Annotated in this window: 50 protein-coding genes, 3 tRNA genes and 4 rRNA genes (2 of these 57 cut by a window edge); 8 read left to right on the plus strand and 49 right to left on the minus strand. The window is 62.3% G+C overall.

The genetic code is table 11. The annotated features are described in order from the left end of the window. The 28 genes from DAD186_RS07610 to pheS all read right to left on the minus strand — a co-directional run. A protein-coding gene (locus DAD186_RS07610; RefSeq protein ID WP_065248158.1) for a Dyp-type peroxidase crosses the window boundary here: on the minus strand, positions 1-354 show its start. 891 nt of this gene lie to the left of the window's left edge; the window shows 354 of its 1,245 coding nt (coding positions 1-354); it begins with the start codon at positions 352-354; its stop codon lies off the left edge, out of view. Then, positions 351-863: a copper chaperone PCu(A)C gene (locus tag DAD186_RS07615; protein ID WP_065248795.1), complete on the minus strand. Its 513-nt coding sequence runs from the start codon at positions 861-863 to the stop codon at positions 351-353. Before DAD186_RS07615 ends, DAD186_RS07610 begins: the two co-directional genes overlap by 4 nt. A 130-nt stretch (positions 864-993) precedes the next feature. Beyond that, positions 994-1,815, minus strand: a complete 822-nt coding sequence (locus DAD186_RS07620) for an exodeoxyribonuclease III (protein WP_208854253.1) — start codon at positions 1,813-1,815, stop codon at positions 994-996. Between the two features lie 136 nt (positions 1,816-1,951). After that, the gene (locus DAD186_RS07625; protein ID WP_065248159.1) at positions 1,952-2,854 is read right to left on the minus strand and encodes a bifunctional methylenetetrahydrofolate dehydrogenase/methenyltetrahydrofolate cyclohydrolase; all 903 of its coding nucleotides are present in this window, start codon (positions 2,852-2,854) and stop codon (positions 1,952-1,954) included. A gap of 29 nt (positions 2,855-2,883) precedes the next feature. Then, positions 2,884-4,152 carry a serine hydroxymethyltransferase gene (gene glyA, locus DAD186_RS07630; protein WP_065248160.1) on the minus strand — a complete coding sequence of 423 codons (1,269 nt, stop codon included), beginning with the start codon at positions 4,150-4,152 and terminating at the stop codon, positions 2,884-2,886. A 97-nt stretch (positions 4,153-4,249) separates the two neighbouring features. Beyond that, the gene (locus tag DAD186_RS07635) at positions 4,250-5,368 is read right to left on the minus strand and encodes a UDP-N-acetylmuramate dehydrogenase (protein WP_065248797.1); all 1,119 of its coding nucleotides are present in this window, start codon (positions 5,366-5,368) and stop codon (positions 4,250-4,252) included. Continuing rightward, positions 5,365-5,799 (minus strand): MaoC/PaaZ C-terminal domain-containing protein, encoded by a 435-nt coding sequence (locus tag DAD186_RS07640; RefSeq protein WP_065248161.1) that lies wholly within the window; start codon positions 5,797-5,799, stop codon positions 5,365-5,367. Before DAD186_RS07640 ends, DAD186_RS07635 begins: the two co-directional genes overlap by 4 nt. 6 nt (positions 5,800-5,805) lie before the next feature. Continuing rightward, positions 5,806-6,258 carry an FAS1-like dehydratase domain-containing protein gene (locus tag DAD186_RS07645; RefSeq protein ID WP_065248162.1) on the minus strand — a complete coding sequence of 151 codons (453 nt, stop codon included), beginning with the start codon at positions 6,256-6,258 and terminating at the stop codon, positions 5,806-5,808. A gap of 200 nt (positions 6,259-6,458) precedes the next feature. Next, on the minus strand, positions 6,459-6,629 hold the full coding sequence (rpmG, locus tag DAD186_RS07650) for a 50S ribosomal protein L33 (RefSeq protein WP_016665062.1): 171 nt from the start codon (positions 6,627-6,629) through the stop codon (positions 6,459-6,461). Between the two features lie 93 nt (positions 6,630-6,722). Continuing rightward, positions 6,723-6,799, minus strand: a tRNA-Met gene (locus tag DAD186_RS07655). Positions 6,800-6,856: 57 nt separating this feature from the next. Next, positions 6,857-6,929, minus strand: a tRNA-Thr gene (locus DAD186_RS07660). A 95-nt stretch (positions 6,930-7,024) separates the two neighbouring features. Beyond that, positions 7,025-7,106: transfer RNA gene (locus DAD186_RS07665), tRNA-Tyr, on the minus strand. Positions 7,107-7,438: 332 nt separating this feature from the next. Next, positions 7,439-7,711 carry a hypothetical protein gene (locus DAD186_RS07670; RefSeq protein ID WP_065248163.1) on the minus strand — a complete coding sequence of 91 codons (273 nt, stop codon included), beginning with the start codon at positions 7,709-7,711 and terminating at the stop codon, positions 7,439-7,441. A 39-nt stretch (positions 7,712-7,750) separates the two neighbouring features. After that, positions 7,751-8,014, minus strand: coding sequence for a hypothetical protein (locus tag DAD186_RS07675; RefSeq protein ID WP_065248164.1), 264 nt, complete (start codon positions 8,012-8,014; stop codon positions 7,751-7,753). A 146-nt stretch (positions 8,015-8,160) separates the two neighbouring features. After that, on the minus strand, positions 8,161-8,427 hold the full coding sequence (locus DAD186_RS07680) for a WXG100 family type VII secretion target (protein ID WP_065248165.1): 267 nt from the start codon (positions 8,425-8,427) through the stop codon (positions 8,161-8,163). Positions 8,428-8,600: 173 nt separating this feature from the next. Then, positions 8,601-12,758 carry an FtsK/SpoIIIE domain-containing protein gene (locus DAD186_RS07685; RefSeq protein ID WP_065248166.1) on the minus strand — a complete coding sequence of 1,386 codons (4,158 nt, stop codon included), beginning with the start codon at positions 12,756-12,758 and terminating at the stop codon, positions 8,601-8,603. A 121-nt stretch (positions 12,759-12,879) separates the two neighbouring features. Beyond that, entirely contained in the window at positions 12,880-13,857 is a 978-nt protein-coding gene (locus tag DAD186_RS07690; protein ID WP_065248167.1) for a PP2C family protein-serine/threonine phosphatase, read from the minus strand. 153 nt (positions 13,858-14,010) lie between these two features. After that, a complete protein-coding gene (locus DAD186_RS07695) occupies positions 14,011-15,015 on the minus strand; it encodes a polyprenyl synthetase family protein (protein ID WP_065248168.1) in 1,005 nt (334 codons plus the stop codon). Positions 15,016-15,204: 189 nt separating this feature from the next. Next, positions 15,205-15,321: ribosomal RNA gene (gene rrf, locus DAD186_RS07700) — 5S ribosomal RNA — on the minus strand. A gap of 88 nt (positions 15,322-15,409) precedes the next feature. Next, positions 15,410-15,526: ribosomal RNA gene (gene rrf / locus DAD186_RS07705) — 5S ribosomal RNA — on the minus strand. 113 nt (positions 15,527-15,639) lie between these two features. Then, positions 15,640-18,700: ribosomal RNA gene (locus DAD186_RS07710) — 23S ribosomal RNA — on the minus strand. Positions 18,701-19,074: 374 nt separating this feature from the next. Continuing rightward, positions 19,075-20,592, minus strand: a 16S ribosomal RNA gene (locus DAD186_RS07715). Together the 16S, 23S and 5S rRNA genes form the textbook arrangement of a ribosomal RNA operon. Positions 20,593-21,120: 528 nt before the next feature. Next, positions 21,121-22,395: a tyrosine--tRNA ligase gene (gene tyrS, locus DAD186_RS07720; RefSeq protein WP_065248169.1), complete on the minus strand. Its 1,275-nt coding sequence runs from the start codon at positions 22,393-22,395 to the stop codon at positions 21,121-21,123. Positions 22,396-22,467: 72 nt separating this feature from the next. After that, entirely contained in the window at positions 22,468-23,934 is a 1,467-nt protein-coding gene (gene argH / locus DAD186_RS07725; protein ID WP_065248170.1) for an argininosuccinate lyase, read from the minus strand. Continuing rightward, entirely contained in the window at positions 23,934-25,181 is a 1,248-nt protein-coding gene (locus DAD186_RS07730; RefSeq protein WP_065248171.1) for an argininosuccinate synthase, read from the minus strand. The genes argH and DAD186_RS07730 overlap by 1 nt, the downstream gene beginning before the upstream one ends. A 44-nt stretch (positions 25,182-25,225) precedes the next feature. After that, entirely contained in the window at positions 25,226-25,768 is a 543-nt protein-coding gene (locus DAD186_RS07735; RefSeq protein WP_065248172.1) for an arginine repressor, read from the minus strand. A 210-nt stretch (positions 25,769-25,978) separates the two neighbouring features. Then, the gene (gene pheT, locus DAD186_RS07740) at positions 25,979-28,570 is read right to left on the minus strand and encodes a phenylalanine--tRNA ligase subunit beta (RefSeq protein ID WP_065248173.1); all 2,592 of its coding nucleotides are present in this window, start codon (positions 28,568-28,570) and stop codon (positions 25,979-25,981) included. A 3-nt stretch (positions 28,571-28,573) separates the two neighbouring features. Continuing rightward, a complete protein-coding gene (pheS, locus tag DAD186_RS07745) occupies positions 28,574-29,644 on the minus strand; it encodes a phenylalanine--tRNA ligase subunit alpha (RefSeq protein ID WP_065248798.1) in 1,071 nt (356 codons plus the stop codon). Between the two features lie 263 nt (positions 29,645-29,907). Between pheS and DAD186_RS07750 the strand changes: the two genes are divergently transcribed. After that, the gene (locus DAD186_RS07750) at positions 29,908-31,011 is read left to right on the plus strand and encodes an S-(hydroxymethyl)mycothiol dehydrogenase (RefSeq protein ID WP_065248174.1); all 1,104 of its coding nucleotides are present in this window, start codon (positions 29,908-29,910) and stop codon (positions 31,009-31,011) included. A 40-nt stretch (positions 31,012-31,051) separates the two neighbouring features. Continuing rightward, complete coding sequence (locus DAD186_RS07755; RefSeq protein WP_065248175.1) at positions 31,052-31,687, plus strand: MBL fold metallo-hydrolase; 636 nt, start codon at positions 31,052-31,054, stop codon at positions 31,685-31,687. A gap of 13 nt (positions 31,688-31,700) precedes the next feature. On the opposite strand, the gene DAD186_RS07760 is transcribed toward DAD186_RS07755, so the two are convergent. Beyond that, on the minus strand, positions 31,701-32,705 hold the full coding sequence (locus DAD186_RS07760; RefSeq protein WP_236886305.1) for a carbohydrate kinase family protein: 1,005 nt from the start codon (positions 32,703-32,705) through the stop codon (positions 31,701-31,703). Positions 32,706-32,797: 92 nt separating this feature from the next. On the opposite strand from DAD186_RS07760, the gene DAD186_RS07765 reads away from it, so the two are divergent. Further along, positions 32,798-34,186 (plus strand): family 4 glycosyl hydrolase, encoded by a 1,389-nt coding sequence (locus DAD186_RS07765; RefSeq protein ID WP_065248177.1) that lies wholly within the window; start codon positions 32,798-32,800, stop codon positions 34,184-34,186. On the opposite strand, the gene DAD186_RS07770 is transcribed toward DAD186_RS07765, so the two are convergent. Genes DAD186_RS07770 through infC form a run of 5 tightly spaced genes read right to left on the minus strand, consistent with a single transcriptional unit; the run spans position 34,174 to position 38,369 of the window. Further along, the gene (locus DAD186_RS07770; protein ID WP_157457117.1) at positions 34,174-36,279 is read right to left on the minus strand and encodes a bifunctional copper resistance protein CopD/cytochrome c oxidase assembly protein; all 2,106 of its coding nucleotides are present in this window, start codon (positions 36,277-36,279) and stop codon (positions 34,174-34,176) included. The genes DAD186_RS07765 and DAD186_RS07770 overlap by 13 nt on opposite strands. A gap of 14 nt (positions 36,280-36,293) precedes the next feature. Continuing rightward, entirely contained in the window at positions 36,294-37,169 is an 876-nt protein-coding gene (locus DAD186_RS07775; protein ID WP_065248179.1) for a TrmH family RNA methyltransferase, read from the minus strand. A gap of 8 nt (positions 37,170-37,177) precedes the next feature. Continuing rightward, complete coding sequence (gene rplT, locus DAD186_RS07780) at positions 37,178-37,558, minus strand: 50S ribosomal protein L20 (RefSeq protein ID WP_065248180.1); 381 nt, start codon at positions 37,556-37,558, stop codon at positions 37,178-37,180. A gap of 49 nt (positions 37,559-37,607) precedes the next feature. Further along, a complete protein-coding gene (rpmI, locus tag DAD186_RS07785; RefSeq protein WP_065248181.1) occupies positions 37,608-37,802 on the minus strand; it encodes a 50S ribosomal protein L35 in 195 nt (64 codons plus the stop codon). A gap of 30 nt (positions 37,803-37,832) precedes the next feature. After that, complete coding sequence (gene infC, locus DAD186_RS07790) at positions 37,833-38,369, minus strand: translation initiation factor IF-3 (protein ID WP_317889369.1); 537 nt, start codon at positions 38,367-38,369, stop codon at positions 37,833-37,835. A gap of 446 nt (positions 38,370-38,815) precedes the next feature. Between infC and DAD186_RS07795 the strand changes: the two genes are divergently transcribed. From DAD186_RS07795 to DAD186_RS07810, 4 genes are read left to right on the plus strand one after another with little or no spacing between them, the layout of a single operon-like run. Next, positions 38,816-39,817: a siderophore ABC transporter substrate-binding protein gene (locus DAD186_RS07795; RefSeq protein ID WP_065248182.1), complete on the plus strand. Its 1,002-nt coding sequence runs from the start codon at positions 38,816-38,818 to the stop codon at positions 39,815-39,817. A gap of 15 nt (positions 39,818-39,832) precedes the next feature. Next, the gene (locus tag DAD186_RS07800) at positions 39,833-40,852 is read left to right on the plus strand and encodes an ABC transporter permease (RefSeq protein WP_065248183.1); all 1,020 of its coding nucleotides are present in this window, start codon (positions 39,833-39,835) and stop codon (positions 40,850-40,852) included. Beyond that, the gene (locus DAD186_RS07805; RefSeq protein WP_082991139.1) at positions 40,842-42,023 is read left to right on the plus strand and encodes an iron chelate uptake ABC transporter family permease subunit; all 1,182 of its coding nucleotides are present in this window, start codon (positions 40,842-40,844) and stop codon (positions 42,021-42,023) included. The genes DAD186_RS07800 and DAD186_RS07805 overlap by 11 nt, the downstream gene beginning before the upstream one ends. Beyond that, positions 42,020-42,772: an iron ABC transporter ATP-binding protein gene (locus DAD186_RS07810; RefSeq protein WP_065248184.1), complete on the plus strand. Its 753-nt coding sequence runs from the start codon at positions 42,020-42,022 to the stop codon at positions 42,770-42,772. The genes DAD186_RS07805 and DAD186_RS07810 overlap by 4 nt, the downstream gene beginning before the upstream one ends. A 41-nt stretch (positions 42,773-42,813) precedes the next feature. On the opposite strand, the gene DAD186_RS07815 is transcribed toward DAD186_RS07810, so the two are convergent. Genes DAD186_RS07815 through DAD186_RS07830 form a run of 5 tightly spaced genes read right to left on the minus strand, consistent with a single transcriptional unit; the run spans position 42,814 to position 46,690 of the window. Further along, positions 42,814-44,187 carry an MFS transporter gene (locus tag DAD186_RS07815; RefSeq protein ID WP_065248185.1) on the minus strand — a complete coding sequence of 458 codons (1,374 nt, stop codon included), beginning with the start codon at positions 44,185-44,187 and terminating at the stop codon, positions 42,814-42,816. Between the two features lie 9 nt (positions 44,188-44,196). Then, positions 44,197-45,006, minus strand: coding sequence for an SseB family protein (locus DAD186_RS07820; protein ID WP_065248186.1), 810 nt, complete (start codon positions 45,004-45,006; stop codon positions 44,197-44,199). Next, positions 45,003-45,767: a HisA/HisF-related TIM barrel protein gene (locus DAD186_RS07825; protein WP_065248187.1), complete on the minus strand. Its 765-nt coding sequence runs from the start codon at positions 45,765-45,767 to the stop codon at positions 45,003-45,005. The genes DAD186_RS07820 and DAD186_RS07825 overlap by 4 nt, the downstream gene beginning before the upstream one ends. A 9-nt stretch (positions 45,768-45,776) precedes the next feature. After that, entirely contained in the window at positions 45,777-45,935 is a 159-nt protein-coding gene (locus tag DAD186_RS10985) for a hypothetical protein (protein WP_164497589.1), read from the minus strand. After that, the gene (locus tag DAD186_RS07830) at positions 45,932-46,690 is read right to left on the minus strand and encodes a hypothetical protein (protein ID WP_065248188.1); all 759 of its coding nucleotides are present in this window, start codon (positions 46,688-46,690) and stop codon (positions 45,932-45,934) included. The genes DAD186_RS10985 and DAD186_RS07830 overlap by 4 nt, the downstream gene beginning before the upstream one ends. A gap of 94 nt (positions 46,691-46,784) precedes the next feature. Between DAD186_RS07830 and DAD186_RS07835 the strand changes: the two genes are divergently transcribed. Next, positions 46,785-47,174, plus strand: a complete 390-nt coding sequence (locus tag DAD186_RS07835; protein WP_065248189.1) for a DUF3054 domain-containing protein — start codon at positions 46,785-46,787, stop codon at positions 47,172-47,174. A 71-nt stretch (positions 47,175-47,245) separates the two neighbouring features. Here DAD186_RS07835 and dnaE read toward each other — a convergent pair whose 3' ends face one another. From dnaE to murC, 10 genes are all read right to left on the minus strand, one after another. Further along, positions 47,246-50,797: a DNA polymerase III subunit alpha gene (gene dnaE / locus DAD186_RS07840; protein WP_065248190.1), complete on the minus strand. Its 3,552-nt coding sequence runs from the start codon at positions 50,795-50,797 to the stop codon at positions 47,246-47,248. Positions 50,798-50,874: 77 nt separating this feature from the next. Continuing rightward, on the minus strand, positions 50,875-51,801 hold the full coding sequence (locus DAD186_RS07845; RefSeq protein ID WP_065248191.1) for an RluA family pseudouridine synthase: 927 nt from the start codon (positions 51,799-51,801) through the stop codon (positions 50,875-50,877). Next, the gene (gene lspA, locus DAD186_RS07850) at positions 51,798-52,355 is read right to left on the minus strand and encodes a signal peptidase II (protein ID WP_236886232.1); all 558 of its coding nucleotides are present in this window, start codon (positions 52,353-52,355) and stop codon (positions 51,798-51,800) included. Before lspA ends, DAD186_RS07845 begins: the two co-directional genes overlap by 4 nt. Next, positions 52,352-53,029, minus strand: coding sequence for a DivIVA domain-containing protein (locus DAD186_RS07855; RefSeq protein ID WP_065248192.1), 678 nt, complete (start codon positions 53,027-53,029; stop codon positions 52,352-52,354). Before DAD186_RS07855 ends, lspA begins: the two co-directional genes overlap by 4 nt. Before the next feature lie 135 nt (positions 53,030-53,164). After that, positions 53,165-53,455 carry a YggT family protein gene (locus DAD186_RS07860; protein ID WP_065248193.1) on the minus strand — a complete coding sequence of 97 codons (291 nt, stop codon included), beginning with the start codon at positions 53,453-53,455 and terminating at the stop codon, positions 53,165-53,167. Positions 53,456-53,457: 2 nt separating this feature from the next. Further along, entirely contained in the window at positions 53,458-53,943 is a 486-nt protein-coding gene (locus DAD186_RS07865) for a cell division protein SepF (protein ID WP_065248194.1), read from the minus strand. 72 nt (positions 53,944-54,015) lie between these two features. Continuing rightward, positions 54,016-54,816 carry a peptidoglycan editing factor PgeF gene (pgeF, locus tag DAD186_RS07870; protein WP_082991140.1) on the minus strand — a complete coding sequence of 267 codons (801 nt, stop codon included), beginning with the start codon at positions 54,814-54,816 and terminating at the stop codon, positions 54,016-54,018. 3 nt (positions 54,817-54,819) lie between these two features. Beyond that, positions 54,820-56,073: a cell division protein FtsZ gene (gene ftsZ, locus DAD186_RS07875; RefSeq protein ID WP_157457118.1), complete on the minus strand. Its 1,254-nt coding sequence runs from the start codon at positions 56,071-56,073 to the stop codon at positions 54,820-54,822. A gap of 247 nt (positions 56,074-56,320) precedes the next feature. Then, complete coding sequence (locus DAD186_RS07880; RefSeq protein ID WP_082991141.1) at positions 56,321-57,433, minus strand: cell division protein FtsQ/DivIB; 1,113 nt, start codon at positions 57,431-57,433, stop codon at positions 56,321-56,323. Further along, positions 57,430-57,671 carry the final stretch of a UDP-N-acetylmuramate--L-alanine ligase gene (murC, locus tag DAD186_RS07885; RefSeq protein ID WP_082991142.1) on the minus strand. It continues 1,237 nt past the right edge of the window, so only the last 242 of its 1,479 coding nucleotides appear in the window; its start codon lies off the right edge, out of view; it ends in the stop codon at positions 57,430-57,432. The genes DAD186_RS07880 and murC overlap by 4 nt, the downstream gene beginning before the upstream one ends.

Below are 57,671 nucleotides of genomic sequence, written 5' to 3' on the forward strand. Positions count from 1 at the left end.
GGCGAGCGGGGCACGCCCCTGCGTCAGCCTCGCAGCATCGTCGCTGAGGAGCCTCAGCATTCGTTCGAGGCCGCCTCTCTCCGTTTTCGGGCGGAGGCCAAGGGCGATGAAGACCCCGTGCGCGAGTGGTGGCTCGGCGATGCCCGCCTGGTGCGGGCCATAAAAGCTCTCGCGCGCCTCGCCCACGATGCGGCGCTTGTCGAGCTCCTCCTCGGTAGGGAGTGGTGTCGTGCGCTCGGCATTCTCGCCCCCTGCAGCGTGGTATGCGCTCGCGCCCGCCGCTCCAAGACCGAGTCCCGCAGCTCCAACGAGGCCTGCGGCGAGAAAAGCTCGCCTGTCACCATCGGGTCTCACTGGCCGTCGTCACTGCCCATGTCGCCATAGTTTTCCTCGGCGCCTGCGAAGTCCTTGACGATTGCGGTGAAGTCCACGTCATCCATACCCTCGATTTCGAGGGTGAGCGCAATGCTCTCGCCAGCGGCAAGGGGCTTCGTCAGCCCCATGAGCATGATGTGCGGGCCACCGGGTTCGAGCATGAAGCTCTCGCCAGCCTTGAGCGTGAATCCGCCCTCAGCTTCGCGCATCGTGCTCTTACCGTTTTCTGTCACAACCTCGTGGAGCATGCACATGTCCGCCGCATCGCAACGCGCACCCGTGATCCGCACGCTCTCCTGTGCACCGCCCGCGTAGGTGAGGGACGCGAACACTGCGGTCATGTCGGTGTCAGCGGGGTCGGCTGCCTTCACCCATGCGTCGCTCACCTTCACGCTGCCATCGTGAGCATCCGCGGCCTCCGACGGTTGCTGCGCCTTCGATGAGGCATCCTTCTCGGGCTGTTCCGAACAACCGGCAAGAGCAACCATGCTGAGACTCGCGAGCCCTACAAAACCACGGCGATTGATACGCCATCCAGCGTTCACCACTGTCACATCGCTTTCTGTTCGTGCACCCGAACCTTCGCCGAGGGCACACCCATCTTTTTCTGCTCGCAATTTACTCGTAAGTCACGACGAGCGGGGCGTGATCACTCCAGCGCGTGTCGTAGCTCGCAGCCCTGTCGACGCGTGAGGACGCAGCCCGCGCGGCGAGCCCCTTCGAGGCCAGGTGGTAGTCGATCCTCCAGCCCGAATCGTTATCGAAGGCTTTCCCGCGCTGCGACCACCACGTGTACGGCCCGGGCACATCGCCAGCGAGCGCGCGGTGCACATCAACCCATTCCCCCGCCTCGAGCAGGCGATCGATGTAGGCGCGCTCTTCAGGAAGGAAACCTGCGCTCTTGAGGTTGCCCTTCCAGTTTTTAATGTCGAGGTTCGTGTGCGCGATATTGAGGTCCCCCGTGAGAAGCACGTGGCGCCCACTCGCACGCAGTTCCTCGAGGCGCAACCAGGCACCCTCGAGCATCTCGTACTTATCGGCCATCGTTTGAGGCTTGTCGACATTTCCCGAGTGCATGTACATGGAGATCACGGTCAGGTCCGTGCCATCGCCAAGTGGGTCCTCGACGTCGAGTTCGAGCCAGCGCCCGGTGTGCGCATCCGCATCAAGGCCGGGAAGCAGGCGTCGGACCTCCCCCATGTTCGCCCCTTCGAGCCCCTCGCGCACCGCGATCGCAACCCCCGCGCGGCCCTTGAGCATCGAGGCGTGGGCAGCCGACCGCCACCCCTGTCCCACGAGCCCCTCGACGAGGTCCTCGGGTGCACGCACCTCCTGGAAGGTGACGACGTCTGCGCCGCACGAGGCAAGCCACTCCCCCATACCTTTGCGAGCCGCCGCCCGCATACCGTTGACGTTAACCGTCGCCACCGTGAAAGTCACACTTACTCCTTCATTCATCCACGGGCGCGCTCGCACCCGATTTAACGGGGAGGAACCCGCCCCACGAAGGACGGGTCCCTGCCGTCAGTCACCCCACGATCGTTCTACACAGTGAACGTGCAAGGCAACTCGGGTATCAGCGCTTAGCCTTTTCGGCTTCCCACGCGCGCTCGGCCGACTCGACAACGTTCTGCATGAGCAGCGCGCGAGTCATGGGGCCGACGCCACCCGGGTTCGGGCTGATCCAGGCGACTTTGTCCTTAGCAGCGGGCTCGACATCGCCCTTGATCTTCTGCTTGCCCGTTTCCGGATCCGGTTCGCGCGTCACACCGACGTCGAGCACGACAGCATCGTCGCGAAGGTCGGCTGCCTTCACGAGATGCGGCACACCAGCAGCGGCGATCACGATGTCGGCCTGCTTGAGGAGCTCCGGGAGGTTCTTAGTGCCGGTGTGCGTAAGGGTGACGGTCGCATTATGCTCGCGACGCGTGAGAAGGGACGCGATGGGGCGCCCTACTGTCACACCGCGGCCCACGACGACGACGTGCTTGCCGTTGAAATCGATACCGTGACGCTTCGCGAGCTCAATTGCCGCGCGAGGTGTGCACGGCAGCGGGGTGGTGATGGGCTTGTTGACGTTGAGCACGAGCCGGCCAAGGTTCACGGGATGAAGACCATCGGCATCCTTCTGCGGGTCGATGTACTCGAGAACCGCGTCGGTATCGATGTGCTTCGGCAAGGGAAGCTGCACGATGTAGCCCGTGCAGGCCGCGTCGGCATTGAGCTCATCGAGGACTGCGAAGAGTTCCTCCTGAGTCGTCTCCTCGGGCAGGTCCTTGCGAATCGAATTGATGCCGATGGCCTCGGAATCGCGGTGCTTACCGGCAACGTAGATCTCCGAGGCCGGGTCCGCGCCTACGAGCACGGTCGCAAGGCCAGGGCGAACCGCGCCTTCAGCAACGATCTTCTCCACGCGTTCGCGAAGTTCTTCCTTAATGGTCTTGGCCGTAGCTTTGCCGTCGAGAATTTGTGCAGTCATAGCGTCATTACTCCTTACGTCGTGGATTCTCAGTACTGGGTGAGGTCGGCGTACAGGGGCGTATTTTCGGCGAGTGTGCGCACGCGACCGCGCAGCTGCTCGATATCGCCTTTGCCGGTGAGTGCCGTCGCGATCACGTCGGCAACCTCGGTGAACTCGGCCGCACCGAACCCGCGCGTCGCAAGCGCGGGAGTGCCGATGCGCAAACCTGACGTCACACGCGGCGGGCGCGGATCGTTCGGGACCGCATTGCGGTTGACGGTGATGCCAATCTCGTGGAGGAGATCCTCGGCCTGCTGGCCGTCGATTGAGGACTTGCGCAAGTCAACGAGCACGAGGTGCACGTCGGTACCACCCGTGAGCAGCTCAACGCCGGCTTCCTTCGCATCGGCTTCCCCGAGACGCTCCGCGAGAATCTGTGCGCCCTCGAGGGTACGCTGCTGGCGCTCCTTGAACTCCTCCGTTGCGGCGAGCTTGAGCGCGACGGCCTTCGCGGCAATCACGTGCATAAGCGGGCCGCCCTGCTGCCCCGGGAACACAGCGGAATCAACCTTCTTTGCGAAGTCCTGCTTCGCGAGAAGCATGCCCGAGCGCGGGCCGGCAAGAGTCTTGTGCACGGTCGTCGAGACGACATCGGCGAACGGCACCGGGCTCGGGTGAAGGCCCGCCGCCACGAGCCCAGAGAAGTGCGCCATATCAACCCAGAGCTTCGCGCCGACCTCATCGGCGATCGAGCGGAAGGCCTCGAACTCGAGCTGACGCGGATACGCCGACCAACCGGCGACGATCACATTCGGACGCGCCTCAAGTGCCTGCTCACGCACGTGGTCCATGTCGATGCGGCCGGTCTCCGGATCAACCTCGTAGGCCGCGATGTTGTAAAGCTTGCCCGAGAAGTTGATCTTCATGCCGTGAGTGAGGTGGCCGCCGTGTGCGAGGGAGAGCCCCATGAGGGTGTCACCCGCGTTCGCGAGAGCATGCATGACCGCCGCATTCGCCGACGCGCCCGAGTGGGGCTGGACGTTCGCGTGATCCGCACCAAAGAGAGACTTCGCACGCTCGATCGCGAGGTTCTCAGCGACATCAACGTATTCGCAACCACCGTAGTAGCGCTTGCCCGGGTAGCCCTCGGCATACTTGTTGGTGAGAACCGAGCCCTGGGCTTGGAGGACCGCGCGCGGAACGAAGTTCTCACTCGCAATCATCTCGAGGGTGGTTTGCTGGCGGTGAAGTTCCTGGTCCAGAACCTTGGCGATCTCCGGGTCGACCGTAGCGATCGATTCACCATGCGTGTTCATGTGCGCTCCTTCGCGAATCAAGACTTATGTCCTGCTTGAGTGTAAACACTGCGTGAGCGAGGCAACAGTGGTACGCAGGCAAGCGTCGGCCCGGTGCCTATGCGCCTATCCGAACATTCAGACGGACGGGCTCCGGTTCAAGCCACACACCGAAGCTCTCGTGCACGCGTGAACGCACATGCTCAGCAAGCTCCGCGATGTCCCCACTCGTGGCCTCCCCCCGATTCGTGAGGGCAAGCGAATGCTTGGTGGAAAGAGCGGCGCCGCTTCGCTCCGGTGTAAGAGTGAAGCCGCGCTCGAGGCCCGAGTGGCTAATGAGCCACGCCGCGCTCGTCTTAATCCCGCCCTCGGCCTCGTATCGGGGAGCCTCCTCTGGGAGGATTTCTGCTGCTTCCCGCGAAAGGATCGGGTTCGTAAAGAAGCTTCCCGCGCTCCAGGTGTCGTGGTCACTGGCATCGAGGACCATCCCCTTACGGGCCCGGACCTCAAGCACAGCCTCGCGCACTTCACGCATCGGGGCACGCTCGCCCACGCGAATGCCGAGTCGCTCGGCGAGCTGAGCGTATTTCACGGGTGCCGAAAGGGAACCAAGCTGATGTTGGAAAGTCACCGACAGCACGACGTAACGCCCGGTCGCACCGCCTTGCGGCATGCGCGTGCGCTTGAAGAGCGAGTCACGGTAGGCGAATTGGCAATCAGCAGCAAAAAACGTGCGCACCTGGTTCTCGAGCCGATCCCACGTACGCACACGCGTGATCACGGAGGAGACCTCCTGCCCATACGCTCCGACATTTTGAATCGGGGTTGCACCAACAGTGCCGGGGATTCCCGAGAGCGCTTCGATGCCGACCATCTCGCGTTCGACCGCGTAGGCGACGGCGGCATCCCACGACGTACCGGCGAAATATTCGACGGTCGCGCCGCCACATGCCGCCGCGAGCGGCGTACGATCGGTAGGGCGTGCCTCGCCGGTCGTCGACACCTCGCACGAAGCCTCAATCCACGCGGGGTGGTCCTCGCCGATTGCCCGAACCACGGTCCCCTTGAAGGGATCGCTCGACGCGACAAGATTCGAGCCACCACCGAGAACGAGAAGTTCGTCGCCCGCGGCATCAGCAGCGCGCACGGCGGCGATGAGTTCATCCTCGGTTCGGGCCTCGACGTACGTAGAGACTTCCCCGCCGACACGCAGGGTCGTGAGATCAGAAAGCTTCACGCGAGCTTCACCACCGCGCGGCACTTCGTGAGGACCTTCTGACCATTCACGCTTGCCGTGATGTCAATCCGCGCTGTGCCGTCTTCGGGCTTGAGGAGTCCGACGACTGCCTCGATCTCAACGTCCACTGCTTCGAGTGCGGGGACCTCGATCGGCCGGGTAAAACGCGTCTCATACGAGACGAGGCGACCCGGATCGCCAAGCCACTCGAGCACCGGGGCAATAACGGTACCCATCGTGAGCATTCCATGCGCAATGACGGAGGGCAGCCCCACCTCGTGCGCAAAAGCATCGTTGTAGTGGATCGGATTGAAGTCGCCCGAAGCACCCGCGTACCGCACGAGGGTGTCACGGGTAAAGGAACGGGTCTCGCTGACAATGACGTCACCTTTGGCGAGCGCCTCGAGTGTGGGAACGGTAGGAGTAGTCATATTTTCTTAGCCTTCCTCGCCTCGAACAACGAGCGACGAGCGGACGCTCGCAACGTGTGCCTTCGCGTGGTCCATGAAGTCCACACGCGTCGTCACCATCGCGTGCGGGCCAACCTGCTTGACGGCCTCGACGGTCAGAGTGGGGATGAGCTCGTCGCCCGCGACAATCGCGCGCTCGAGCTCGAATGATTCTTCAGAGTGCACAACACGTGAGAAGTCGATTCCGGCCTCGGGATCGTTGATGTACCGCGCTTCCTCAGCCTGAGCGAGGGTAACGAGGAACGTGGGAGGGGCAACGATCGCGCTATAGCCGGCCTCGCGTGCGGCTTCCTCGCTCGTCGTGAAAGCATGCGTGTTTCCAGTGGCCGCGGCAAACTCTCGGATTTTCGTTTCCGAAACTCGTACGCTGGGCCCGCTTTCGTAAACGCGGCCCGCGAAGTCGGGATGAGGCGATGCCATTGGTTCCTACCCTTCGATTAATCGCGCTGCCAGGTCGTGGCGCGCGGGGATTTTCATCGTATCCGGTTGCATCTCGCTGCTTGCGGTGTGGCGCTAATCGCCGAAAGCACCAAGCAAAAAGCCACCCTCGTGGGCGGCTCAGCGGAGAATCTCCGAAGAACGCACCCGGGGTGGCTTCTTGATGAGTATGTGCGTGTGGATCAGCGGGTTTCGCGGTGAACCGTGCTGCTGGCGCACGTCGAGCAGTACTTCTTAAGCTCGAGGCGGTCAGGGGTGTTGCGGCGGTTCTTCTTGGTGATGTAGTTGCGGTTCTTGCAATCTACGCACGCCAAGGTGATCTTAGGACGCACGTCAGAGCTTTTCGCTGCCATGACTCGCCTCTTTCCGTTTCGCGCGCATCTTGCATACGCGGGTCCTGTCGCCTGCGGCATGCAGGCACATCAACACGCCAGGGAAACCTGGAGTGGTACCGAGGGCGGGGATCGAACCCGCGACCTCACGATTATGAGTCGTGCGCTCTGACCGTCTGAGCTACCCCGGCTCGATCGGAATTGCGGCCCGACACCGATTCTTCGGTGCCGGGCCGCCATCCGATCAGAGCCCTGAAAGGGAATCGAACCCTTGACCTTCTCCTTACCATGGAGATGCTCTGCCGACTGAGCTATCAGGGCAACGCGTGAAAACTTACCGTGTTTTGCGAACCTAGGCAATTCCGGGAAGTCCTCGGTGCGGCGGATCACAGCCACTCACGTGGAGGCAATCTGCGTGGCAGGTGAGGGATTCGAACCCCCGAAGGCTGAGCCGTCTGATTTACAGTCAGATCCCTTTGGCCGCTAGGGTAACCTGCCCTGCTCGCCGGATCCGCGCCCGATATGGCGCGATATCGCGAAGCGAACCTGATCAATACTAGCGAGCCTTTGCGCTTTCGTCCACGCAGAATGGCTGCTGGCGCCCGTGTTCCCTCTCACAGAGCCCCGAACTTCGGCTTTGCCACGAGCAGGGGCACCGCGGCTACTGAGGCCGCGGTGCCCCTGTTTTCCTCCCCCGTATCCCCTTCGCCCCGTCTTTCCTAAAAGCCGTTCGCACGGTTTTCTCTGTAGCCGTTCGCACGGTTTTTCGAGAGCTCCGTCACCCCCTTCGCGAAAACCACGCGGAGGCTTCGTTGCTCGAGCGGCTTGCTCTACGACGCCGCCGAGGCTTGCATCTGCTCAGCCGCCTCTTGCTTGACCTGCTCGCCGTGGGTGCGGAGATTCGTCAAAAGCGTTTCGATTGCGGTCGCGAGAGTTTCAAAGTTCGCGACGAACGAGTCTCGGTCCTCTCCGACCCATTGCGCCGACTGAACGCTTTCGCGTGCCGAATTCAGGGCGCTCGTCGTTGCTGTCGCGAGTGACACAAGGCTCTCGCCTGCAGAGACGCCCTGTTCGGGCGACATTCCGATAAAAGTCGTGTTCATGTTTCCCCCTTGATCCTTAGTGGTGTTGGTGTGCTGCCGCTAGCCGGCGCTCGAGGCTGCTTGCTGTTCGGCAACCTGACCGCGTGCATTTTCAGCCAAAAGCCCGAGCCTCGCAGCGTTGTCGTCGCTGGCGTGGGCGAGAGTGCCGAGTTGCGAGAGGAAGTTCTCGCGATCCTCGCCCACCCATTCGAGCGACTGAACGGTGCTCACAGCGTTGTTCCCCATGTCGCGAAGCGAGGTGCCGAGCGCCTCCAGCGCACCAGCCATGCTTTCGACGCTCCCGGGGTCCATTCCCTTCATCATGCGTATTCTCCTTTCATGAGGGCCCGTGCCCTCGTCGATCATGCCGACACCTTCACGCTACGGCTTCGCAAAGAGCAAAAGTCCTGTGGAGCACGACCCGCCGGTTCCCATGTGGAGAACTTTTGGCGCTGTGACGCTGCTCCCGCCTAACGCACAAAGCCCGACGCTCGTCGTTGCTCCGAGGATTGTTCCTCAAGTAGGCGTGCCAACTGCCTGAGCATGTCGGCTACGGCGATGAATCGGGCGTGCGCTTCCTCAGCTGTATTCGCGAAGGCTTCGGCATCTGGGCCCTTCCACGCAAGTGCATTGACGAGTGCGCGTAGTTCCTCGCCCGCATGCCTCCAGCTTTCTGCGCTGAGCGACATGAGCGTGCTCAGCCGCTCAACCGCCGCGGGGTCCATTCCTTCAAACATGTGTGCTCCTCAGTAGTGATGTGCTGTAGCGCTGTTCTGAATCAGCGGTATTCCGGTGGGTTGGAAAAGTGGTGAATGCGCTCTTTGAGCGCCAAAGGTGACAGCAGCGGTACCGCGTCACGGCGGCACGGCCACGCCTCATCCTTTTCGCGCGAGGCTGGGCGCTTTGACAGCTATCCATGGCAGTACTCGCGTGCATATGCGGGAACGATGAGTCGACAGTCAGCGCCCTCAACGAGCCACGCGACATCGGGGGCATTCGCCCATCTCGTTCGCGGCGGAGTGCGGCCAAAAACCGTGAACACCTCCGCCTCTCGAGAACCGAGAACGATACCGCACCCCGCGTGCGCGAGGATCGGCCCGAGCGCACCAAGCCTCGAGAACGAACCGCCCTCGAGCCCACCAAAAACACATGCCCCTGCTGCAAGTGCAGTCCGTGCGGCGACACCGATCTCTGCCGCATCGGAGTCCGACTCGAGGTCCGCGACGTTGTCGAGGATGACAAAGGCCTTCGGCCCCAACGCACTCGCTCGCTCGAGAACGCGGCACGCCTCTGCCCCATTGCCGGAGGTGCTTTGGGGCAGACGAAGAATCTCACGATCCCGAGCAAGAGCGGCCAGAGATTCGAGAAGTGCAAGGCGATCGCTCCCCTCACCTCCCACGATGAGACCCCCGCCCTTGAGTGGCAGCGAGACGGGCTCGCCATCGGCGTGAGAGAAGCCCACGAGAGCACGCGTCGAATCCCGCACGAGCGCGACTGCCTCGCGGGTGCCAAGTGTGCGCCTTGCGAGCACGAAAGCCTCGAGGCATGCGCGACGGCGATTATCCCCGCGCACGGAAGGCTCCTCGAAGAGCGCTATCTGTGCTTCACGGCCTCCGATACTCACCCGCCCCACGGGCGCTGACTCGGAAAGCCTCACAGTCGTGCCGCACATCGCGTAGTCTTCCGCACGCGAAAGACGATGCACGATTCGTTCGGTGCACGCGGTCTCGAGGCTCCGCGGCAATTCGCTCGGTCCTGAAGCGCCAATGATGAGCGTGAGCCTGCGGGCACGGGCCGTCCGCGCAAGGGCACCGAGAAGCGAGAGGATGTCTTCTCGATCGCTCGGATGGGCTTCGTGGCAGAGGTCGGCACACGAGTCAATGGCGAGAATCGACGGTCCCACCTCGCCCTTGGTATTCGTCAGGTGCCGAAGCATTCTCAACACGGAAGCGGTGTCGTCTCCCGCCACATACGCGACTGCCTGGGTTTCATCGACCAGTCCCCGAAGTCCTTTGCTCACTGAGTCGAGAATGAAGAGGCGCGGCCTCTCCTGTGCAGTACGGGTCGCTCGCACGATATTCACGATGCTCGTGCTGCGACCAGTGCCGGAGGCGCCGTAAACTCCGTAGACCGATCCCGGTGGACCTAGCCTCGCGACGGTGCGTCGTTGGCGCGATGGATCGTCCACGAGCGCAAAAGGCGCCGGCAATCCCCAATCCTGAACGAGCTTCTCCCCCTCGTAGCTTTCCGCGAGCGGTGGGAGCCATGGCGCGCGAACGGTTTCTCCACTTCGAGCCCAGGCGTCAATCGCTTCTTTCACCACAAGGCTTGCATCGGTGGGACCCCGATCCTCTCCGCGGGAAGGCTCACCGCTCGTGAGCCGCAGTTGCGTATTGAACCCCTTCGTCGCTTCCTCATCGTTCATGGCATGCGCGAGGGACACACCTAACCTCGTAGAACGATCGTCCTCTCCACGAGCACCCGCGTATGCCATTTGCGCCTCGTGCTGGAGGCCCGCTCCCACGGCACTCACAACGGCTCGACCGGGGGTGTCGAGTGAAATTTGAGCTGCTGCCTTCGACCCGATGACATCGAGCGAATCGGCGGTATCGCTCAAGCGAAGCGCGATGCGAAGGCTGACATTCGCGCGAAGGCGCTCGCTCACGATCCCCGCGGGTCTCTGTGTCGCAAGAATCAGGTGGATGCCAAGCGAGCGCCCTCGCTGCGCCACATCAATGAGTCCTTCGAGAAACTCGGGGCAGTGATCTCGAAGGGCTGCGAACTCGTCAACGACTATGACGAAAGCGGGCAGATCATCACCACCACGCTCCGCATAGTCGTCGCTGTCTTTCGCGCCGCATCGCGCCAAGAGCTCCTCTCGATAACGTAGTTCCGCTTTGAGGGAGACGAGTGCACGCGTCACGAGATCGGACCCAAGGTCAGTCACGAGCCCAGTGCAATGGGGCAAAAGCGCGCACTCGCCGAGCCCTGCGCCGCCCTTATAGTCCACGAAAAGGAATGTGAGACGACGCGGTGAATACCGAAGTGCAAGGCTGAGAATCCACGATTGAAGAAACTCCGACTTTCCCGATCCCGTTGTTCCGGCAACAAGAGCGTGCGGCCCCCACGTGCGAAGCGGGATCGTGAGTGGCCCGGTCTCGCCGTACCCTACAAGAGCATCAAGCGTGCGGGCCTCGGCGCGGTCATTCGTGCGCCAGGCGCGAGAGAGACTCATTCGAAGTTCATGCCGCTCCACGCCGTTCACATCGAGAAGCGATACGGTCGCGGGAATGGCCTCGTTCGCGTGTTCTCGGCTTCGCGCATCCATCAAGGAGGCAAGTCTTCGTGCCCATACGTGTGCGGCTTCCTTACTGACGCCTTCGCATGCGTTGAGCGCGATGGGCGCCACCTCGCCTCGTTGCCAGAAGACTCCGTCGTTCCCCTCAACCTCGAGAAGTGCGCTGCACACACCGGGAAGGTGCGCGCTATCCGCTGCCGTCACGATAAGGCGTGGCCCTCGTTCTCCACGTGCCTCCCACGCTTCCACGAGGACCGAGAGTGAGGTGAGCTGAGCGGGGGTCGGGTCAAGCGCGAGGATCACGACATGCGAACTGCCTCCTTCGGTATCGCCGCTGAGATCAGGCATGTGACGAGCAGCCCAAGCGATGACGGCCTCGTCGCTCTCGAGAATCTGCACCTTCCCTCCATCGGAACTTCGTGCATGGGGAAGCCACGCGAGACCCCGGGCGTTTTCGCACGCATCCGAAGAGCACACGAGGGCGAGGCGAACGTCGGAAGGTGAATGCCGCCCACCAAGCTGTACTCCAAGACCCACCACACATCCCATGCGTCCCGCACCGGTGATGCCCAGGCCGCGTGCCTGCCGAAGAGAGACAGTCACGGGCCCTTCGAACATGCGGGCTGACTCGCGGAGCATCTCGAGCTCCCCTCGCTGTTCGCGTGGGCCTTCGGCCAGGGTCTCTCCTTTGAGCTGCACCGCGCTCTCGACTCGACCCGTACCGAGTCGGAGCGTCAAGAAATCGCTGTGTTCTTCTCGTAGCGCCCACAGATCGCCACGTTTGGGCGAATCCCATTCGGCAATAACGCAAGCGGCAGGGAGCATCGCGCCTAGGCGCGCCTTCTCGCCCTCGTGTGCCCCGTGCACCTCGGCTTTCGCCTCGTCAACCGCTTCCTCAAACTCCCGCAGTGCCCGCGAACTTTCCTTGCGCACCCGTGCGCATTGCGACCAATAGTGTGCGAGTGCCATTGCCGGCATGACGACTGCAAGCATGATGACGAAACTGCTCCGTGTGAGCGTGTACATCACTCCGGCGATCATGAGCGGCACGAGAAGGCTCACCGTTGGAAAAGGTGGTGCCGTCGCTGGCCGCGGTACTCGCGGCAGAGCGATCTCCCGTGCGGGCTCCGCCAGCTCAATGCGCGCGGGAGGAAGGTAGGCGCGCGCGGGCGAATCGTTGACAACGACGTCGGCGCCGGCGCGATGCCGAACCCCCACTTTCCATTGCCCCACGTACACGCACGAATCGGGCTTGAGGTAAGCGCCTCTCACCTGCCCGCCATCGGCGTTTTTCAGGATCGCACCTTGAGCAGCGTGAATCTTCACCTCGGCACACGTTTCGAGGTAGGCGTGGGTGCTCGCAACATCACCGTGCTCGAGCGTGACTGTGCACGTTGTTGACGACCCGATCGACGAGAGCCCCTTCTCGAGCGGAACGACACGCTGAACTCCATTGCGCTCCAATACGAGCTCCCACGAGGAGGGGATTCTTTCGCCTGGGCGCTCAACCTCTACGGATGCCTGCACGAGCTCGACGCTCATGCCTGACATCAACCCAGAAACGTGCAGAAGTTGCTCATTGGCGAGCAGTGCGCCGGGAAATCCCTGTTGGCTCCGCTGCCCCACTCTCAGCGCATACCCTTCACCATCGAGGCCGAAATGGTGCCGCAATCTCTCGACGAACTCCCCCGTGCACACGGTTGAATCCGCGGAAACCTCGAGAACTACGGGGTTTTGGCAAGGAGGGATGACCTCCACGAGAAGCGTCACGACGCCACCTTCCCCTCGATCGCCACTGCAGCCTCAAGGATGGCGTGGCGCCGAGGAACGAGAAACCCCGCTCTCCACGTTTGTGGAAAGCGGGGTCGTGTGGAGCGAGAAGCGGGGCGCGTCAGCGGCCTTCAGGCTCCTCCCTTTCGCTCTCGGGGGTGCCGACGGCGGCTTCGCCTTCACGAAGCGCATCCTGGCCTTCGACGGCCTGCCCGTGTTCAGCTGCGCCCTCTTCGCTTTCGTCGAGCGCGTGCTCATCGGCGATGACGGGCAACTCGAGACGATCGACGGTCGTAAAAATATGCTCACCATAGGCGCCCGAAGCACTCGGTTCAACGGCGCTCACCACAACGGCCGTCGCGTTATCGCGCCCACCATGGGCGACTGCCGTATCAACGATGCGTTGCGCAACAAGGTCCGCCGCCGATGACTCTTCGAGCATGGAATGCAGCTCGCCATCGCTGACTTCCCCCGTCACGCCGTCGCTACAGACAAGGAAGCGATCGCCAAGACGCACCGGTATAAGCCAGAAATCGGGGCGCGTGTCCGGACCGGCACCAAGTGCACGCGTAATCATGTTGCGGTAGGGGTGGACCCGTGCCTGGTCGAGCGTGATCTCACCGCGATCCACAAGTTCTTGGACTACCGAGTGATCCACACTGACCTGGGAAAATTCGCCGTCTCGGAGCATGTAGACGCGAGAATCGCCAAGGTTCATGACGAGCCAATGGGGCTCGGATTCATGAAGCGTAAGAGCCACCATCGCCACTGTCGTGCCGGCGCTGCGTCCGGAATCATCGTCGAGGCTAGCAATTCGCTCATATGAGCGAACCATCGCATCTGCGACGTCCTCAAGTTCGATGTAATCGCCGCCCGCAAGAGCTGCAAACTCATCGGCAACGATGCCGCTCGCAACCTCCCCAGCATTGTGGCCACCCATGCCATCAGCCACGAGGAAGATCGGGTCAAACGCGATAAAAGAATCTTCGTTGACCGACCGTACAAGACCGACGTCAGTCGCCCCGGTCGAGGCGATACCGAAGTCTTCAGCGTGCCGTTCGGCCCGCAATGAGAGGTCTGCATTCACGAGTTCGTTCACTTCACCTTAGTCGAGCACGCATTCGGGCCGGAAGGCCTATGCACATTGAGCTGCGATCCACTGTAAAAGGGCACCGCGAGGCATGCGCACGCCGTGTACGGCGCACGCTTAAGCATAGCGAGAAGCGCTGAACGTCGCAGGAGCGCACGCTCCTTAGGCGCGACGTCGCACAAGCGATACCGTAAAGGCCGTAAGAGCATCGCGCGCGGGGCCCGCGGGCAGCGAGTCCACGAGGGCAAGGGCACGATCGCCGTAGCTTGCTGCGAGCTTTTCAGTTTCGTCGACAACGGGATGGACCGAAAGCGCTTCAACAACTTCGGCAAGCCTCTCATCACTCGAGAGGTCAGCGTCGAGTGCGGCGAGCAAATTCGCCGAGGCCGCGTCATCGGGATGCTCCGCCACGTGCGCGCGAAGCAGCAAACTCGGCATGGTGGGAACCCCCTCACGGAGGTCAGTCCCGGGGGTTTTTCCCGATTCTTCCGCAGTTGCACGAATGTCGATCACGTCGTCGGCGAGTTGGAATGCCACGCCCACGGCTTCGCCGTACTCCCGCATAACGGAGACGACGCTCTCGGGCGCTTTCGCGATCTTGGCACCGAGCACACCTGCGGTCGCAATCAGTGAGCCGGTCTTATTGGAGAGCACGTCAATGTAATGGGCGAAGGGATCATCGCCTTCGCTGGGGCCGACGGTTTCATTGAGCTGGCCTAGGCATAGACGCTCAAACGTGTGGGCGTGGATCCCCACGATCTCAGAGCCGAGATTCGCGCTCATAGCGCTCGCGCGGGCAAGAAGAAAATCCCCCGTCAGGATCGCAATGTGGTTACCCCACACACGATGCGCAGCGGTGGTACCCCGACGAGTCTCTGCCGCATCCATGACATCATCGTGATAGAGAGTCGCGAGATGAGTGAGTTCTACGAGAGCTCCCGCGTCAACGAGTTGCGGCTCAGAGATGTCCCCAAAAGCGGCGGCGAGCATCACGAGGACGGGACGCACGCGCTTACCACCAGCGTCAAGGAGATACGGCGCCGTTGAACGCATCATCGGGTCAGACGACGCAACAGCGGCGTGAAGCCTTTCTTCAACAGCCTCGAGGCCACTCTGGATAGATTCCGCGAGGGAAGGGTCGATGTCCTCCATCGTGAAGCTCGCCATCACTGTCCTTTACCTGACGGGCCCGTTCCCTGCGAACGAACTACAGGGGTTAACTCTATCGGCATTTACGGCTGGGCGCAGCGCAGCAAGTGCGTGAAATGGTCTTCCATGGGGAGGGTCACGGGACCTCCGACGGTTTCCGGGCAAAAAGAAAACCCCGGTCGGGTGACCGGGGTTTTCGACGAATAATTTCGGCGGCGTCCTACTCTCCCACACCCTCCCGAGTGCAGTACCATCGGCGCAGTTAGGCTTAGCTTCCGGGTTCGGAATGGAACCGGGCGTTTCCCCAACGCTATGACCGCCGAAAAACTTTGGCGAGGCTGCGAAAAGCAGCACCACTATGAAATTTTACGATCAGCTCAGCGCATCTTTGCGCGAGCGATCGAGAAGAATAGTTCGGCGGTGTCCTACTCTCCCACACCCTCCCGAGTGCAGTACCATCGGCGCAGTTGAGCTTAGCTTCCGGGTTCGGAATGGAACCGGGCGTTTCCCCAACGCAATGACCACCGAAACAATCAACCAACCCCCCAAACCCCAAACAAACAGGGCCAGGTGAGAAATCAGGGGTGTGGAATGTCAACCACACAGTGAACGCGAACACACACAAGAAGCAACAAGAAGAGTGCAGATAAGTCATCGGCCAATTAGTACCAGTCAGCTCCACGCATTACTACGCTTCCACATCTGGCCTATCAACCCCGTCATCTACAGGGGACCTCCCACACAAAAATGTACGGATATCTCATCTCGAAGCAGGCTTCCCGCTTAGATGCTTTCAGCGGTTATCCCTTCCCAACGTAGCCAACCAGCCATGCCCTTGGCAGAACAACTGGCACACCAGAGGTTAGTCCATCCCGGTCCTCTCGTACTAGGGACAGGCCTTCTCAAATATCCAACGCGCGCAGCGGATAGGGACCGAACTGTCTCACGACGTTCTAAACCCAGCTCGCGTACCGCTTTAATAGGCGAACAGCCTAACCCTTGGGACCAACTCCAGCCCCAGGATGCGACGAGCCGACATCGAGGTGCCAAACCATGCCGTCGATATGAGCTCTTGGGCAAGATCAGCCTGTTATCCCCGGGGTACCTTTTATCCGTTGAGCGACACCCATTCCACAATGAGGTGCCGGGTCACTAGTTCCAGCTTTCGCTCCTGCCCGACATGTCTGTCTCGCAGTCAAGCTCCCTTGTGCACTTACACTCAACACCTGATTGCCAACCAGGCTGAGGGAACCTTTGAGCGCCTCCGTTACTCTTTAGGAGGCAACCGCCCCAGTTAAACTACCCATCAGGCACTGTCCCTGAACCAGATCATGGCTCGAAGTGAGGAATCCAAAACGACCAGAGTGGTATTTCAACAACGACTCCACCAACACTAGCGTGCCAGCTTCTCAGTCTCCCACCTATCCTACACAAGCCGTTCCGAACACCAATACCAAACTATAGTAAAGGTCCCGGGGTCTTTCCGTCCTGCTGCGCGTAACGAGCATCTTTACTCGTAATGCAATTTCGCCGAGTTCGCGGTTGAGACAGTGGAGAAGTCGTTACGCCATTCGTGCAGGTCGGAACTTACCCGACAAGGAATTTCGCTACCTTAGGATGGTTATAGTTACCACCGCCGTTTACTGGGGCTTAAATTCTCAGCTTCGCCCACAAGGGGCTAACCAGTCCTCTTAACCTTCCAGCACCGGGCAGGCGTCAGTCCGTATACAGCGACTTACGTCTTCGCACGGACCTGTGTTTTTAGTAAACAGTCGCTTCTCCCTGGTCTCTGCGGCCATCAGTGCTCTCACACCTCAGGCCCCCCTTCTCCCGAAGTTACGGGGGCATTTTGCCGAGTTCCTTAACCACGATTCTCTCGAACTCCTTAGTATTCTCTACCTGATCACCTGAGTCGGTTTAGGGTACGGGCAATAGTGCTCGTCACGCCGGAACTTTTCTCGGCAGTCCAGGATCACCCACCTACCCCACAAAGGGTCCTCATCACGACTCACCCTAAAGAGCGCAACATTACTCGCACTCGGGCTGCTCGCTTGAACGGGGACAACCATTACCCCGCGGAAGCTACCTCACTGCGTCATCCCACACGCTGACCTAATACGCGCTCGGTTCCCAGCCTCACCACCACCAACCAACCCAAAGGGAAGGAAGGGGAAGCTCGGGTGGTTAGCATCACACGCCTCGGTATGGGTCCTCACACTATCGGTACGGGAATATCAACCCGTTATCCATCGACTACGCCTGTCGGCCTCGCCTTAGGTCCCGACTAACCCGGGGCGGATTAACCTAGCCCCGGAACCCTTGATCATTCGGAGGACGGGTTTCTCACCCGTCTTTCGCTACTCATGCCTGCATTCTCACTCGCATAGCCTCCACCACTGGGTTCCCCCGCAGCTTCACCGGCCACACGACGCTCCCCTACCCACCCCAAAAAATGGAGTGACACAGCTTCGGCGGTGTACTTGAGCCCCGCTACATTATCGGCGCAGAATCACTTGACCAGTGAGCTATTACGCACTCTTTCAAGGGTGGCTGCTTCTAAGCCAACCTCCTGGTTGTCTCAGCAACTCCACATCCTTTCCCACTTAGCACACGCTTAGGGGCCTTAGCTGATGTTCTGGGCTGTTTCCCTCTCGACCATGAAGCTTATCCCCCACAGTCTCACTGCTACGCTCTCACGTACCGGCATTCGGAGTTTGGCTAAGGTCAGTAACCCGGTGGGGCCCATCGCCTATCCAGTGCTCTACCTCCAGCACGAAACACGCAACGCTGCACCTAAATGCATTTCGGGGAGAACCAGCTATCACGAAGTTTGATTGGCCTTTCACCCCTATCCACAGGTCATCCCCTCCATTTTCAACTGAAGTGGGTTCGCGCCTCCACACGGTCTTACCCGCGCTTCACACTGCCCATGGATAGATCACTTCGCTTCGGGTCTAGAGCCGGCGACTCAACGCCCCATTCAGACTCGCTTTCGCTACGGCTACCCCACACAGGTTAACCTCGCCACCGACCACTAACTCGCAGGCTCATTTTTCAATAGGCACGCCGTCACCCCTCAAGGCTCCGACGGATTGTAAGCACACGGTTTCAGGTACTCTTTCACTCCCCTCCCGGGGTACTTTTCACCTTTCCCTCACGGTACTAGTCCGCTATCGGTCACAAGGAAGTATTTAGGCTTACCAGGTGGTCCTGGCAGATTCACACCGGATTCCACGAGCCCGGCCCTACTCGGGGCAACACCACGCCTGGCCATGCAGTTTCAGCTACGGGACTCACACCCACTATGGCGCCTCACTCACAAGGCTTCACCTACCACACACCACAACGCCACAACACCGGTAGATATTGTGTAAATGCACCCCACAACCCCACACCAGCAACCCCTACCGAGTCTCACACCAGCATGGTTTAGCCTCCTACGCTTTCGCTCGCCACTACTCACGCAATCACTATTGTTTTCTCTTCCTGAGGGTACTGAGATGTTTCACTTCCCCTCGTTCCCCCCACACCACCTATACATTCAGTGGCGGGTACCACGACTCACGCCGCGGCGGGTTTCCCCATTCGGACACCCCCGGATCACAGGTCGGTTGTCACCTCCCCGAGGCTTATCGCAGACTCCCACGTCCTTCATCGGCTCCTTGTGCCCAGGCATCCACCGTATGCTCTAAGTAACTTAGAAACACTCGAAAATGAACACATAGACCAAAAAATCATTGAACTATCTGTAACAAAAAATTGCTTACAAGATGCTCGCGTCCACTATGCAGTTGACAAACAACACCCCCACACCCGAAAACCACCAACCACAAAGCCAGCAGCCCCAGGGGGGAAAGACCGCACATGCAGCCTCACACCCCAATAGTGTGCCCACAACACGCCACCTAAGTCCCAGCACCATTCCAACCCCACACAAGCAGGGCGTACTCAGCACCAGCACAAAGCAACACGTCTTTTATTGATGTTCCACCCAGCCCATACGCGCTGCACACACTCGGCACAGAACACGCACACCACCACAAACGTGGCGGTGCAGGGCAAAAGTAAACTCCTTAGAAAGGAGGTGATCCAGCCGCACCTTCCGGTACGGCTACCTTGTTACGACTTAGTCCCAATCACCGATCCCACCTTCGACGACTCCCCGCAAAAAGCTTGGGCCATCGGCTTCGGGTGTTACCGACTTTCGTGACTTGACGGGCGGTGTGTACAAGGCCCGGGAACGTATTCACCGCAGCATTGCTGATCTGCGATTACTAGCGACTCCGACTTCATAGGGTCGAGTTGCAGACCCCAATCCGAACTGAGACCGGCTTTTTGGGATTAGCTCCACCTCACAGTATCGCAACCCATTGTACCGACCATTGTAGCACGCGTGAAGCCCAAGACATAAGGGGCATGATGATTTGACGTCGTCCCCACCTTCCTCCGAGTTGACCCCGGCAGTCTCCCATGAGTCCCCACCCGAAGTGCTGGCAACATGGAACGAGGGTTGCGCTCGTTGCGGGACTTAACCCAACATCTCACGACACGAGCTGACGACAACCATGCACCACCTGTGCACCAGTCCAAAGAAAACCACATCTCTGCAGCGATCCAGTGCATGTCAAGCCTTGGTAAGGTTCTTCGCGTTGCATCGAATTAATCCGCATGCTCCGCCGCTTGTGCGGGCCCCCGTCAATTCCTTTGAGTTTTAGCCTTGCGGCCGTACTCCCCAGGCGGGGCACTTAATGCGTTAGCTACGGCGCGGAAAACGTGGAATGCTCCCCACACCTAGTGCCCAACGTTTACGGCATGGACTACCAGGGTATCTAATCCTGTTCGCTCCCCATGCTTTCGCTTCTCAGTGTCAGTAACGGCCCAGAGACCTGCCTTCGCCATCGGTGTTCCTCCTGATATCTGCGCATTTCACCGCTACACCAGGAATTCCAGTCTCCCCTACCGCACTCTAGCCTGCCCGTACCCACCGCACGCCCAAGGTTAAGCCTCGGGTTTTCACGGCAGACGCGACAAGCCACCTACAAGCTCTTTACGCCCAATAATTCCGGACAACGCTTGCGCCCTACGTATTACCGCGGCTGCTGGCACGTAGTTAGCCGGCGCTTCTTCTGCAAGTACCGTCACTTTCGCTTCTTCCTTGCTGAAAGAGGTTTACAACCCGAAGGCCGTCATCCCCCACGCGGCGTCGCTGCATCAGGCTTTCGCCCATTGTGCAATATTCCCCACTGCTGCCTCCCGTAGGAGTCTGGGCCGTGTCTCAGTCCCAGTGTGGCCGGTCGCCCTCTCAGGCCGGCTACCCGTCATCGCCTTGGTGAGCCACTACCTCACCAACAAACTGATAGGCCGCGAGCCCATCCCTCACCGAAAAACTTTCCACCACCAACCATGCGGCCAGTAGTCATATCCGGTATTAGCCCCGATTTCTCGGAGTTATCCCAAAGTGAAGGGCAGGTTACTCACGTGTTACTCACCCGTTCGCCACTAATCCACTGTGCAAGCACAGCTTCATCGTTCGACTTGCATGTGTTAAGCACGCCGCCAGCGTTCGTCCTGAGCCAGGATCAAACTCTCCATTAAAAAACAGAAAAATCTAAACCCAGCAGAAACAAAACAATCAACATTACGCTGACCATCCAGAAATTGAACAAGAAATTCAATGTTCCTGCCAAAAAAAATTGGCATCAATAAACAGACACACTATTGAGATATCAAACAACATGCGCACACCTCACGAACCCCTACTTCAGGGGCTCACGAGGAGCTAATGTTCACCGGAAGTTTTTCTTGACCTCTCGGCGCGAGTCACTAGTTTAGCAACCCTTCCCGATCCGGTCAAGCCAACCTGCCGTGTTCCACGCCACTCTTCACCGGATGCTCACCCGGGGTTCGCGCACGATCTCCACGACGGCCACTTGCGGTCGCGATTCAAGAGCGAATTTCTTCGTTTCCTCGAACCAACGAACAAAAACATTACGCGAGGTCTCACCCCCGGTCAAGCCCCGAAGCCTCACGCGTGCCCACCGCCACAAAGTGAAGCGCCCGCCACCCCTATACGAGGGGCAACGGGCGCCTTTTGCTTGTGTTCAGCTGCTGTTTACCGAGCGCTCAACTCACGATCCTCACCATTGCGGCGTTCTTCTTGCCGCGGCGAAGAAGCAGATAGCCGCCGGCAAGCGAGTCGTAGCCGCCGAGCTCTGTTTCGAGGACCTCAACGTCGCCGGCAATCTTCTCGCCGTTGACCGAAAGGCCGCCCTCTTTAAGAGCCCTGCGCACAGCACCGTTTGAGGTCAAGAGCTCCGTGGCTGTGTAGGCCTCGACCAGTTTTGCCGTGCCAGGAAGCTCTACACACGGGAGTTCTCCCGCAATCACGGCAACCGTCGGGCCGTCGAGCTCACGCACGTCTCCCCGCCCAAACAGAACCGATGCCGCCGCCTTCGCTTGCGCAGTGGCCTGCTCGCCATGCACGAGCGTGGTCATATCGTCGGCGAGAAGTTTCTGCGCCGCACGCTCGTGCGGACGCTCAGCCGTGGCCGATTCAACCGCCGCGAGTTCCTCCTCGGGGCGGAACGTAAAGAACCGCAGGTATTTGAGTACGTCGCGATCGTCAGCACCGAGCCAGAACTGGTGGAAGGCGTACGGGCTCGTAAGCTCGGGATCGAGCCACACGGCCCCGCCCTCACTCTTGCCAAATTTCGTACCATCCGCCTTCGTCACGAGCGGGGTCGTGAGGGCATGGGTCTGCACACCCTCGACCTTGCGGATCAGATCCGCGCCACCAACGATATTGCCCCACTGGTCATTACCGCCGTACTGAAGCGTCACGCCGTAGCGCCGGTAAAGTTCGAGGAAGTCCATCGCCTGGAGAATCTGGTAGGAAAACTCGAGGTAGCTGAGCCCTTCTTCCGAATTGAGACGCTTGGCGACAATGTCTTTCGAGAGCATCGTGCCCATGCGGAACTGCGAGCCGTAGTCGCGAAGGAAGCTCAGGACATTGAGATCCTTCGTCCAGTCGTAGTTATTCACCATCGTCACGCCGAATTCACCCTCGGGGTCGAGGAAGCGTTCGATCTGGCCGCGAAGCGATTCAACCCACGTTGCAACGATGTCGGCCGAGTTCATCTTGCGCTCACCGGACATGCGAGGATCACCCACGAGACCAGTGGCGCCACCCACGAGAGCAAACGGCTTGTTGCCCGCGAGCTGGAATCGGCGCATCGTGAGGATCTGGGTCAGGTGCCCGACGTGAAGCGACGAGGCGGTGGGATCGAAGCCGCAATAGAGCTTGAGCGGGCCTTCATGTGCTGCGGTACGGATTTCCTCGATACCGGTCGAGTTCACCAGCAGGCCACGCCATTCAAGCTCGTCAACGATGTTAACCATCGTGCGTCTCCATTCCTTTCGTCGGGGCGGCCACAATGCGCCGCGCATCCATTCCACAGTAGCGCACACGCGCTAAAGCGCCTTGGCGAACTCCCTTAGGCTGGCCGACGTCACTTTTGCGTTCTCGAGTTGCGCCGCAACGCTCGTGCGGCCCGTTCCCCCCTTCGAGGAACGGGAATCGATCGAGCCGAGGGTGGTGAGTACCCCGCGCACTTCAGGAGTGAGGTGCGGCGACACCGATGCGAGGTCGTCGTCGCTCAATTCCCACAGTTCCTCGCCGCGTGACTCTGCACGTTGCACGCATGCGCCCGAAATCTCGTGCGCCTCCCGGAAAGGGACGCCTTGGCGCACGAGCCATTCGGCGATGTCGGTCGCAAGGGCGAACCCGCGCGGGGCGAGGTATGCCATACGCTCGGTGTGAAAAGTCAACGTACGCACCATGCCCGCAAAGGCGGGCAGGAGAAGCTCGAGTTGATCGGTTTGATCGAACATCGGCTCTTTGTCCTCTTGGAGGTCGCGGTTGTACGCGAGCGGCATGGCTTTGAGGGTCGCGAGAAGGCCCGCGAGATCGCCGATGAAGCGCCCCGCCTTGCCTCGCGTCAGTTCCGCTACGTCGGGATTCTTCTTCTGCGGCATGATCGAAGATCCGGTGGAGAATGCGTCATCAAGCGTCACGAAGTCGAACTCCTTCGTGTTCCACACGATGATCTCTTCGGAGAGCCGTGAGAGATCCACACCGAGCATCGTGAGGCACCAGGAGTATTCGGCGTAGACATCGCGCGAAGCCGTACCGTCGATCGAGTTCTCGCTCGCTCCCGCAAATCCGAGCTCCTCGGCAACGGCTTCCGGGTCGAGCCCGAGCGAGGAACCGGCGAGTGCGCCGGAGCCGTAGGGGGAGATCGCCGCACGCGCATCCAGGTCACGCAGCCGCTCCACGTCGCGCATAAGCGGCCACGCGTGGGCGAGCAAATGGTGGGCGAGCAACACGGGTTGGGCGTGCTGGAGATGGGTACGGCCCGGCATGGGGGCTTCGGGATGGTCCGACGCTTGCTCGATGAGCGCGTCGACAACATCGAGCGCGAGGGCAGCAATCACGCGGGCGTGGTCGCGGATATACATGCGTCCGAGGGTGGCAACCTGATCGTTGCGTGAACGCCCCGCACGGAGTTTTCCGCCGAGGGCCGGTCCGGCGATCTCGAGAAGGCCGCGCTCGAGCGCAGAATGCACGTCTTCGTCGCTCAGGTGCGGCGTAAACTCCCCGCTCTCCACCTGCCGACCGAGTTCCTCGAGCGCGGTGAGCATGTCGCACAGCTCCTGTTCGCTCAAGAGTCCCGCGCGGGCAAGGACGCGCGCGTGCGCCTTTGAACCGCGTAGGTCGTAAGGCGCGAGACGCCAGTCAAAGTCAGTGGATTTTGAGAGCGCGGCCATGACGTCAGCTGGCCCCGAAGCAAAGCGTCCGCCCCACAGGGCGACGCGCTCAACCGCGACGTCCTCGTGCTCGCTCTTCTCGCTCTTCTGAGGCTCCTCGCCCGCGCGCATCACTCGTTCTCACCCTTGTTCGAAGCATCGGGATCGAGCGAGGGGCCGTGACCGAACTTCTCGTCACGTGCGGTCGCTTGCTTCGACCCGAGACCGTAGATCTCGATGAAGCCCTTCGCGTGCGACTGATCGAAGGTGTCGCCCTCGTCGTAAGTGGCGAGGTTGAAGTCATAGAGGCTCGCGTCGCTGCGTCGCCCCGTCACCGTGGCGCGACCGCCGTGGAGGCGCAGGCGCACATCGCCGCTCACGTAGCGCTGCGTTTCCTCAATAAAAGCCTCGAGGGAGCGCTTGAGGGGGCTGAACCACTGGCCGTCGTACACGAGATCGGTCCAGCGGTCCTGCACCTCGCGTTTGAAACGGCCCTGTTCACGCTCGAGCGTGACGCGTTCGAGCTCGCGATGCGCTTCAATGAGGGCCATCGCGCCTGGCGCCTCGTAGATTTCGCGGGACTTGATGCCCACGAGTCGGTCCTCGACGATGTCGATACGACCGATTCCCTGCGCTCCTGCGCGTCGATTCATCTCTTGGATCGCCTCGAGCGGGCTCACGGCTCGGCCATCGATCGCGACGGGAATACCGTGATCAAAAGTGAGCACGAGTTCGTCAGCAACGGGTGGGAACGCTGGATCGTCGGTGTAGTTGTAGACGTCCTTCGTGGGCTCATTCCAGATGTCCTCGAGGAAACCCGTCTCAATGGCGCGACCCCACACGTTCTGATCGATCGAGAACGGGTTGTGCTTCGTGGTGGTGATCGGAAGGTTGTGCTTCTCCGCGTAGTCGATCGCCTTGTCACGTGTGAGTGCAAGATCGCGGACGGGGGCGATGCACTGGAGGCCGGGCGCGAGCGATGTAATCGACACCTCGAAGCGCACCTGATCGTTACCTTTCCCCGTGCAGCCGTGAGCGACCGCGCTCGCGCCGTACTTCTTCGCCGCTTTCACGAGGTGCTTGGCAATAACGGGGCGCGACAGGGCAGAAACAACCGGGTAGGCATCCATGTACAGGGCATTCGCCTTGAGCGCTGGCATGCAGTACTCGCTCGCAAACTCGTCGCGCGCATCGGCAACGTAGGCTTCCACGGCGCCGCAGTCGAGGGCACGCTGACGAATCACCTCGAGGTCTTCCCCTCCCTGGCCAACGTCCACCGCGCACGCGATCACGTCGGCGCCCGTCGCGTCGTGGATCCATCCAATAGCGACGGAGGTATCGAGGCCGCCCGAGTAGGCAAGAACAATGCGTTCGGTCATTTTCTTCTCCTAGGGTTGAGTGGCGTGAGGGGCCACGCGGGGATTTAGGACTGGTCGTCGGCTCCGGCCCGGCGGCCGTCGGCCAGCTCGAGCAGAGTTGCGGCAAGCTCGTGGCCTTCGGCTCCGCCGCGTGCGACGATCAGGATCGTGTCATCCCCAGCGATCGTGCCGAGGATCGACGGCAGCACCGAATGGTCGAGTGCGCTTGCGAGGTATTGAGCGGCCCCGGGCGGTGTGCGCACGACAACGAGGTTGCCGCTCACTTCTGCGCTCACGAGAAGCTCTTCGGCGAGGCGCTGAAGTCTCGCGGCATAGTGCTCTTGTGAGGGTGGGCGACGCAAACTGTGGACGCGTTCTCCGCCCTCGGGCGGAAGCATGTACACGAGGGCACCGGAGCCCGAGCGCACTTTTTCGGCGCGAAGTTCCACGAGGTCCCGCGAGAGCGTGGCCTGGGTGACGCTCACGCCCTCTTTTTCGAGGAGCGCGAGCAGGGCACTTTGCGAGGTCACTTCGGTACGGCCGAGAATTTCGACGATCTTGCGCTGACGCGAGATCTTGGTTTGGGGCTGCTGCGGTTGTTCACTCATCGGCATCTCCTTACGCCCCGGCTACCGTCGGGCATTCGACCATGGCACGACACGCACCCTCCCACCGGGTACCCTCTCGCAGGCGAGCGCGACACACATAAACGAATTGATTTGCAATCACATGCATGACTATACACCTCGGGCCTGGCCTCTCCCTGTACACAGCAGAGAAGGGCCAGGCCCGAACGTGAGAAGCGAGAAACGCGCAGATTATGCGCGCAACTCACCACCAACGGCAGAGGCAACCGCCTTGATCGCGCGCGCACGAATCTCGTCGATCTCAGCGCCCTTGAGGGTCTTATCTTGGGGTCGCAGTCGCACCGCAAAGGCGAGCGACTTCTTTCCTTCCGCAACCTGATCGCCGCGGTACTCGTCGAAGAGTCGCACCTCCTCCGCGACATCGCCAATGCCCACGATGAGCGCCGCACGCACGGCCTCGGCGGGGGTGCCCTCATCCACAACAAACGCGAAATCTTCCTTCGCAATCGGGAAGGTCGAGATCGGCTCGGACGGCACCGCGTCGGGAGCGGAGTCGATCACCGCTTCGAGATTGAGTTCGAATGCCGCCGCGTGCTTCGGGAGGCCGAAAGCCTTGATGACCGCGGGGTGAAGCTCGCCAGCAACGCCCACACGCTCACCTTCGGCGGTCGAAAGAATCGCCGTGCGGCCCGGGTGGAACGCGCTCGATTCACCTTGCTCGAGCGCGAGCTCGGTGCCTGCGGCCGCGGCAACGCGACGCGCGAAGGAAATCGCATCGGCCCAATCCCACGTGCGCGCCTCGGTGAGAGGGCCGTTCGGGGTGATCGGTCCGCCCGCCACGAGCGCGACGTGGCGATCCTGCTTCGCGAGCGACGTGGCAATCTCTTCAAGCTCGGCATCACTCGGGCGCGAAGCCGCGCTCGGAACCGGAACGCGCTCGCCGCGCTTTTCGAACACGAGCCCCAACTCGAACACCGCAACCGCGTCCTCGCCACGGGCGAGGTTCCGCTGCGCGACCGGGAGCAGCGTTTCAAGGACCGCCGTGCGCATGAGCGGCTCGTCATCCGCGAGCGGGTTGAGAAGTCGCACTGCCTCACGAAGCGGGGAATCCTCCGGAAGGCGAAGCTTCGAGAAGGTCTTCTCGTTCGTGAACGGGAAGCTCACAACCTCGGTTGCACCCGCCTCGGCAAGGGCATTCGCTACGGCGCGCCGTGAGCGCTGGGCACGGGTCAGGCCACGCCCACCGGGGGCCGACGGGAGCCTCGACGGGATCGCGTCATAACCCTCAAGTCGCGCGATCTCCTCGACGAGATCTTCGGGGATACGCAGATCGCCGCGCCACGTGGGCGGAAGAACCGCGAGGGTCTCACCCTCGCCATCGTCCTTGCCGGCAGTCACGGTGCAGCCAATCTTCTCGAGCGACCCCACAACCTGGTCTCGCGTGTAGTCAACGCCCACAACGCGCTCGGCGTAGTCGAGCGGAAGGGCGATCTCTACCGGCGCGCTTTCGCCCGCGCGCGCATGGGTGCGCGCCGAATCCAGCGTTCCACCGCCATATTCAACGAGTAACTGGGCCGCCCGGTACGCCGCCACCTCAACGAGCTCGGGATCAACCCCGCGTTCGCCGCGCTTGCCGGCCTCTGACACGAGCTTGTGTCGGCGTGCAGTGCGGGCCTGGGTCGTCGGATCGAAATGCGCGGCTTCGATCACGACGTCGGCGGTGTTTTCGTCAACCTCGGTTTCGCTTCCGCCCATGACGCCCGCGAGCGCGACAGCGCGTGCACCGTGGCCACCCGTTGAATCCGCAACCACGAGATCTTCGACGTGAAGCTTTCGAGTCTTGTCGTCGAGGGTCGTGAGTTTCTCGCCCTCCTTCGCACGGCGCACGACGATCGGTGCGGTGAGCTTGGCGGCATCGAACATGTGCAGCGGCTGGCCAAGGTCGAGCATGACGTAATTGCCGACATCGACGATGAGCGAAATCGGGCGCATGCCCGCAAGCGTGAGTCGCTGCTGCATCCACCGAGGGCTCGGAGCTGAGGTATCAACGCCCCTCACACATTGCGCAACGTAAGACGTCGCTCCCACGTTGCCACGGATGGGCGCATCATCCTCGAGCAGAACCTCGAAGCCCTCGCCGGCTGCCTCGGGCACCTCGATCGCGAGTGCCGGATCCGTAAAGGCCCGGCCGGTTGCGTGCGAATACTCGCGCGCAACGCCTCGCATGGAGAAGCAGTAGCCGCGATCGGGAGTCACATTGATCTCCACGACCTCCTCGTCAAGGCCGAACAAGGCGATCGCATCATCGCCAGGCTTCGCCTCGATCCCCTCGGCAATACCCTTGCCGAGAACGATGATGCCGTCCTCGGTATCCTCTCCGAGCCCCAGTTCCTCGGTGGAGCAGATCATGCCGTCGGAAAGGTGACCGTAGGTCTTGCGCGCGGCAATCTCGAAGTTTCCAGGCAGAACGGTCCCGGGAAGAGAAACCACAACCAGGTCGCCCTCCACGAAATTGTGCGCGCCGCAAATGATGCCGCGACTTGGAACCTCGTCACCCGGCTGCGGGTCCTTCGGGTTGTCCTTGTCGTCATTGTGTTCGGGACCAACATCCACACGGCACCAATTGACGGTCTTGCCGTTCTTGTGGGTCTCCTTGACGAGATTCAGAACGCGACCCACCACGAGGGGGCCCGTCACCTGAGCGCCGAAGATACCTTCTTCTTCGAGACCGACGGAGACGAGCGAGGCTGCGACAGCCTCGGCGTTAGCGCCATCGGCGAGCTCAACGTGTTCGCCGAGCCATGAAAGGGGAATGCGGGGCATTGCTCAGATCTCCGTTCCGTAGTGCTGGGAGAAGCGCACGTCGCCCTCCACGATGTCGTGCATGTCGGTCACCGAATTGCGGAGCATAAGAATGCGCTCGATTCCGAGACCGAACGCAAAGCCGCGGTACTCATGCGGGTCAACCCCGCATGCGCGCAACACGGCGGGATTCACCATGCCGCAGCCGCCCATCTCGATCCAGCCGGTACCGCTACACACGCGGCACGACGGATCAGCATCGGCCTCAAGCCCATTCTTGGCTTCGCACTTGAAACAGCGGAAGTCCATCTCAGCGCTCGGCTCGGTGAAGGGGAAGTACGAGGGGCGAAGGCGCGTGATCGGCTTACCGCCGAAGAGCGCCTCGGCAACCTTGTCGAGCGTTCCCACGAGATCCGCCATCGTGAGGTCGCGATCGATCGCGAGACCTTCGACCTGATTGAACACGGGTGCGTGAGTCGCATCGAGCTCATCGGTACGGAACACCTTGCCGGGGCATGCGATGTAGAGCGGGACGCCGCGTTCGAGAAGGGTGCGCGCCTGGACGGGAGAGGTGTGCGTGCGCAGCACCTGTCCGCTGCCTTCGGGCGCGACGTAAAACGTGTCCTGCATCTGACGCGCGGGGTGATCTTCATCGAAGTTCAGCGCGTCGAAGTTAAACCATTCAGCTTCGATCTCGGGGCCTTCGGCGATCTCCCACCCGAGCCCCACGAACACGTCGGCGATACGGTCTTGGAGGATCCCGAGCGGGTGGCGTGCACCGCGCGGAAGCCGATCAACGGCGGTCGTGACGTCCACGCGATCCTTCGCGAGAGCCTCGGCTTCTTCCTTTTCGGCGATCTCCTTCGAGCGCGCTGCGAGCGCCTGCTGCACGCGCCCCTTCGAACCGCCGATGAGCTTACCGGCTGCAGCCTTCTGCTCCTTCGGCAGATCCTTAATACCGCGATTCGCGCGCGAAAGCGGGGAATCGTCCCCTACGTGGGCAATGCGCACCTGCTTGATTTCCGCCGACGTTGTGGCCTCCGCAATCGCGGCGAGCGCGGAATCGACCGCGCGCGCGATCGCCTCCTCGCTCATGTCCACACTGTTCGTCACATCTGACACGAATTCACCACATCCTCACGTTGACACGGCACGCGCACGCCCGCGCTCGATCGCACGATCACATCGGTCCTCGAGGGGCCTCGCGTGGGTGCATGCTTTTTGCACTTGCAATGATACGTGCAGGATACGGTGGGGGTCGTACGCGCTCGATGCGCGGCACATGTGCCTGCAGGCCGTATGGCCTCAGCGCCGCTGCACCCACATAGGTCCAGCGTTCGAAAAGAAAGGCTCCTCACATGACCACGACAGTTCAGGGCCTCGTGTCCTTCGCCGCGAACGATCCGGCAAAGCTCGTTGACATCACGATCCCCGAGCCCGGCCCGCGCGACGTCATCGTCGACATCAAAACATGCGGCGTGTGCCACACCGACCTCGCCTACCGCAACGGCGACATCAACGATGACTACCCCTTCCTCCTCGGTCACGAAGCCACCGCTGTTGTGAGTGAAATCGGAAAAGACGTCACACACGTCGAGGTGGGTGACACCGTGATCCTCAACTGGCGCGCCGTGTGCGGTCAGTGCCGCGCGTGTAAAAAAGGCGAGCCGAAGTACTGCTTCGATACGTTCAACGCTTCGAAGCCCATGACCCTCGAGGACGGCACCGAACTCACCGCCGCCCTCGGCATCGGCGCTTTCGCCGAAAAGACTCTCGTGCACGAACTTCAGTGCACGAAGGTGGACCCCGATGCGGATGCAGCAGCCGTCGGCCTCCTTGGCTGCGGCGTCATGGCCGGAATCGGTGCGACGCTCAATACGGGCGAAGTCCAGCGTGGAGAGTCCGTCGCGGTGATCGGCGCGGGTGGCGTCGGCCTTGCCGCCGTTGCCGGTGCGAAGCTCGGTGGGGCGACCACCATCATCGTCCTCGACCTCAACGATAAGAAGTTTGACAAGGCCCGTGCCCTCGGTGCGACGCACACGGTTGCCACGGAGGGCCTCGAGCCCGAAGAGGTCGCCGAAAAGATCCGGGAGCTGACGGGCGGTTTTGGGGCCGATGTTGTCGTGGACGCCGTTGGCATCCCCGCCACCTACACCGCTGCGTTCTACGGCCGCGACCTCGCTGGTCGTGTTGTTCTCGTAGGCGTTCCCAACCCGAAGGCAGAAATCACGCTTCCGCTCATCGACGTTTTCAGCCGCGGCGGCGCACTCAAGAGCTCGTGGTACGGCGACTGCCTGCCCGAGCGCGACTTCCCCTACCTCGCGGACCTCTTCGCGCAGGGCCGCCTCCCGCTCGACGAGTTCGTCACCGAACGCATCGCTCTCGACGACGTCGAGGGCGCATTCGAGCGCATGAAGGGCGGAGACATCCTCCGGAGCGTCGTCGAAATCCCGCAAGCCTAAGCCCACCCGCTCTGCACACACGAGAGAAAAGGACTTCACCATGAACCTCCGGATTGACCATGCCGTTGCAGAAGGCACGTTCACCCTCGACGGGGAAACTCACGACGTTGAAAACAACGTGTGGGTGATCGGCAATGCGGACGACTGTGTCGTGATCGACGCACCCCACAGCATCGACACCATCGACAAACTCGTGGGCGGCCGCACGCTCCTCGCGATCCTTCTTACGCACGCCCACGACGACCACTCGCGCTTCGCCCCCGAACTCGCCGAGCGTTTCCAAGCGCCCATGCTCCTGCACCCCGACGACAAGAAACTCTGGTCGCTCACGCACGGCGACCTCGAGTGGGACGCAGATCTTTCGGATGGCGACACCTTCAGCATCGCGGACCGCGAGCTCGAGGTGATCCACACGCCGGGTCACTCCCCCGGCTCGGTGTGCTACCTCCTGCGCAGCACCACCGAAGGCGATCCCGATCAGCTCTTCTCTGGCGACACGCTCTTTGAGGGAGGCCCTGGCGCCACCGGCCGCTCGTACAGCGACCGCGGGCAAATCGAGGACAGCATCCGCGAGAAGCTCTTCACGCTCGAGGACTCGACGATCGTGCACACGGGCCATGGCCCGGATACGACGATCGGTGCCGAGCGCGAGCGCGCGAAGGGCGACTGGCTTTAAGAGAGCGCCGCACCTACCGCGATGAGAGCTGGTCGAGGGTCTCCTCGACCAGCTCTTGTTCTTTCTCCCCGTATTGGCTCGCGAAGGCGCTGAGAGCCTCGCGCCCCGGCGGCATCCCCTGCGCAGCCGCACCGGCTACTCGCGCCGCTGCCACAAGCTGCGCAAAGTCAAGTGCATCCCCGAGCGCGCGCCCCGCAGCGATCGCGGTCACGAGCGCTGCGACAAGCGTGTCCCCCGCTCCCGTGGCATTCGCGCGCTCCACAGTGAAACCGGGCCTCTCTAGAACCTCGCCGCGCCCAGAATCGATCGCGACGAGCCCCTCGCGCCCGCGCGAGACCACCACGAGCTCGACGCGCTCGGCGAGCACACGTGCCGCATCACGCGCGCAATCCGTGCGCGTATAGCGCGTGGCCTCCTCATCATTCGGGCAAAAGGCATAGCACTGCTCGAGGTGGCGAAGAATCGTCGGGTCCCACGCGCCCGAGTCGTCGTGGCCAACGTCGGCCCAAATCCGCGTGCCGCGCTCCCGCTCTCCCGCGAGTAGAGGCATGTCCTCGCGCTCGAGCGAGACCGTGAGGTGACGCGCTTGCTCGGAGAGAACGCGCTTTGTCGTGGCAAGCGGCGCGCTCGCCAGCCCACCCGTGTAAAACATGCGATCGCCCTCGTGCGGGATCGCCGCGGTGCACGGGACATCCCAGCCTTCGAGCGTCACGCTCGCCCCGAGCCCCACCCCATCGGCTTCAAGCATGGGCTTCACGAGCTGAGTGATGGGCCCATCGCCTAGCTCCGTTGCAAGCGTGACGTCCATCCCCAGTGCCGCGGCAGCACGTGCGACGTTCGCCGCGCCTCCCACCGCGAGGGCAACCGACTCCGTATGGCATTCCTCGCCAAGTCGAGGCAGCTGGGCAAAGGGAGTGAAGAGCACATCGAGGAACACGGGTCCCACACACGCGAGGTCTCGAGGGGATATGGTCGAAGTGGCCGCATCAGTGCAGGTTGGGCCTTGGTTCAGGTTCATCACGTAAAAAAGGCTAGGGCGCGCACGGGCGCCCGTCAAAGGCATGCGAAAAACTCTCGCACCGTTCACAGACTCTACGAGGAGGCTCTATCATGAAACTCACGCTGCTCGGTGGAGGAGGCTTCCGCGTCCCGCTCATGGTGCGCACGCTTCTCAAGGACAGCTCCGAACAGCGGGTGCGAGCCCTCACGCTATGGGATGAGAACCAGGAGCGCCTTCACACCATGGAGCGCATCGTGCGCGCGATGACCGAGTCCGTCCCCCACGCTCCGAGCGTGCGTGTGGCCACCGACCTTCGCGATGCTGTGCGCGATTCCGACTTTGTTTTCAGCGCGATCCGCGTGGGGGGAACCGACGGCCGTGCGGAGGATGAACGCATCGCTCACGCCTGCGGTGTGCTCGGCCAAGAGACGACCGGCTTCGGTGGACTCAGTTATGCGCTGCGCGGCATTCCCGTGGCACGGGCGATTGCGGAGGCCATCCGTGATGAGGCCCCGAACGCCTACCTCATTAACTTCACAAACCCGGCGGGCATCATCACGGAGGTCTCGAGCGAAATCCTCGGCGACCGCGTGATCGGCATTTGCGACTCGCCCGTGGGTCTTGCCCGCCACGCCCTCACGGCACTCGAAGAAGCCGGCGAGGTCGACCGGGGCACAAGCACCCGCATCTTCGAGACCGGCGGGCCCGTGCACATCGACTACCTCGGCCTCAACCACCTCGGCTGGGTACACCGCATCCTCGTGAACGGCCGCGACGTGCTCCCCACCGTTCTTGAGCGCCCCGACCTCATCGAATCCTTCGAAGAAGGCAAGCTCTTCGGGGCTAAATGGGTCCAACACATCGGTGCCCTGCCGAACGAATACCTGCACTACTACTATTACGCGCGCGAGGCGAGGCTCGCCGACGACCGTGCGGAAGCCACCCGCGGCATTTTCCTTGCGAGTCAGCAGGCGGAGTTTTACCGCGAGGCCGCTTCCCTCGATGGGCACGCGGCTTTCGAGGCGTGGAACCGCACGCGCGAGGAGCGCGAGGAAACCTACATGGCGACCAATCGCGAAGCTGCGGGCGGGATTGAGCGCGAGGCGGCTGACATCGAATCGGGCGGTTACGATCGCGTTGCCCTCGCCGTCATGAAGGCCCTCGCCTTCGACGAGGCAACCGAGCTCATCGTGAATACGCCCAACAGGGGCCGCATCCCCTCGCTGCCGGACGATGCCGTTGTGGAAGCACCGTGCCGCATTGACGCGAACGGCGCTACCCCCCTCGAGGTCACACCGCTTTCGGGCCACCAGCTCGCACTCGTGACCGAGGTCAAGAACGCCGAGCGCACCGTAATTGCGGCCTCGCGTGAAGGAAGCTCCGCCCTCGCGGTGGAAGCCTTCTTCTCGCACCCCCTTGTGGACGGCGTGGGAGTCGCACGCGAACTTTTCGCGAAAGCCAAAGAGAGTTTCGCCGAGGACCTCTCCTACCTCCGCTGAACGGGACCTTCCTGAACGCCTGCCTGTGCTTCCTCACCGTGGTGAAGGGAGCGCAGGTAGGCGTTGTAGTTTTCGAGCTCCGCGCCGCCATCGCGCTCGGCCTTTCGGTCGTAATTGCGGGCGGCGCGCTCTTCGCTCCGTGACCATTGAATCCCCGCGATAAGAGCGTAAAACGCCGTGGGGACCTCACTGATGCCCCACATGATTGAGCCGCCCGCAAATTGCTGACGCTCGAGTTCGGCGCGCGGGAAAAGATCGAGGAGTGTGTACCACTCCCCGCCGATAAGCCACGTGGCGCTCACGACAGCGATCCCGAAAAAGGCGTGGAATGTGAGGGTCACGAGGAGGGTGACGAGCTTAAGCACGGGGCTGATTGGTTTGTGTGCCGGGTCGATACCGATGATGACCCACGCGAACAGGTAGCCCGCGAGCAGGAAGTGCACGGTCATGAGCAGGTGCCCCACGTGCTCGAACATCGCCCACGTGAAGAGGGGCGTGAAGTAGAACAGCACGAGAGATCCCGCGAAGAGGAAACCAGCGATGGGCGGGCTCGACACGATGGCGGAGTAGCGCGTGTGGAGGATCGCGAGCACCCATTCACGCATGCCGCGTGAGCCGTCGGTGCGGGGCTTCGCGGCGCGGCTGAGCATCGTGACGGGTGCGCCGAGCACGAGCAGCGGCGGCACGATGACCATGAGTGCCATGTGTTGGGTCATGTGCGCATCGAAGCGCACACGCCCAAACGCCGCGGCACCCCCGCTCATGACCCAGAAGAGGGCGAGGCAACCAGCGAGCCAGAAGAGGGTGCGCGAGAGGGGCCAGTCGTCGCCGCGAGCCCGCAGACGGTAAAGACCCGCGAGGTACAGGAGTGCGAAGAGCGCGGCGATGGCCGTGAACATCCAGTCCATCTGCCACACGGTAATGAGACTGAGGAGCGTGTACTCGCCGCGCGGAGGCTCGTAGCCCACAAGGGAAAGTACGCGATAGGCCTCGCGCGGAACGTACTGGGGCACGGGCGGCTGAGAACGTCCAAGCGCACTCGAGGCACCGATGATGACGGCGGCGGTGAGCACTTCCACTCGAGCGATCCGCGCGAACGCTCGGCGGGGGTTAGAACCGCCGTGATCAATCTGGTGAGTGCGTCCGGCACGGTCACTGTGAGTTCCGACGGTTGCCTGCGCCTCGGTGCCGTGCGTGCGATCAACGTGAGCATCCGCGAGAGGTTCGAGAACGCGGCGCCTTTGCGCGTAGCCGAATGCGGCGATCACGACCGTGAGGATGGCCTTGAGGAGAACCAGCCACCCGTAGCGGGTGGTCACGAATTGCGTGGGGGTATCGAGGCGAATTGCCGCGTTGATGATGCCCGAGTAGGCGAGCGCAAAAATCGCAAAGAGCGCCCACGGGGAGTAGCGCTCAAGCCAAATTTTCAGGGTGGCCGTATCAGTGCGGTGCGCTTCTGTGAGGAACACGAGAAGCGGGCCGAGCCACGTGAGGACGCCCAGGAGGTGGGCGATCATCGCATTCACGGCGTTGAGATGGTCAGTAGAGTTTCCCGCGTGCCCGAGGAAGCCGAGGGCAACGACGCTGAGCACGAGCATCGCGGTGAGCCACCCCGCCCCGCGAAGCCGCCTCGAAAAGGCACCGATCACGGCGGCAAGGATCGCAAACACAAGCGCCCACACAGTTGCGCGGCCAAGGTCAGTTTTCCACACGAAGTAGCCAAGCTGCGCGGGCGAAAACGAGGCCCGAGCATTCGCGTACGTGAGGTAGGTGCCGAGTGTGAGGAGAACGGCGTAGCCGAGAGTGAAACGCGCAGCGAGTCGCCTTTGACGGTTCTGCTCATCGGTCAGAGGTGGGCTGGCGTGCCCACGTGTGCGGCCACGTCCGGGTTGGAAAAGACTCAGCGTGAGTGCATAGCCGAAAGCGAGGGAAAGGGCGAGATACTCGCCCACCTTCACGATCACAATGAGATTGTTCGTGAGCGTCCCGAAATGACTTGCGAGGAGGCCGTTACTCTCGCCCGTCACTGCAAGGCCAAGGATTCCAGCGAGTCCTCCGGCGATCACTACGAGGGCACTGAGCGGGAGGAGCACGCGCGAAAGACTTTTCACCTGGCACCCGCCCGTGTGCGCGCCGATTCAAAGAGGCACAGTGTCGCTGCGGTCGCGAGGTTCAGAGATTCGGCGCTTCCGAAGATGGGGATGGCGACCCGTGAATCGGCGGCCTCGAGAGTCGCTTCCTCGAGCCCGTGCGCTTCGTTGCCCATGAGCCAAGCAAGGCGCTCAGGCGGTTCCCATTCAAAGAGGTTTTCGGCGCCGCGGGGACTGGTTGCTGCCGTCGCGATGCCTCGTGCGCGAAGTTCGCCGAGGAACTCCTCCATGGGCACTCTGCGGGCGAACGGCACTTGGAACAGGCTTCCTGCACTCGCGCGCACGACCTTGGGGGCGAGCGGATCGGCAGAGCCTTCGGAGAAGAAAACGGCGTGGGCTCCGGAAGCGTCGGACGTGCGCATGACGAGCCCCGCGTTACCCGGGTCCTGAAGACGCTCGCACACGACGATTGTGCAGGGGCCTTCTCCCAGGTCGTCGAGCAGGTCGCGCCAGTCGAGCTCGAGACTTCGCGCGACGGCGATCGCGCCCTGAGGGTGCGCGACGCTCTGGTGCCCCTGCTCGCGAACCATCGCCTCGATCACCTCGGGCGTAGCGGGGCGTGGGCGAATACTCACGCGCTCGGCGAGGTGCTCGAGCTCGGGGTGTGCGATCCGCACCTTGTCGGTGAGATAGAGCTCCTCGAGGATGCCGGAGCGGCCCTCGGACTTCTCCTGAACTTCCCGTTCGAGAAGGGCGCGCACCGCTTGCGGGCCCTCCACGCGAAAGCGACCCTCACGTTGACGCACTGAGCGCCCGGAAAGGGCGGCGATCTTCGCGACTCGCGCACTGCGCGGCGTCAGCATCGCACCCTCCGGGCGCTCAGAGTATGTCATGGGGCAGGTCAGGCTGCCGGGGCGTTGACGTCCTTCGGGAGGGCGTTCTTCGCGATTTCCACGAGCTGGGCGAAAGCGGCCGAGTCGTTCACGGCGAGCTCGGCGAGCATGCGGCGATCAACCTCAACACCGGCAAGGCCGAGGCCCTGGATGAAGCGGTTGTAGGTCATGCCGTTGGCGCGAGCCGCAGCGTTGATGCGCTGGATCCAGAGGCGACGGAAGTCGCTCTTGCGGACCTTGCGGTCGCGGTAGCTGTAGGTACCCGAGTGGAGCACCTGCTCCTTCGCCTTACGGTAAAGGCGCGAGCGCTGGCCGCCGTAACCGGAGGCCTGATCGAGGATCTCCCTGCGCTTCTTCTTGGCGTTGACCGCCCTCTTCACGCGTGCCACGTGATTCTCCTTTGGTCGAAATGAAAAGTCTTAAGTGGATGCTGAAAAATCAGCGGCCAAGCATGCGCTTGAGGTTCTTGACGTCGCTCTTGGCAACGTCGGTCACGCCGGCGAGGCGGCGCTGGTGACGCGAGGTCTTGGCCTCGGCCTTGTGGTAGGCGTTTGCGCGCTGGCGCTGCAGCTTGCCGGAGCCGGTGATGCGGATGCGCTTCTTAGCACCGGAGTGCGTCTTGTTCTTCGGCATAGTGCCTGTTCTCCTTCTAGTTCACGCGCCTTACTTGGCGCTGGCTTCCTTCGCTGCGGCCTTTTCCGCGTCGCTCTTGCGCTTGCGGGCTTCGGCACGAGCCTGGGACTTCTTCTTGTGCGGACCGAGCACCATGACCATGGTGCGGCCATCGACGCGCGGGTGGGATTCAACGAAGCCAGACTCGGCGACGTCTTCAGCCATACGCTGCATGAGCTTCATGCCCATCTCGGGGCGCGACTGCTCGCGGCCACGGAATCGAATCATGACCTTGACCTTGTCGCCACCGTTGAGGAACTTCTCGACGTTGCGCTTCTTGGTCTCGTAATCGTGCGTGTCAATTTTGAGGCCCATGCGGATTTCCTTCTGCTGGGCATTGACCTGGTTCTTGCGCGCCTCGCGAGCCTTGAGCTTCGCTTCGTACTTGAACTTTCCGTAGTCCATGAGGCGTGCGACCGGCGGCTTCGCACCCGGAGCAACCTCGACGAGGTCGAGATCGGCTTCGTTTGCGAGACGCAACGCGTCTTCGATACGGACTTCCCCGACCTGTTCGCCGTTGGGTCCCACGAGAAGGACCTTGGGCGAGCGGATCTGCCCGTTGATTCGCTGTTCGCTGATGACTGCTCCTCACACAATAGAAATGCCTGGAACAACAAAAAAGGCCCCCGTGCATGCGGAGGCCCAACTCACGCGAGGGTGCGTGAGTCTCGTACTGACCCGGCAGCCTCGGCCGCTCGGGTGGGAGTGGGCTCCACTTGTAAGGGAACGCGAATGTTCCAAGCGACAACTCTAGCAGGGCGATGAGCTCGCGGGAAGGGGGCGCCATCACCATGTGGCAGGCCTTACAGGTCCGACGGCAGCAGCGCCTTCGCAGCCCCACTCACACGCGCACCATTGCCACGCAATACCATTTAAGAAACTCCCCCTTTGCATAATCGAGTCGATGTCTGTAAGGATAGGTCAGCCTTACCTCAGTCGATGAGCGACCGAGGACGACACAGAAAAGAGACTCTATGACGTCCATGACGCGCCGACAGCTCGGCCTCTTCACCCTTGCCGCGTGCTCCACGGGCGCCCTCGCCTCGTGCAGTGGCGACTCGACAAAGCAGGACGCCCGGTCGTCAAGCGACGCGAGCGGCACCCGCACCGTCACCGACGCTCGCGGCAAAGTGGACGTTCCCGTATCACCGAAACGCATTGGTGCAACCGACAACCGGATCTTCCGCAGCCTCGAGGCATGGGGCGTCGACCTGGTCGTCGCGCCGCGCCAGCTCATGCCGAAGGGCATTTCCTACAAGGATGACGAGAACATTCTCAATTCGGGATCACACCGCGAACCCGACCTCGAACAGTTCGTCGCTGCCGACCCCGATCTCGTTCTCAATGGCCAGCGCTACGCGCAGTACTACGAGGACATCAAGGCTCTCGTGCCGAACGCCGCTATCGTCGACACCGACATCGACACTGAGAAGAAACCGCTCGACGACGAGCTCAAGCGCCAGATCACACTCCTCGGCGCCACCCTCGGACACGAAACCGAAGCGCAGAAGCTCATCGAGGCTTTCGAGGCCGCCATCGAGCGCGTCAAGACGGCATATTCCACCGACAACACGGTCATGGGCGTGATCACCTCGGGTGGCACGATCAACTATGCGGCGCCGAAGACCGGCAGAGCCGTGGGGCCGCTGTTCCCCGTCCTGGGCCTCACACCCGCGCTCGAGGTTGAAGGCACCGGCGACCACAAAGGCGACGATGTATCGCTCGAAGCCATCGCCTCCGCGAACCCCGACTGGATCATCGTCATGGACCGCGACGCGGCCATCGCCGCCGACGAGGAAGGTTACAAGCCCGCCGCCGAACTCATCGAGAACGCTGAAGCCCTCGCGCACGTCACGGCCATCACCGAAGGTCACGTCGTGTACATGCCCTCGAACTTCTACATCACCGAGGACATCCAGGCCTACACGGAATTCCTCGAGACCTTCGCGGACGCTCTCGAGTCGAAAAAGAGCTGACGCACAAAGGACTGCATGAGTGTGACAGAAGCCGCCCCACCGGCGGAGCGGAGAAGGCCCGCGAGCGGAACCTCGCTCGCGGGCCCTCGACGCAACCGCATCGCCCTGATCGTCGCACTCTTCGCGACCCTCGCCCTTCTCGTGCTCTCACTTTTCGTGGGCGTCTACGACATCACGGGTGGCGATCGTGGATGGGACATCTTCCTCATCACGCGCGTCCCACGAACGCTTGCGCTCGTGCTTTCGGGCAGCGCGATGGCGATGTGCGGCCTCATCATGCAGCTGCTCACGCAAAACAAATTCGTCGAGCCCTCCACGACGGGCACGACCGAGTGGGCGAGTCTCGGCCTCATAGCCGTGATGATCCTCTTCCCTACGGCAGGGCTCGTTCCCCGCATGGTCGGTGCGATCATCTTCGCGCTTATCGGCACCCTCGTATTTTTTGGGTTCCTCGAGCGCGTAAGCCTCAAGAGTTCCCTGATCGTGCCGATCGTCGGCATCATGCTCGGCGCCGTCGTGGGCTCATTTACGACCTTCATCGCTCTCGAAACCGACACGCTCCAAAGCCTCGGCATCTGGTTCACCGGAAGCTTCACGGGCCTCGTGCGCGGCCGCTACGAGCTCTTATTCCTCGTTCTCCTCGTGCTCATCGCGGCGTTCGTCGTCGCGGATCGCTTTACCGTTGCCGGCCTCGGCAAGGACGTCGCCACTAACGTGGGCCTCAACTACCGTGCCGTCGTGTTCCTCGGGGTTTTCCTCGTCGCGATCGCGACCGGTATCGTCACCGTGATCGTGGGGCGCCTGCCCTTCCTCGGCCTCATCGTCCCGAATATCGTCTCGATGGTTCGCGGCGACGACCTTCGCTCGAACCTCCCCTGGGTCATGCTGCTCGGGGTATGGGTCGTGACGGTCTGCGACCTCATCGCACGCACGATCATCGCCCCGTTCGAGATGCCCGTGAGCATCGTGCTCGGCATCATCGGCGCAGCAGTCTTTCTCGTCCTTATCGTGAGGAGGAACCGTCGTGGACGATAGCACTCGCGAGCCCAACCTCCACCCGAGCGCGGCAACTCTCAAGGATCCCTCGCTCGCGACCGTCGCCGACATTCGCGACGTCGAGAAAGCACAGGAACAGCGCGCGCAAAAGGGCATTCCCAATCTGCTGGCAACCGTCGGACCGGCGCGCGTAAGCGCGTGCGCTCCCGAACGACACTCCGGCCCCTTCATCACCCGTTCCTCGCGCACCCGATACGCACTCCTGCTCGCGAGTCTCGCCACGATCGCGGCGCTCACGACCACCGGCATCGTGGCGTGGAACAACCCGCTGCCCTTCGGCAGCGAGGGTTTCTGGCGGATCGCGACGATGCGCGCGAGTGCGATCATCGTCATGGCGGTGGTCGCCACCTGCCAGGCATTTGCGACCATCGCCTTCCAAACGGCGACCGCAAACCGCATCATCACGCCCTCGATCATGGGCTTCGAGTCACTGTACGTCCTTTTGCACACATCAGCGGTGTTTTTCCTAGGCGCGGCGGGGATCACACAGCTCACGGGTACCGGGCAGTTCTTCCTTATGGCGGCCCTCATGGTGGGTTTCTCCGGGCTTTTATACGGCTGGCTACTCAACTCCAAGACGGGCAGCATTCACGTCATGCTCCTCGTGGGAATCATCCTCGGCGGCGGTCTGGGCTCGCTCTCCACGTTTATGCAGCGGCTGCTTGATCCGAGCGACTTCGACATCCTCACCACCCGCATGTTCGGCAATATCTCAAACGCCGATCTCGACCACCTCCCGTTCGTGATCCCGATCGTCGCGCTCACCGCAGCGCTGCTGTACGCCTGTTCGGCACGCCTCAACGTCCTCGCCCTCGGCCGCGAAACAGCGACCAACCTCGGCGTTCACCACAAGCGCGCAACGATCCTCGTGCTTCTGCTCGTCTCGATTCTCATGGCGATGACGACCTCGCTCGTCGGCCCTATGACCTTCCTCGGCTTCCTCATCGCCGCCCTCACCTACCAGCTCACCGACACCTATGACCACCGGCTCCTGTTTCCCGCGGCGATCCTCATCGGCTACGACGTCATGACGCTCGCCTACTTCATCCTCCGGCACATCTTTAACGCGCAGGGCGCGGTCACCGTCATCATCGAGCTCATCGGCGGGCTCGCCTTCTTGCTGTTCATCCTCCGAAAGGGGCGCCTGTGATTCGCATCGAGAACCTCACGAAACGCTACGGCCAGGGCGTCCAGATCGGCCCCGTCAACGCCGAGATTCCGAGCGGCCTCACGGCGCTCGTGGGACCGAACGGCGCGGGCAAGTCGACCCTCCTCACGATGATGGGAAGGCTCCTCGAGCCAGATTCGGGCACGATCACGATCGACGGGCGCGACATGGCATCGATGCCCTCGCGCGAGGTCTCGACAATGCTCGCGATTCTCCGCCAGGAAAACCACTTCGTCACGCGCCTCACGGTGCGTCAGCTCGTGGCCTTCGGGCGCTTCCCGTATTCACGCGGGCGCCTCACCGAAAAAGACGAACGCATCGTCTCCGAGGCCATCGACTTCGTGAATCTCACGCCGCTCGAGAACCGCTTCCTCGACGAGCTTTCGGGTGGCCAGCGTCAGCGCGCCTACGTGGCCATGGTGCTCGCGCAGGACACCGAATACCTCTTGCTCGATGAGCCGCTCAACAACCTCGACATGCAACACAGCGTGCAGATGATGAAGCAGCTTCGTCGCGCGAGCGACGAACTCGGGCGCACGGTCGTGATTGTCGTGCACGACATCAATTTCGCGGCGCACTACGCCGATCACATCATCGCGATGAACGACGGCAAGGTCACGGTTCAGGGATCCCCCACCGAGATCGTGTGTGGGGAGACACTCTCACGCGTGTTCAAGACCGACGTCGATGTCGTCGATGGCCCTCGCGGGCCGCTTGCGGTCTACTTCTAATCGGGAACCTCCACCCGGAACGGGTGCGGTCCGACGCCTGCTCAGGCTGCCTCGATCCCAAGTTCTTTCGCTGCGCGCGCCCTCACACGCGAGCGATGCACGCGCATCGCCACGAGCCCACCGACCGCGACGACAAGACCAATGAGGCCGGCGGAAAAGAACGCCGTACCTGCGCCGCCCACGTCGATAATGATGCCCACGAGGGGGCTCCCAAGACTCGAGCCAATCGTCATGGCACTGCCGTGCCAGCCCATGGCTTCGCCGCGCGCGATCTCGGGCACGCGGCGCGAGATCGCTTCGCCCGTCGAAGCAATGCTCGGCGCGATTCCGAGCCCCGAAATAAAGCACAGGATGAATGCCGTCGGGAGGTTCGAGACGAGGGCGATCGGCATGGTCACGATCGAAAGACCGAACAGCACCCACAGCGGGTGGATGTCGCGGCTCATCGCGCCATAGGCGAGGCCACCGATCGCACTTCCGAGGCACCAGATCGCGATCACGGGGCCAATGAAGTCCTTGTGACCGAGGCCCTCCATGAGGGCGACGATGCCGAGGTCGCCCGCGACGAGGATAATGCTGCCCACCACGGTCGCGACAAGAATGGCGATGCCCCCGAGTGAGAGGAGCTGCTTCCTTGCAAGAGAGCGGGCTTCGTCGAGGGCCCGCGCGGATTCACTGTCGCTTACGCCGAGGTCGGCCTCGGTGAGCGCCATCATCTGGCCCGTCTGGGTATTTTCGTAGGCAATGCGCTCGGCAACAGCGGCAGGCGACCGTTCAAGGCCGGTTTCGGCGACCTCGAGGGGTTCGGGAATGCGGGCGGGAAGCACGATGTCGTCGCTCGAGAGTGGCGGATCGACAATCATCAGACCGATACCCGCGATCACGACGGCGGCGCCGATCACCCACATCGCGACATGCGACCCCCACGTGAACACCAGTAGCGTGCCGGCCGCGGGACCAAGCATGAACACGAACTCGGTGATGACGGAGTCGAGCGCGAAAGCTGATTTACGCATCGTCGCGGGGGTGACGACCGAAAGTGACGTGCGTACGATCGAAAACACGGGGATCGAGAAGAGGCCCGCGACAAAAACTGCGGGGAGCAGAATGGCGAAGGGCAAAAACGGTGCGATCGCCCAGAACACGAGGTTCACGATGATCGGCGGGATCAGTGTTCTCTTGAGGCCCTTCGTATCCATGAGTCGCCCACGCCACGGGGCGGAGATCGCTGCACCGAGAGTCGAGGAGGTGACGACGAAGCCGGCCATCATGTAGTTCTGGCCGAGGCTCATCACCGTATGGAGGGTCAGTACGAGCCCCGTTGCCGAGAACGGGAAGCGCGCAAGGAATCCGAGAAGGTAAATGGACGGCGCCTTGGGGAGCTGGAGCACGTCGCGGTATACGGAAAGAGCCACCTAAAAATCCTACCTCTGAGTGGGGGTCACGGTGATCTTCAGCGAGCTCACGCGCTCCGCGATGACCCGGGAGTGGGCGAGAAAAGTCTGCACTCGACTCATGAGGGCATCGAGCGCTTGTCGATCGAGCCCGGGGGTCAGGGCGAGCCTCAATTCGAGCTCACGCTCCTCGCCCGGAAGTGGTTCGGCGCCCTCGAGGCCGTCGACCGCGTGGACGAGCGCCGCGATTTCACTTCGCACAAGGTCGTCGTTGTGCGGTGCCCGCCAGGGCCGTCCCTGCGCGAGGGCCCACAGCGCCGAGCGTCGTAGCACGAGCGGGGTCCCTTCGCGGCCGAGATCAACCGCGAGACACGTGCACCCCTCGGCGACGGCCGACTGCGCGGCTTGCTCGAGCACCATGGGAACCGGACGCGCTTCGGGGCTCCACGTGGAGAGCGCCGCGACGTTCGTGAAAACGGGGAGAGCGACCTGCCCATCTCGCAGCTGAAGTTTGACCATGGCCATGTCGGACGCGTTATCGGCGTGCAGCCCGCTTTGGGTCTCGGCGCTGTCGGTCGCAATCGCCTGTATGGGGATGAGAACGCGTGTGCCCGCAAGCGCCGCCACGAGTCTTTCTCGCGTAGGATCTGCCCCCGCGTCGAAAGCCTCGAGCGCTCCAGCGACGTTTTCACCTCGCTCACCCACATCGTCCGGGAAGTGTGAGGGCGTAAGATCGCGCCCGTGCCACGGCGTTCCCGCGGTGTCAGCGAGCTGATCTTTTGCCGTGAAGTGCGCGGGCAGGGTGCGGGCGACTTTCGGGTCCTGTTTGCGCAGGCTCATGGTGTCCTTTCCGACGGTTGCCTCGCGTGCCTTGCCTCCACATTTCGCACTCGCTCGAGCGCCTCGGAGAGTGTGAAGCGGCCTTCGAGGAGGGCGCGGCCCACGATCGCGCCCCTCACGCGCGTGAAGGTGGAGAGACGAACGAGGGCCTCGATGTCGCCGAGACTTGCCGCCCCTCCCGACGCGATGATGTCGCCGCAGCTCTCGTGTGACACGCGCTCGAGGAGTGCGAGAGGAGGTCCCGAAAGCGCACCGTCACGCTCGATCTCGGTCACGATGAGACGTGCACAGCCCGCGCCACGGAGAAACGTGAGGGTGGAGTCAAGGTCCCCAATCGGCTCCTTGCGCCCGCGCGGATGAATCGATGCTCCACGAACGTCAACGCACACGGCGATCCGATCGCCGTGCGTGCGGATCGCTTCGCGCACAAAGTCGCGTTCAGCGAGCGCTGCGGCGGAAATATTCACGCGAGCACAATCGCTCGCGAGGGCGGCGGCAAGGGCTTCCCCGGAATCGATACCGCCCGAGTACTGGGTGCGCACCCCGAGGGCGTGGGCCTCGCGCACAATTGCGGCGAGTTGTGCATCGTTCGTGCCGCGTCCAAAGGCTCGATCGAGGTCGGCGAGGTGGAGCCATGAAGCACCGTCGCGCGCGAAGGTCCGCACGATGTCGAGCGGGTCCGTGCTCGCGCCGCCGCGCGGTGCGCGCGCGAGGGTACCTCCCGCGATATCGACCGCGGGAAAAAGGTCAAACCGGGGCATGTTTTTGGCCTAGCCCATCCGGATACGCCAGTAGGCCACGAGCACGCATGCCAGCCCCGTGACCGCGAGCGCAATGATCGCGAGGATCGGTTTCTTTTGCTTCGCGAACGAATAAGCGCCGCCAAGAAGGATGCCGCCGGCAGCGAGCATGATGAAGGCAAGGATCACTTGTGTCGACCGCCCGCGATCCACTTCATGGCTTCAAGTCGGCTGATGCTCGAGGGGTCGTAGGTTTCATCGATGTCCTCAAGGGTATTGAGGCCAAGAAGGAGATCCTCGACCTCGCCCGCGAGCGCGCCGAGCACGAGTGCCGGGGACGTCTCGCCCTCGTTTCGCCCATAGCGGTATCGGCACGCGATCATCCGGTCTCCGCGGCGCCAGAACATGACGACTCCCTGGCGCTGAAGCCCGAGGGACGCGAGCCTCGCGAGCGTGTGTGCCTCTTCTTCGCTCACATTCCCCGTGAGAATCGCACCGGATTCCGCATTGGCGGTCACGGCGCCCTCGGGAAATGGCGTGCGGTCATCCTCGGCGGCGAGGGCGAGGCGCACGACGCCCGCGAGGGCCTTCGCGGAGGCGAGCGGCGTCGCGACGATCGCGATCGGTGTGGGTGACGTAGGGTCGTCAGCGGGTGCGGTGTCGTTCAGTCCGGAAAGATCGTCGGGAACGTCGAACGTCTCGTCGGCATGGCCGGGGTGCCCGGGAGTCGGTCCCGTAAGCGAGCCCGCACTCCCGGGTGCGTTGGGGCCCGTAGGTGTACGCAAGCTGCCGGGCACGGTGTAGCCCGTGGGTGGCTCCTCCCCCGAATCCAGAACCGAATCGTCGAGGTTGATCCCCTTCATCATCTCCTCGAACTCGGCATCGATCTTTGCCTTATCCGGGTCGTTTTCGCCGTTGTCGCCACGGTTGGGGGTCGCGGTCATCGTGCGGGCCTTTCGTCGACGTCGGTGCACGGGTCCGTCACTCTCACGGACCCTCACGTAATTTTACGCCCCGCAAAGGGGCTAGGGTGGCGGGGTGAGAAACTACTACAGGGCCCTCGGGGCCGACGCCCTCCTCGTCCTCCTCTTTTCCGTGCTCGGAACAGTGAGCCACAACGGTGCGCTCACAGTTTCGAACCTCGCGCGTGTCGCGTGGCCGTTCCTCGTGGGGCTCGTGCTCGCCCACCTCGTGCTGCGTGCGTGGCGCGTCGAGCCGTGGAGGCTGTGGCCTCACGGCGTGTTCATCGTCGCGATCACGGTCGTCGCCGCGATGCTCATCCGCACCCTCGTAGGCGATGGAACAGCGCTCCCCTTCGTCCTCGTGGCCTTCGCCGTCAACGCCCTCTTCCTTTTGGGCTGGCGCGCCATAGCCGGGATTGTGGCGCGACGGAAGCGGGCAAGCGTCGGAACCGACGATTCTCACTAGGGCCGCGCGGCCCGCTCCCTCCCCCGGTGCACGCTCCCGCGCATTGCCCTCGTGCAACCCCGCTCACACCCCTAGTGCAGGCACTGCGCCCCGAGCAGAGTCTTGAGGGACGCGAAAAGTGCCGGTGAAGGCGCAACCGACAGGCGCCGATCCACCCGCATGAGGGTCGCGCGACCCGGCTCCGTGAGGCGCACACGCACCTCGCTCCCGCCAGGATGATCTTCGAGGATGCCCCGGAGCTGCTGTGCGACTTCCCCCGTCATGCGCGAGTCGGGCACCGTGATCATGAGGGGGCCATCGGCCATTGCGCCCGAGGTATCGAGCACGCGCATCTCTTGCACGCGCATCTCGGGCGAGCCCTTCGAGTTGTCCACGCGGCCCCGCATCGAGACCACAAGGTCTCCCGCAAGTTCGGTCGCAACCTGCTGATACGACTGCGGGAACATGAGGCAATCGATCGCGCCCTCGAGATCCTCAACCGTGACGATCGCCCACGTGTCGCCCTTCTTCGTAATTTTGCGCTGAATACTCGTGATGAGCCCCGCGATTGTCACCATGCCAAGCGCATCGGTGTCCTCGGTTTCCGCAAGCGCCGTGATCGAATGCGAGCTCGCTTGCGCAATCACGTGCTCGAGCCCCTGGAGCGGGTGGTCGCTCACGTAAAGCCCGAGCATCTCGCGCTCAAAAGCGAGTTTTTGCTTGCGGTCCCACTCGGGAAGCTCGGGCACCTGAATCGTGGCGGCGCTACCGGAGGCGTAATCGTCTCCGAACATGCCACCACCGAAGAGATCGTCTTGCCCTTGGGCCTCCTTGCGCTTCACGTCCACGATTCCATCGACCGCATCCTCGTGCACGAGCACGAGCGAGCGTCGGTTGTGGCCGAGCGAGTCGAAAGCGCCGCCCTTGATGAGCGAATCGATCGTGCGCTTATTGCACACCGAAAGGGGGACCTTGTCGAGGAAGTCCGTGAAGGAGGTGAACTCGCCCTTCTCCTCGCGGGTCTTGATGATTTCCTCGACGACATGCGCACCAACGTTCTGGATCGCCGAAAGGCCAAAACGGATGTCTTCCCCCACGGCCGCAAAGTTCATGAGGGAGGAGTTCACGTCCGGCGGAAGCACCGTGATGTGGCGGTGGCGGCAGTCCCCGAGGTACAGGCCAAGGCGGTCGCGATTGTTTTGCGTCGAAGTGAGCAGCGCAGCCATGTACTCAGTCGGGTAGTTCGCCTTGAGGTACGCCGTCCAATACGACACGACGCCATACGCCGCCGAGTGGGACTTGTTAAACGCGTAGTCGGCGAACGGCAGGAGCACGTCCCACAGTGCCTGAACGGCCGCGTCACTGTAACCGTGATCGAGCATGCCCTGGCGAAAGCCCACATACTGCTTATCGAGCTCGGCCTTTTTCTTTTTGCCCATCGCACGGCGCAAAATATCCGCCTGGCCAAGCGTGAAGCCCGCGACCTTCTGCGCGGTCTGCATGACCTGCTCCTGATACACGATCACGCCGTAGGTCTCGGAAAGAATGTCGTGAAGCGGTTCCTCGAGTTCAGGATGGATCGGGGTGATCTCCTGGAGCCCGTTCTTCCTCAGCGCGTAGTTCGTATGCGAGTTCATGCCCATCGGGCCCGGGCGGTACAGGGCCGACACGGCGCTAATGTCGCCGAACTTATCGGGTTTCATCTGGCGAAGAAGGGAGCGCATGCCGGCACCATCGAGCTGAAACACACCGAGAGTATCGCCGCGCTGAAGCAGATCGAATGTTGCCGGATCATCGAAACCGAGGTGCTCGAGGTCGGGAACGTCCTTGCCGTTCGTTTCAATGTTCTCGATCGCATCGGAAATCACCGTGAGGTTGCGAAGCCCCAGGAAGTCCATTTTGAGCAGACCGAGCGTCTCGCACGTCGGGTAGTCGAACTGGGTGATGATTTGCCCGTCGGAAGGGCGGCGCATCATCGGGATGATGTCCGTGAGGGTCTCGCTCGACATGATGACGGCGCATGCGTGCACGCCCCAGCCACGCGTGAGGCCTTCAACGCCCTGCGCAATATCCATCACTCGCTGCCACGAGGGATTCTCCCGATACTGGCGGCGGAAATCCTCCGCTTCCGCGTAACGCTTATCGTTCTCGTCGAAGATGCCCTTGAGCGTAATGTCCTTGCCCATCACCGCGGGCGGGAGCGCCTTCGTCATCTGATCACCAAGCGCGTACGGCTCACCGAGAACGCGTGCTGAATCCTTAATCGAGTTCTTGGTCTTCATCACGCCGTACGTGATGACCTGCGCGACCTTGTCGTCGCCATAACGCTCGGTCACGTACTCGAGTACTTCGCCACGCCGGCGATCGTCGAAGTCCACGTCGAAGTCGGGCATGGACACGCGATCCGGGTTGAGGAATCGCTCGAACAGAAGACCGTGCGGAAGAGGATCGAGATCGGTAATGCGCATCGCGTACGCGACCATCGAACCTGCACCCGAGCCACGCCCCGGCCCCACGCGGATCCCGTGCTCTTTCGCCCAGCGAATGAAGTCAGAAACGACCAGGAAGTAGCCCGGGAAGCCCATGCGCGTGATGATACCGACCTCGTAATCAGCCCGCTCCTGGACCTCGTTGGGAATCCCGCTCGGGTAGCGCTCGTGAAGGCCCCTCTGGACCTCCTTGATGAACCACGAATGCTCATCTTCGCCCGCGGGTACCGGGAAGCGCGGCATGTAGTTCGCGCCCTCCGCGGTCGTCGTGAATTCGACGTCGCACATTTCGGCGACCCGCAGAGTGTTGTCACACGCCTCGGGAAGCTCCCGGAAAAGCTCGCGCATCTCACGTGCGCTCTTGAGGTAGTAGCCCGAACCATCGAACTTAAAACGCCCCGGGGTGTCGAACGTCGAACCCGAGTTGATACACAAAAGCGCGTCCTGGATCTTCGCATCGTCCTCGTAGACGTAGTGAAGGTCGTTCGTCGCCAGAAGAGGGGCGTCGATCGTCTTCGACAGTTCGATCAGGTCCTTCGTGACGCGCCGCTCGAGCTCGAGGCCATGGTCCATGAGCTCGACAAAGTAGTTCTCCTTGCCGAACATGTCCTGGTATTCGCCGGCAGCCTTAACGGCTTCGTCCCACTGCCCAAGGCGAATGCGGGTTTGAATCTCGCCCGAGGGGCAACCCGTCGAGGCAATAAGGCCATCGGAGTATTTCGAGAGGATCTCGCGGTCCATGCGAGGCCACTTGCCCATCTGGCCATCGAGCGAGGCGTAGCTCGCGAGGCGAAAAAGGTTGTGCATGCCCGCCGTGGTGCGACTCAAAAGGGTGAGGTGCGTGTAGGCACCGCGCGCCGAAACGTCGTCGCCGGCATCCTGCTGCGCTTTCGTACCCCACTGGACGCGCGAGCGATCATGGCGGCTCGTCCCCGGAGTCACATACGCCTCAACGCCGATGATGGGCTTGACCCCTGCGGCGACGGCGTTCTTGTAAAACTCGTAGGCTCCGAACACGTAACCGTGATCGGTGATGGCAACGGCCTTCTGCCCGGCCTCTGCAGCGGCATTCACGAGCTTGCTGATCTTCGAGGCCCCATCGAGCATCGAATAATCGGTGTGGACGTGAAGGTGAACGAAATCCTCGGAAGCCATGCCCACGATTTTAGTGGGCAATGCCCGAACGGAGGGCTTCAGAAACGAGTCGAGAGAGACGAGCGGCGAAGACGCAACTAACCGGCGCGCAGCACGTTGAGCGCGTGCTCGAGGTCCTCGGGATACGGCGCCTCAAATTCCACTCGCGTATGCCGCGTGGGATGCTCAAACGCAAGGGCACGTGCGTGCAGCCACTGCCTCACGAGGCCAAGTTTCTCGGCGAGTTTCGGATCGGAACCATACTGCGGGTCTCCCACGAGCGGATGCCCGGCGGTGCTCATATGCACGCGAATCTGGTGGGTGCGGCCAGTCTCGAGTTTGATGTCGAGCAACGAGGCACCAGGAAACATCTCGATCACGTCATAGTGCGTGATCGAGGGTTTACCGCTTGCCATCACCGCAAACTTATAGTCGTGTTTTTGGCTGCGGCCGATCGGGGCCTCAATCGTGCCCTTCATGTTTTGAAAATGTCCCTGGGCAAGAGCGTGATAGCGCTTGTCCACGAGGCGATTGCGAAAGGCGTTCTTCAGAACCGAGTAGGCAACTTCGCTCTTCGCCACGACCATGAGGCCGCTCGTGCCCACATCGAGGCGGGAGACGATACCGCGACGCTCCTGCGCGCCGCTGGTCGTGATAGCCACGCCCGCGCCAAGAAGACCGCCAAGAACGGTTGGGCCTTCCCACCCGACGCTCGGGTGCGCCGCCACGCCCACGGGCTTGTTGACCACAACGATGTCGGCATCCTCGAACACGATGTCCATGCCGTCGACTTTCTCGGGGGCCACGTCGGCAATATCGCGCACTTCGGGAAGCGTGACGGCAAGCTGTTGCCCTTCGCTCACGCGTTCGGATCGAGCGGGAACCTTGCCGTCTACGAGGGCGCTTCCCGCTTGCACGAGCTCCGCGGCCTTCGTTCGTGAAAGCCCCAGAAGGCGCGAGAGGGCAACATCGACCCTCTCGCCCTCAAGCCCTTCGGGTACGAAGAAGAGCCGCTCATTACTCACGCTCGCACCTCGCTCTTTTCACGCGGATCCAGCGGAACGTTGAAGAGTGTGAGCACAACAAGCAACACGGCGCCGGTCGTCACCGCGATGTCGGCGACGTTAAAGATTGGCCAGTGCGGAAGTTCAAGGAAATCCACAACGTGGCCCGTCAGAGGCCCCGGGGCCCGAAAAAGACGATCGACGATGTTGCCGAGTGCCCCACCAAGAAGTAGTGCGAGCGAAACCATCCACGCGCGCGATCGCACGGAACGGACGAGAACGACGACAACGGCGAGCGCGATCCCGATCTGAACGCCGGTGATGATCGGAGTGATCGAACCGCCAAACCCAAAAGCAGCGCCCGAGTTATAGATGAGGCGAAGCTTGAGGATGTCCCCGACGAGGGGCTGCGCGACGTTGTGCTCGAGGGTGTTTTCGGCCCACAGCTTCGACAGCTGGTCGAGCACAAAGACGATCGCGGCGATCGCAAACGCCACGACCAGGGTGGAACGGGCGGAAGCGCCGGCCGCACGTGCGGACCCGGCGCTTCCGTTCATGGTGTGGCGATCGCTCACAGGCCGTAGTTAGCGGCCTTCTCCTGGCTTTCGCCAGTGTCAAGATCGCGAAGTTGGTTCTCGAGGTAGTTGCGCAGGCGAGTGCGGTAGTCACGCTCGAAGGTGCGCAGCGATTCGATTTCCTTCTCGAGTTCACTCTTCGTGCTTTCAAGACGCTCAAGCGTGGTGCGCGACGTCTCGTTTGCTTCGTTGACGATGCGCTCGTGCTCGGCGTTGCCCTCGCTGATGAGGCGGTCGCGCTCGGCCTGGCCGTTCGCCACGTGCTCATCGTGGAGACGCTGGGCGAGCGAGATGAGCTCGGAGGCAGAATTGGTTTCGCCAACGCGCGAGGCACCGGCGGCTGCAGGCGCAGCCGGTGCGACGGCAGCAACAGCAGTCTCGGTCTCCGGCTCAACCTCGGGAGTCTCGGCCTGCGCAGCGGGAGCTTCGGTTTCGACGACTGCCGGAGCAGCATCGCCCTCGCCACCTTGACCAACGCGAGCCTCGAGCTCGGCAACGCGGCTCTGAGCTTCCTCGAGCTCGCGCTTCAGGCGGTCGTTTTCCTCAATGAGTTCGCGAAGGCGGGGAATGACGTCGTCGTCAAGGTACTTGTCGACCTCGTCCATGTCGTAACCCTCGGTGAAGCGCACGGGAGTGAAGCGCTTATCTTCGAGATCCTTTGGCATAAGAGCCATGGGTTCCACCTCTTGTTGTTTGAACAGATGATGACTATTTAACTTTACCTGAGACCACGGGCGCAGCCTGAATGCACCCACCGCCCCGAAAACCCGTCAAGGGTGCGATCTTCCGGCCGCGCCTTTGGCGATCACTCACAACATGTAGGGCGAGGCGAGCATCGAGATGAGCGAGCAGGCAAAGAAGATGATGAGAACGCTCACATCAAGGGCGACCGTACCGAGCTTGAGCGGCGGAATCACGGATCGCAGCGCCTTCACCGGCGGGTCGGTCAGTGTGTAGATCGCTTCACAGGCGATCAGCACAAGGCCGCGCGGCGAAAAGGAACGCGCATAGGACTGGATCATCTCGATACCAATCCGCACGAGCAGCAGGATCGAGAAAAGGTACGCCGCGAGGTAAACGAGCGAGGCGAGAATCGCCATGCTCAGCTCTGGTTGTAGAAGGTGCCCTCGTCAGTGCGGGACTCGCCCTCAACCTCGATGAACTCAGGCGACAGGAGGAACACCTTGGTGGTCACGCGCTCGATCGTGCCGCGAAGACCAAACACGAGGCCAGCCGAGAAATCCACCATGCGCTTGGCATCGGCTTCGCTCATGTCAGAAAGATTGAGGATGACGGGAACGCCATCGCGGAACGACTCGCCAATGCTCTTGGCGTCGTTGTACGAGCGCGGGTGGATAGTCGTGATGCGCTGCATGCTCTCCGGAGCGGCCGGCGCGAGCGATACGCCATTCTGATGCGGGCGAAGCGGGGTCACGGTGGCCTCCTGAGCCTTGGGCTCCACGGTGCGCTCCGGGACACGCGCAACCTGCGCATCCTCGGCCGCGAAGCTCTGAGGGTCTTCGTAATGAGTATCGTATTGTTCTTCGGCGAATCCAGCCTTCGCCATCCAGTTGCGCAAAGCGCCCATCGAAATTCTCCCTATAAAGAAGCCGGTTGTTTGCCCCTGGGGAAGCACGGGAGTGCGGGGTCTTTTACGAAACTACCGCAGCGACCCTGGGCGCGACGGAATTTCCGCGCGTGTCGCGGGGTGCGCTACGCACCATTCTTCTGCCTCAGGGCTATGCCGCCAGATCACTCCGGCAAATCGCCCCGTGTGGGAATCGCGACGATACGAGAAAAGCTCCTCGCTTTCGAGGGTGCAGCGCTCGATTACCTCGATAGATTCATGTGCGAGTCCTGCGGCTCGAAGCTCGGCTACGGCACCAGCGGGAAGATCAAGTGCGGGGGTGCCCCACGACGTCCGCGAGGCCAGCGCCTCGTGTTTCGCGACCGATTCGTCAAACATCTGCTCGGGCACTTCATAGCACCGACCGCACACCGAAGGCCCGATGATCGCGTGAATATTTTTCGGCGAGGCACCGAGGCTCGCCATCGCCTCAACGGTGGCGCCGAGAACACCACCAAGAAGCCCGCGCCGGCCCGCATGAGCCGCCCCCATCACCCCGCTCGATTCCTCGGCGAGCACCACCGGGACGCAGTCGGCCACCATGATCGCAAGGGCGACGTCGGCCATCGGCGTTACAAGCGCATCCGCCACGCGCGCCCGCTCCCGCATCTCCCTCACATCGGCCTCAGTACGCACGATGGCGACATCCGCAGAATGTACCTGCTCGACAAAGACGAGAGGGGCGCCGAGCTTCCGCTCGAGAGCTTCACGACGCTTCTTGACCTCGCGAGGGTCATCTCCCACGTGAAGCGCCAGGTTCCCCTCGGCGACCCCCGTAAAAAGGGCGCGGGCCCCCGAAAAATCGAGGGCCCGCGCCGAAAGTTCGCTGCTCATGGTTCAGCGAAGGAACTGCGGGATATCGAGGTCGTCGTCCGGATTCGCCTCTTGCTTGATGGTGGGCACGTCAGGCACCTGAGGACGCTCGACCTGGACGGCGCCCTCCGCCTCGGCCGGGTCTGGCTGCGAGACCGAGGGCTGCTCGGGCTGTGCCTGAGGCGAGCGGGCCGGGATGTATCCCTGGCCCTGCGCGGGTGCCGAAACCCATTCGCGGCTCGAGTGCTGCTGCTCACGCTGCGCGGGCAGCGTGCTCGAGGGCTGCGCCTGGGCCTGCTGCTTCTGCTGCGCGCCTTCCTCGCCACGCTCTGGCTTGGGATCGAAGCCCGCGGCAATGACGGTCACGCGCACCTCGTCACCAAGGGCGTCGTCAATCGCGGTACCAAAGATGATGTTCGCGCTCGGGTGCGCGGCTTCCTGGATCAGGCGTGCGGCATCCGAAACTTCGACGAGGCCGAGGTCGCTACCGCCCTGCACCGAAAGGAGTACACCGTAGGCACCATCGATTGACGCCTCGAGAAGCGGGCTCGAAACCGCGAGCTCAGCAGCCTGGAGGGCGCGGTCGTCGCCGCTTGCGGTACCGATGCCCATGAGGGCTGTACCGGCATCCTTCATGACGCTCTTGACATCCGCGAAGTCGAGGTTGATGAGACCCGGGGTCGTGATGAGGTCGGTGATGCCCTGAACGCCCTGGAGGAGCACCTGATCGGCAAGCTTGAACGCATCGATCATGGAGACCTTGACGTCGGCAAGCTGGAGCAGCTTGTCGTTCGGAATCGTGATGAGCGTATCGACCTCGGCCTGGAGAGCATCGATGCCGGAATCAGCCTGGGTCGAGCGACGGCGCCCCTCGAACGTGAACGGACGGGTCACGACGCCGATGGTCAGCGCCCCGAGCGAGCGAGCAATCTTTGCCACAACAGGTGCGCCGCCCGTGCCGGTGCCGCCGCCTTCGCCCGCGGTCACGAACACCATGTCCGCGCCTTCGAGGGCTTCGGAAATCTCGTCGGTGTGATCCTCAGCGGCCTTGCGGCCAACTTCCGGGTCGGCGCCCGCGCCGAGACCGCGAGTCAGCTCCTTGCCGACATCGAGTTTCACATCGGCATCAGACATGAGCAGTGCCTGGGCATCGGTGTTAATGGCAATGAACTCGACGCCCTTGAGCCCGGATTCGATCATCCGGTTCACGGCGTTGACGCCGCCGCCGCCGACACCGACGACCTTAATGACTGCGAGGTAGTTCTGCGATCCGTCCACGTGGATGTCCTTGCTTTCGTTGCTCCAGCTCCACCCCATCACACTGCCTAGTGCGCCTCCCGCGACCGGCGCGGATAGGACAGAAGAGACATGGGGAGTAAGCGCATTTATCTCGTACTCGACGCTATTGCCTCACAGGCGTCTAGGGCAACATTGTCGAGCGCGTGTCTTACACGAATGTCATTTTCTCGTCACAGCCTCCACGGAACGTGGGAACGACGCGCGTCACGACGCGCTTTCGGTGGCTCTAGCGAATCGTCGGTGCCTCGGGCGAGGACACGTCGATCACCGCGCCGGGCTGGTTGAGGAGTGCTTCGAGGACTCGGGCTTTCAGTTCGGAATCCTCGGGCCCGCCCCACACGACCGTGCGAGGACCGGCCTGCGTTGCGACCTCGAGCGTGACGCTGGAGGGAGAATTCGCGGTCGCCTTCGTGAGTGCCGCGCGTAGATTCGGCGGGAGTACGCGCGTGATGTCGAGCAGCGCCGATTCCGTCGCCTCAACATTCGGTGTCGCGGGGTCAACGACCAGCCGGGGAAGACTCGCGGGGTTCGCGGCATTCGCGGGGAGTTTCGCTCCACTGCTATCGACAAGCGAGGTGCTACCACCCGATTCGAGCTGGGCGATCGCGGTGCGCTCAGTGATGACCACGCGGACGGTATTCGGCCAGTGACGAGTAGCCTTCGCGGCCTTCACCCCCTGCACGGCGGACAGGTCCTCCTCGAGAGCATTGAGGTCGGTGAAGGCGAGCGGCTGCCCTTCGCGCGCACTCGCCACCTGCTCGAGTGCGCTCACATCAACGTATGTTGCCCCCGCGACACGCACGTCAGAGACCTTGAGTTGCGGAAGGAAAGCGAGGGCGAGCACCGCAAGCGACAACAGCAACACGAAGGAACCGAGGATGAGGGGCAGCAAGCGTCGGTTTTTCTGCCAGGGCTTTTTCCGCACCCTGCTCGCGAACCTTTTTCCCGCGTGGACAACGGGGCTCTTTCCCGGCGATGCCGTTCGCTCTGTCGCGACGGAAGTCGCGGACGTTCGTGACCGGGCTACCTTCGTCTTCGTCGGTGCCTTTGCGGGCTTCGCCGTCTTTCCCTGCTTCGTGCGCTTCGTGTCCGGTGCACGCTTGGTGGGCTCCGGTGAGGTTTCCGTCTCCTGGGGCTTGGCGGGGGAAGCGCCGCCGGGTGGGAGAGGCTTCGTGTTCCGACGGTTGCCGACTACACGTTGCGGCTTCTTCCTTTCACCGCGCTTTGGCTGATCCGCTTTTGTGGTCTTGCTCTTACGGCTCTCGTCGACGTTCACCGCCGCCCTGGCTTCGGAGCGCCTTGGGCGCACGGGCCGTTGCGGGCGCTTCGGGGTGCTCATGCGCCGCTCGCTTCAAGGGCCTCGAGCACGCGCGGGCTCACATCCACGATATCGCCTGCCCCCATCATGAGAATGACGCGGGCATCGCGCGCATGGGAAGCAAGGTAGTCCGGGAGGTCAGCCGCATCGAGAACTCGAGAGCCATCGATGAGGGTGGCGACGTCCTCGCTACGAATGCTCGGGTCGAAATCCTCGCGCGCAGGGTAGATCGGAAGGAGGATCGTCTCGTCGGCGGAGC

Origin of the sequence: Dermabacter vaginalis, from assembly GCF_001678905.1 — a bacterium.
GTDB classification, from domain to species: domain Bacteria; phylum Actinomycetota; class Actinomycetes; order Actinomycetales; family Dermabacteraceae; genus Dermabacter; species Dermabacter vaginalis.

Excerpts from the sequence above, each read along its gene's own strand:
- DAD186_RS07615 (WP_065248795.1), bottom strand. The coding sequence starts at position 863 with ATGGTTGCTCTTGCCGGTTGTTCGGAACAGCCCGAGAAGGATGCCTCA.
- argH (WP_065248170.1), bottom strand. The coding sequence starts at position 23,934 with ATGCGCGCGGGCGAGGAGCCTCAGAAGAGCGAGAAGAGCGAGCACGAG.
- DAD186_RS07820 (WP_065248186.1), bottom strand. The coding sequence starts at position 45,006 with ATGAGCCTGCGCAAACAGGACCCGAAAGTCGCCCGCACCCTGCCCGCG.
- DAD186_RS07645 (WP_065248162.1), bottom strand. The coding sequence starts at position 6,258 with ATGGCATCGCCTCATCCCGACTTCGCGGGCCGCGTTTACGAAAGCGGG.
- pheS (WP_065248798.1), bottom strand. The coding sequence starts at position 29,644 with ATGAGCGAGGAGGCGATCGCGCGCGCGGTCGATTCCGCGCTCGCCGCG.
- rpmI (WP_065248181.1), bottom strand. The coding sequence starts at position 37,802 with ATGCCGAAGAACAAGACGCACTCCGGTGCTAAGAAGCGCATCCGCATC.
- DAD186_RS07750 (WP_065248174.1), top strand. The coding sequence starts at position 29,908 with ATGACCACGACAGTTCAGGGCCTCGTGTCCTTCGCCGCGAACGATCCG.
- DAD186_RS07760 (WP_236886305.1), bottom strand. The coding sequence starts at position 32,705 with ATGAACCTGAACCAAGGCCCAACCTGCACTGATGCGGCCACTTCGACC.
- DAD186_RS07795 (WP_065248182.1), top strand. The coding sequence starts at position 38,816 with ATGACGTCCATGACGCGCCGACAGCTCGGCCTCTTCACCCTTGCCGCG.
- DAD186_RS07695 (WP_065248168.1), bottom strand. The coding sequence starts at position 15,015 with ATGGCGAGCTTCACGATGGAGGACATCGACCCTTCCCTCGCGGAATCT.
- DAD186_RS07670 (WP_065248163.1), bottom strand. The coding sequence starts at position 7,711 with ATGAACACGACTTTTATCGGAATGTCGCCCGAACAGGGCGTCTCTGCA.
- DAD186_RS07730 (WP_065248171.1), bottom strand. The coding sequence starts at position 25,181 with ATGACCGAACGCATTGTTCTTGCCTACTCGGGCGGCCTCGATACCTCC.
- DAD186_RS07860 (WP_065248193.1), bottom strand. The coding sequence starts at position 53,455 with ATGGCGATTCTCGCCTCGCTCGTTTACCTCGCGGCGTACCTTTTCTCG.
- pheT (WP_065248173.1), bottom strand. The coding sequence starts at position 28,570 with ATGCCCCGCATTCCCCTTTCATGGCTCGGCGAACACGTTGAGCTCGCC.
- tyrS (WP_065248169.1), bottom strand. The coding sequence starts at position 22,395 with ATGGTTAACATCGTTGACGAGCTTGAATGGCGTGGCCTGCTGGTGAAC.
- DAD186_RS07830 (WP_065248188.1), bottom strand. The coding sequence starts at position 46,690 with ATGACCGCGACCCCCAACCGTGGCGACAACGGCGAAAACGACCCGGAT.
- DAD186_RS07680 (WP_065248165.1), bottom strand. The coding sequence starts at position 8,427 with ATGTTTGAAGGAATGGACCCCGCGGCGGTTGAGCGGCTGAGCACGCTC.
- rpmG (WP_016665062.1), bottom strand. The coding sequence starts at position 6,629 with ATGGCAGCGAAAAGCTCTGACGTGCGTCCTAAGATCACCTTGGCGTGC.
- DAD186_RS07880 (WP_082991141.1), bottom strand. The coding sequence starts at position 57,433 with ATGAGCACCCCGAAGCGCCCGCAACGGCCCGTGCGCCCAAGGCGCTCC.
- glyA (WP_065248160.1), bottom strand. The coding sequence starts at position 4,152 with ATGAACACGCATGGTGAATCGATCGCTACGGTCGACCCGGAGATCGCC.
- DAD186_RS07755 (WP_065248175.1), top strand. The coding sequence starts at position 31,052 with ATGAACCTCCGGATTGACCATGCCGTTGCAGAAGGCACGTTCACCCTC.
- DAD186_RS07865 (WP_065248194.1), bottom strand. The coding sequence starts at position 53,943 with ATGGGCGCTTTGCGCAACTGGATGGCGAAGGCTGGATTCGCCGAAGAA.
- DAD186_RS07825 (WP_065248187.1), bottom strand. The coding sequence starts at position 45,767 with ATGCCCCGGTTTGACCTTTTTCCCGCGGTCGATATCGCGGGAGGTACC.
- DAD186_RS07765 (WP_065248177.1), top strand. The coding sequence starts at position 32,798 with ATGAAACTCACGCTGCTCGGTGGAGGAGGCTTCCGCGTCCCGCTCATG.
- DAD186_RS07625 (WP_065248159.1), bottom strand. The coding sequence starts at position 2,854 with ATGACTGCACAAATTCTCGACGGCAAAGCTACGGCCAAGACCATTAAG.
- DAD186_RS07775 (WP_065248179.1), bottom strand. The coding sequence starts at position 37,169 with ATGACATACTCTGAGCGCCCGGAGGGTGCGATGCTGACGCCGCGCAGT.
- DAD186_RS07640 (WP_065248161.1), bottom strand. The coding sequence starts at position 5,799 with ATGACTACTCCTACCGTTCCCACACTCGAGGCGCTCGCCAAAGGTGAC.
- DAD186_RS07675 (WP_065248164.1), bottom strand. The coding sequence starts at position 8,014 with ATGATGAAGGGAATGGACCCCGGGAGCGTCGAAAGCATGGCTGGTGCG.
- DAD186_RS07855 (WP_065248192.1), bottom strand. The coding sequence starts at position 53,029 with ATGGCTCTTATGCCAAAGGATCTCGAAGATAAGCGCTTCACTCCCGTG.
- dnaE (WP_065248190.1), bottom strand. The coding sequence starts at position 50,797 with ATGGCTTCCGAGGATTTCGTTCACCTTCACGTCCACACCGATTATTCG.
- DAD186_RS07800 (WP_065248183.1), top strand. The coding sequence starts at position 39,833 with ATGAGTGTGACAGAAGCCGCCCCACCGGCGGAGCGGAGAAGGCCCGCG.
- DAD186_RS07735 (WP_065248172.1), bottom strand. The coding sequence starts at position 25,768 with ATGAGTGAACAACCGCAGCAGCCCCAAACCAAGATCTCGCGTCAGCGC.
- pgeF (WP_082991140.1), bottom strand. The coding sequence starts at position 54,816 with ATGAGCAGCGAACTTTCGGCGCGGGCCCTCGATTTTTCGGGGGCCCGC.